54 protein-coding genes and 3 tRNA genes (1 of these 57 running past the window's edge) are annotated in these 56117 nt (G+C 61.7%); 43 read left to right on the top strand and 14 right to left on the bottom strand.

Annotation, left to right across the window (positions count from 1 at the left end; genetic code table 11):
• The 3 genes in view from addB to trxA are tightly spaced (at most 55 nt apart) and all read left to right on the top strand, a layout consistent with a single transcriptional unit that may run on beyond the window.
• On the top strand, positions 1–347 hold the final stretch of the coding sequence (gene addB / locus HOC_RS07535) for a double-strand break repair protein AddB (RefSeq protein ID WP_051624630.1). It extends 2713 nt beyond the left edge of the window; the window shows 347 of its 3060 coding nt (coding positions 2714–3060); its start codon lies beyond the left edge, outside the window; it ends in the stop codon at positions 345–347.
• The gene (gene addA / locus HOC_RS07530; protein WP_051624629.1) at positions 340–3867 is read left to right on the top strand and encodes a double-strand break repair helicase AddA; all 3528 of its coding nucleotides are present in this window, start codon (positions 340–342) and stop codon (positions 3865–3867) included. Before addB ends, addA begins: the two co-directional genes overlap by 8 nt.
• 55 nt (positions 3868–3922) lie before the next feature.
• A complete protein-coding gene (gene trxA, locus HOC_RS07525) occupies positions 3923–4243 on the top strand; it encodes a thioredoxin (RefSeq protein WP_035537193.1) in 321 nt (106 codons plus the stop codon).
• 23 nt (positions 4244–4266) lie between these two features.
• On the opposite strand, the gene HOC_RS07520 is transcribed toward trxA, so the two are convergent.
• Both HOC_RS07520 and HOC_RS07515 read right to left on the bottom strand, forming a co-directional pair.
• Positions 4267–4755: a DUF305 domain-containing protein gene (locus tag HOC_RS07520; RefSeq protein WP_035537192.1), complete on the bottom strand. Its 489-nt coding sequence runs from the start codon at positions 4753–4755 to the stop codon at positions 4267–4269.
• A gap of 62 nt (positions 4756–4817) precedes the next feature.
• A complete protein-coding gene (locus HOC_RS07515) occupies positions 4818–5777 on the bottom strand; it encodes an ABC transporter ATP-binding protein (protein WP_035537191.1) in 960 nt (319 codons plus the stop codon).
• A gap of 118 nt (positions 5778–5895) precedes the next feature.
• On the opposite strand from HOC_RS07515, the gene HOC_RS07510 reads away from it, so the two are divergent.
• From HOC_RS07510 to HOC_RS07500, 3 genes are read left to right on the top strand one after another with little or no spacing between them, the layout of a single operon-like run.
• Positions 5896–6099, top strand: coding sequence for a zinc-finger domain-containing protein (locus tag HOC_RS07510; RefSeq protein WP_035537190.1), 204 nt, complete (start codon positions 5896–5898; stop codon positions 6097–6099).
• Between the two features lie 12 nt (positions 6100–6111).
• Positions 6112–7317: an FAD-dependent monooxygenase gene (locus HOC_RS07505; RefSeq protein ID WP_035537188.1), complete on the top strand. Its 1206-nt coding sequence runs from the start codon at positions 6112–6114 to the stop codon at positions 7315–7317.
• Between the two features lie 54 nt (positions 7318–7371).
• On the top strand, positions 7372–8748 hold the full coding sequence (locus HOC_RS07500; RefSeq protein ID WP_035537187.1) for an L-serine ammonia-lyase: 1377 nt from the start codon (positions 7372–7374) through the stop codon (positions 8746–8748).
• Between the two features lie 3 nt (positions 8749–8751).
• Here HOC_RS07500 and mprF read toward each other — a convergent pair whose 3' ends face one another.
• The 5 genes from mprF to HOC_RS07475 all read right to left on the bottom strand — a co-directional run bounded on the left by mprF (position 8752) and on the right by HOC_RS07475 (position 13477).
• Positions 8752–11361: a bifunctional lysylphosphatidylglycerol flippase/synthetase MprF gene (gene mprF / locus HOC_RS07495; RefSeq protein ID WP_051624628.1), complete on the bottom strand. Its 2610-nt coding sequence runs from the start codon at positions 11359–11361 to the stop codon at positions 8752–8754.
• A complete protein-coding gene (locus tag HOC_RS07490; protein ID WP_035537186.1) occupies positions 11354–11923 on the bottom strand; it encodes a DUF1003 domain-containing protein in 570 nt (189 codons plus the stop codon). The genes mprF and HOC_RS07490 overlap by 8 nt, the downstream gene beginning before the upstream one ends.
• A 30-nt stretch (positions 11924–11953) precedes the next feature.
• On the bottom strand, positions 11954–12856 hold the full coding sequence (locus tag HOC_RS21130) for an alpha/beta fold hydrolase (protein WP_051624627.1): 903 nt from the start codon (positions 12854–12856) through the stop codon (positions 11954–11956).
• A 209-nt stretch (positions 12857–13065) separates the two neighbouring features.
• Positions 13066–13141, bottom strand: a tRNA-Asn gene (locus tag HOC_RS07480).
• Between the two features lie 262 nt (positions 13142–13403).
• A tRNA-Cys gene (locus tag HOC_RS07475) sits at positions 13404–13477 on the bottom strand.
• A 146-nt stretch (positions 13478–13623) separates the two neighbouring features.
• Here HOC_RS07475 and HOC_RS07470 point away from each other — a divergent pair.
• The 6 genes from HOC_RS07470 (at position 13624) to HOC_RS07445 (ending at position 21430) form a co-directional block, all read left to right on the top strand.
• Positions 13624–14277: a protein-L-isoaspartate O-methyltransferase family protein gene (locus tag HOC_RS07470; protein ID WP_035537185.1), complete on the top strand. Its 654-nt coding sequence runs from the start codon at positions 13624–13626 to the stop codon at positions 14275–14277.
• 136 nt (positions 14278–14413) lie between these two features.
• A complete protein-coding gene (locus HOC_RS07465; protein WP_084146198.1) occupies positions 14414–15718 on the top strand; it encodes a TolC family outer membrane protein in 1305 nt (434 codons plus the stop codon).
• Between the two features lie 86 nt (positions 15719–15804).
• Positions 15805–16476 carry a DUF2497 domain-containing protein gene (locus tag HOC_RS07460; RefSeq protein ID WP_035537184.1) on the top strand — a complete coding sequence of 224 codons (672 nt, stop codon included), beginning with the start codon at positions 15805–15807 and terminating at the stop codon, positions 16474–16476.
• 82 nt (positions 16477–16558) lie between these two features.
• Positions 16559–19297 carry a valine--tRNA ligase gene (locus tag HOC_RS07455; protein ID WP_035537183.1) on the top strand — a complete coding sequence of 913 codons (2739 nt, stop codon included), beginning with the start codon at positions 16559–16561 and terminating at the stop codon, positions 19295–19297.
• Between the two features lie 40 nt (positions 19298–19337).
• Complete coding sequence (locus HOC_RS07450) at positions 19338–20372, top strand: isoaspartyl peptidase/L-asparaginase family protein (RefSeq protein ID WP_035537181.1); 1035 nt, start codon at positions 19338–19340, stop codon at positions 20370–20372.
• A gap of 23 nt (positions 20373–20395) precedes the next feature.
• Positions 20396–21430, top strand: coding sequence for a DUF3137 domain-containing protein (locus tag HOC_RS07445; RefSeq protein ID WP_051624625.1), 1035 nt, complete (start codon positions 20396–20398; stop codon positions 21428–21430).
• Between the two features lie 11 nt (positions 21431–21441).
• On the opposite strand, the gene HOC_RS07440 is transcribed toward HOC_RS07445, so the two are convergent.
• Positions 21442–21672 carry a hypothetical protein gene (locus tag HOC_RS07440; RefSeq protein WP_035537180.1) on the bottom strand — a complete coding sequence of 77 codons (231 nt, stop codon included), beginning with the start codon at positions 21670–21672 and terminating at the stop codon, positions 21442–21444.
• 231 nt (positions 21673–21903) lie between these two features.
• Here HOC_RS07440 and HOC_RS07435 point away from each other — a divergent pair, with 231 nt between their 5' ends.
• Entirely contained in the window at positions 21904–22281 is a 378-nt protein-coding gene (locus HOC_RS07435; RefSeq protein WP_035537179.1) for a hypothetical protein, read from the top strand.
• A gap of 3 nt (positions 22282–22284) precedes the next feature.
• Here HOC_RS07435 and xth read toward each other — a convergent pair whose 3' ends face one another.
• Entirely contained in the window at positions 22285–23061 is a 777-nt protein-coding gene (gene xth / locus HOC_RS07430; protein ID WP_035537178.1) for an exodeoxyribonuclease III, read from the bottom strand.
• 87 nt (positions 23062–23148) lie between these two features.
• On the opposite strand from xth, the gene HOC_RS07425 reads away from it, so the two are divergent.
• The 11 genes from HOC_RS07425 (at position 23149) to secF (ending at position 32328) form a co-directional block, all read left to right on the top strand.
• Complete coding sequence (locus HOC_RS07425; protein WP_035537177.1) at positions 23149–23370, top strand: twin-arginine translocase TatA/TatE family subunit; 222 nt, start codon at positions 23149–23151, stop codon at positions 23368–23370.
• A gap of 22 nt (positions 23371–23392) precedes the next feature.
• Positions 23393–23818, top strand: a complete 426-nt coding sequence (tatB, locus tag HOC_RS07420; RefSeq protein WP_051624624.1) for a Sec-independent protein translocase protein TatB — start codon at positions 23393–23395, stop codon at positions 23816–23818.
• Positions 23815–24642 (top strand): twin-arginine translocase subunit TatC, encoded by an 828-nt coding sequence (gene tatC, locus HOC_RS07415; protein ID WP_035537176.1) that lies wholly within the window; start codon positions 23815–23817, stop codon positions 24640–24642. The genes tatB and tatC overlap by 4 nt, the downstream gene beginning before the upstream one ends.
• An 89-nt stretch (positions 24643–24731) precedes the next feature.
• Positions 24732–25703: an NYN domain-containing protein gene (locus HOC_RS07410; RefSeq protein WP_035537174.1), complete on the top strand. Its 972-nt coding sequence runs from the start codon at positions 24732–24734 to the stop codon at positions 25701–25703.
• A 73-nt stretch (positions 25704–25776) separates the two neighbouring features.
• A complete protein-coding gene (gene serS, locus HOC_RS07405) occupies positions 25777–27204 on the top strand; it encodes a serine--tRNA ligase (protein WP_035537173.1) in 1428 nt (475 codons plus the stop codon).
• Positions 27205–27328: 124 nt separating this feature from the next.
• On the top strand, positions 27329–27694 hold the full coding sequence (locus HOC_RS07400) for an endonuclease domain-containing protein (protein WP_035537171.1): 366 nt from the start codon (positions 27329–27331) through the stop codon (positions 27692–27694).
• 78 nt (positions 27695–27772) lie between these two features.
• Positions 27773–28534, top strand: a complete 762-nt coding sequence (gene surE, locus HOC_RS07395) for a 5'/3'-nucleotidase SurE (protein WP_035537170.1) — start codon at positions 27773–27775, stop codon at positions 28532–28534.
• On the top strand, positions 28522–29175 hold the full coding sequence (locus tag HOC_RS07390) for a protein-L-isoaspartate O-methyltransferase family protein (protein WP_035537169.1): 654 nt from the start codon (positions 28522–28524) through the stop codon (positions 29173–29175). The genes surE and HOC_RS07390 overlap by 13 nt, the downstream gene beginning before the upstream one ends.
• A gap of 123 nt (positions 29176–29298) precedes the next feature.
• Positions 29299–29670: a preprotein translocase subunit YajC gene (yajC, locus tag HOC_RS07385; protein WP_035537168.1), complete on the top strand. Its 372-nt coding sequence runs from the start codon at positions 29299–29301 to the stop codon at positions 29668–29670.
• Between the two features lie 42 nt (positions 29671–29712).
• Positions 29713–31320, top strand: coding sequence for a protein translocase subunit SecD (gene secD / locus HOC_RS07380; protein ID WP_035537167.1), 1608 nt, complete (start codon positions 29713–29715; stop codon positions 31318–31320).
• Positions 31321–31338: 18 nt separating this feature from the next.
• Entirely contained in the window at positions 31339–32328 is a 990-nt protein-coding gene (gene secF, locus HOC_RS07375; protein ID WP_035537166.1) for a protein translocase subunit SecF, read from the top strand.
• Here the strand turns inward: secF and HOC_RS07370 are convergent.
• Complete coding sequence (locus HOC_RS07370; RefSeq protein WP_035537165.1) at positions 32325–32888, bottom strand: LOG family protein; 564 nt, start codon at positions 32886–32888, stop codon at positions 32325–32327. The genes secF and HOC_RS07370 overlap by 4 nt on opposite strands.
• 133 nt (positions 32889–33021) lie before the next feature.
• Between HOC_RS07370 and HOC_RS07365 the strand changes: the two genes are divergently transcribed.
• Entirely contained in the window at positions 33022–34860 is a 1839-nt protein-coding gene (locus HOC_RS07365) for an ABCB family ABC transporter ATP-binding protein/permease (protein ID WP_241766943.1), read from the top strand.
• Positions 34861–34888: 28 nt separating this feature from the next.
• Complete coding sequence (locus tag HOC_RS07360) at positions 34889–35776, top strand: phosphatidylserine decarboxylase (protein ID WP_035537162.1); 888 nt, start codon at positions 34889–34891, stop codon at positions 35774–35776.
• Here HOC_RS07360 and HOC_RS07355 read toward each other — a convergent pair.
• Complete coding sequence (locus HOC_RS07355) at positions 35773–36057, bottom strand: DUF2842 domain-containing protein (protein WP_206741548.1); 285 nt, start codon at positions 36055–36057, stop codon at positions 35773–35775. The two genes, HOC_RS07360 and HOC_RS07355, sit on opposite strands and share 4 nt — an antisense overlap.
• A gap of 9 nt (positions 36058–36066) precedes the next feature.
• On the opposite strand from HOC_RS07355, the gene HOC_RS07350 reads away from it, so the two are divergent.
• The gene (locus tag HOC_RS07350; protein WP_035537160.1) at positions 36067–37095 is read left to right on the top strand and encodes a COX15/CtaA family protein; all 1029 of its coding nucleotides are present in this window, start codon (positions 36067–36069) and stop codon (positions 37093–37095) included.
• Here HOC_RS07350 and HOC_RS07345 read toward each other — a convergent pair.
• A complete protein-coding gene (locus HOC_RS07345; RefSeq protein ID WP_035537158.1) occupies positions 37092–38057 on the bottom strand; it encodes a hypothetical protein in 966 nt (321 codons plus the stop codon). The genes HOC_RS07350 and HOC_RS07345 overlap by 4 nt on opposite strands.
• Positions 38058–38095: 38 nt before the next feature.
• Between HOC_RS07345 and rplM the strand changes: the two genes are divergently transcribed.
• From rplM to argC, 3 genes are all read left to right on the top strand, one after another.
• Positions 38096–38560 (top strand): 50S ribosomal protein L13, encoded by a 465-nt coding sequence (gene rplM / locus HOC_RS07340; RefSeq protein ID WP_034742303.1) that lies wholly within the window; start codon positions 38096–38098, stop codon positions 38558–38560.
• A gap of 3 nt (positions 38561–38563) precedes the next feature.
• The gene (gene rpsI / locus HOC_RS07335) at positions 38564–39049 is read left to right on the top strand and encodes a 30S ribosomal protein S9 (RefSeq protein WP_035537156.1); all 486 of its coding nucleotides are present in this window, start codon (positions 38564–38566) and stop codon (positions 39047–39049) included.
• Positions 39050–39131: 82 nt separating this feature from the next.
• Positions 39132–40079: an N-acetyl-gamma-glutamyl-phosphate reductase gene (gene argC, locus HOC_RS07330; RefSeq protein WP_035537155.1), complete on the top strand. Its 948-nt coding sequence runs from the start codon at positions 39132–39134 to the stop codon at positions 40077–40079.
• Positions 40080–40085: 6 nt separating this feature from the next.
• On the opposite strand, the gene HOC_RS07325 is transcribed toward argC, so the two are convergent.
• A complete protein-coding gene (locus HOC_RS07325) occupies positions 40086–41915 on the bottom strand; it encodes a PHA/PHB synthase family protein (protein WP_035537154.1) in 1830 nt (609 codons plus the stop codon).
• 71 nt (positions 41916–41986) lie between these two features.
• Here HOC_RS07325 and HOC_RS07320 point away from each other — a divergent pair, with 71 nt between their 5' ends.
• The 13 genes from HOC_RS07320 to HOC_RS07265 all read left to right on the top strand — a co-directional run bounded on the left by HOC_RS07320 (position 41987) and on the right by HOC_RS07265 (position 54875).
• Entirely contained in the window at positions 41987–42421 is a 435-nt protein-coding gene (locus tag HOC_RS07320) for a hypothetical protein (RefSeq protein ID WP_035537153.1), read from the top strand.
• Positions 42418–43623, top strand: coding sequence for an LL-diaminopimelate aminotransferase (locus HOC_RS07315; RefSeq protein ID WP_035537152.1), 1206 nt, complete (start codon positions 42418–42420; stop codon positions 43621–43623). Before HOC_RS07320 ends, HOC_RS07315 begins: the two co-directional genes overlap by 4 nt.
• 104 nt (positions 43624–43727) lie before the next feature.
• Positions 43728–45011, top strand: coding sequence for a homoserine dehydrogenase (locus HOC_RS07310; protein WP_051624623.1), 1284 nt, complete (start codon positions 43728–43730; stop codon positions 45009–45011).
• Positions 45012–45067: 56 nt separating this feature from the next.
• Positions 45068–46021, top strand: a complete 954-nt coding sequence (glpX, locus tag HOC_RS07305) for a class II fructose-bisphosphatase (protein ID WP_035537150.1) — start codon at positions 45068–45070, stop codon at positions 46019–46021.
• An 87-nt stretch (positions 46022–46108) separates the two neighbouring features.
• Positions 46109–47902: a single-stranded-DNA-specific exonuclease RecJ gene (gene recJ / locus HOC_RS07300; RefSeq protein WP_035537149.1), complete on the top strand. Its 1794-nt coding sequence runs from the start codon at positions 46109–46111 to the stop codon at positions 47900–47902.
• 80 nt (positions 47903–47982) lie between these two features.
• A tRNA-Glu gene (locus tag HOC_RS07295) sits at positions 47983–48057 on the top strand.
• Positions 48058–48183: 126 nt separating this feature from the next.
• Positions 48184–48714, top strand: a complete 531-nt coding sequence (locus tag HOC_RS07290) for a cold-shock protein (RefSeq protein ID WP_051624622.1) — start codon at positions 48184–48186, stop codon at positions 48712–48714.
• Positions 48715–48771: 57 nt separating this feature from the next.
• Positions 48772–49227, top strand: coding sequence for a DUF192 domain-containing protein (locus HOC_RS07285; RefSeq protein WP_035537148.1), 456 nt, complete (start codon positions 48772–48774; stop codon positions 49225–49227).
• Positions 49228–49240: 13 nt separating this feature from the next.
• Positions 49241–49654, top strand: a complete 414-nt coding sequence (locus HOC_RS07280; RefSeq protein WP_035537147.1) for a PaaI family thioesterase — start codon at positions 49241–49243, stop codon at positions 49652–49654.
• Positions 49655–49747: 93 nt separating this feature from the next.
• Complete coding sequence (locus HOC_RS07275; RefSeq protein WP_035537146.1) at positions 49748–51163, top strand: cytochrome ubiquinol oxidase subunit I; 1416 nt, start codon at positions 49748–49750, stop codon at positions 51161–51163.
• Between the two features lie 9 nt (positions 51164–51172).
• Complete coding sequence (gene cydB, locus HOC_RS07270; protein WP_035537145.1) at positions 51173–52222, top strand: cytochrome d ubiquinol oxidase subunit II; 1050 nt, start codon at positions 51173–51175, stop codon at positions 52220–52222.
• Positions 52215–52373, top strand: a complete 159-nt coding sequence (locus tag HOC_RS21730) for a DUF2474 family protein (RefSeq protein ID WP_084146196.1) — start codon at positions 52215–52217, stop codon at positions 52371–52373. The genes cydB and HOC_RS21730 overlap by 8 nt, the downstream gene beginning before the upstream one ends.
• A 120-nt stretch (positions 52374–52493) precedes the next feature.
• Positions 52494–54875, top strand: coding sequence for a hypothetical protein (locus HOC_RS07265; RefSeq protein ID WP_156950415.1), 2382 nt, complete (start codon positions 52494–52496; stop codon positions 54873–54875).
• Positions 54876–54912: 37 nt separating this feature from the next.
• On the opposite strand, the gene HOC_RS07260 is transcribed toward HOC_RS07265, so the two are convergent.
• Positions 54913–56067 (bottom strand): alpha/beta hydrolase family protein, encoded by a 1155-nt coding sequence (locus HOC_RS07260; RefSeq protein ID WP_035537143.1) that lies wholly within the window; start codon positions 56065–56067, stop codon positions 54913–54915.
• Between the last annotated feature and the right edge of the window lie 50 nt (positions 56068–56117).

Below are 56117 nucleotides of genomic sequence, written 5' to 3'. Positions count from 1 at the left end.
CCGAGCTGAGCCAGCAGATGCCGCTTCAGGCACTCCTCGCCCGCGCGGGAGCCTATAAAGGCATCGACGCGGCTACAGTGAGTGCGCTGGAATATGTGGCGTTCAAGGCGAAACCGGATGCGCGGGTCGTCGGTGCGTCGCGGGCGCTGACCGCCACGCCGGGAGAGCTGGCCGACAAGGCGGAAGAGGGCATGAAGCGCCTGATCGCAAATTATCGCCAGCCGGATACAAATTTCCTGTCGGCCCCCCGCGTGAAATTCGTGAAGTATGACAATGGCTTCAACCGCCTCGCGCGCCGCGCGGAATGGGCGGGCGACACGGAAGACGGGGAGGGCGACAATGGCTGATCCTTTTGCCCCCGTCCGCGAGAGCAATGAGGCGCCGGCCTTTCTGGAGGCGATCGGCGTGCAGGCGGCTGTCGCCAATCCGGCCATCCCGGCTTTCGTGTCTGCCAATGCCGGCAGCGGCAAGACCAAGGTTCTGATCGACCGCGTCGCGCGCCTTTTGCTGCGCCGTGAAGACGGTCGGCCGGGCGCGGCGCCGGATTCCATCCTGTGCATCACCTACACCAAGGCGGCGGCGAGCGAGATGCTGTCGCGCCTGTTCAAGACGCTGGGCCGCTGGTCGGTGATGGCGGATGACAAACTCCGCGCTGAACTCGCAAAGCTCGAAGGCCGGCCTGAGAAGGCCTACAAGCCGGATGACCTTAAAGCCGCCCGTGCCCTGTTTGCGCGCGCGCTTGAGTCGCCCGGTGGCCTTCGTATCGAGACGATCCACGCCTTCTGTTCGCGTATCCTACGGCGGTTCCCGCTGGAGGCTGGCGTGCTGCCGGGCTTTGCGGAGATCGAGGAAGATGAGGCGGCGGCGCTGTGGAATGCCGCGCGGGCGCAGGCTGTGCTGCAAGCGCAGGATAATGCGCCGGAGTTGCTGGACCTTCTCGCGTTGGAAGGCGGACATGAAGGCGCGATGGCGGCGCTGGATACGCTGCGCTGGTCGGGCGGTGTCGTGCTCGATTTTGCCGAGACGCATGACTTTGATTTCGACGCGATGGATTTTGTTCTGCGCGAAAGCCTCAATGCGCCGGAGGCGAGCGCGGACGAGATGCTCGAACTGGCAATGGGCGAGGGGCTGCCGGTGGCTGACCTGCGCGCGGTCATAGGCGCGCTTCAGGGCGGCGCTGCGACGGACGTGAAAACGGCAGACGCCCTGGTTGCCGTGATGGAAGCCGTTGGCCCTGTTGCGCGCTGGGATACCTATCTCGGCATCTTCACGACTGGCACAGGGGATTTCCGCAAGTCCAATCCCTACACGGCGCCAACGGCCAAGCAGACGCCCCTGATTGGTGATCTCTTCCAGATGAAGGATGGCGAGGGCAGCGAAACCGCGCGGGTTCGCGAACTGGCCGAGGCGCTTGCCCGCGCGCGGGCGTTCGAGCGGACGTCTGCCTTGTTCCGGGTGGGCGTGCCTGCGCTGCTGGCCTACCAGCGGGAAAAGGCGGCGCGGGCAGCGCTCGACTTCGACGACCTGATCCACAAGACGCGCCTTCTGCTCACGCAGACGGGTATGTCGGACTGGGTGCTCTACAAGCTGGATGGCGGCCTCAGCCACGTGCTGCTGGACGAAGCGCAGGATACGAGCCCGCCGCAATGGGAGCTGATCAGCGCGCTGACGGCGGAATTCTTCTCCGGGATGGGCGCAGAGCGCCTGCAGGACCCGCGAACCCTGTTTGTGGTCGGTGACGAGAAACAGTCGATTTATTCCTTCCAGGGTGCCGACCCGTCGAAGTTTCGCCAGAAGGCGCAGGAATTCACGCTTCTGTCGACGGACATGCTGCTTGGCTCGATGGACATGTCGTTCCGCTCGTCGCCGCAGGTTCTGGAATTTGTCGACCAGGTCTGGAACACGGCGCCGCCGATTGAGGGCGCGCATGCGCCTGACGCGCCGATGGTGGCGGACCTTGTGAAACATACGGCACGCCGGGCAAGCCAGCCAGGCTGTGTTGAACTCTGGCCGTTGGATCCGCCAGCCGAGGATGTGCCGGAAGATGCCTGGGACCGGCCGGTCAACGCGATGCGCGAGGCCTCGCCCAAGGCGCAGTTGGCGAAACACCTGGCCGCTGAGATCAAGGGCATGATTGATCGGCGCGAGACAGTCTGGGTGGAAGAGGGGCGTGACTGGGTGCGCCGCCCCGTGGAGCCGCAGGACATTCTTGTGCTGGTGAGGGGCCGCACGGGCGGATTGTTCGATGCGATGATTTCCGCCCTCAAGGCGGCCGGCCTGCCCGTGGCGGGCGCGGACAGGCTGAAGCTGCTGGATCATATCGGTGTGCAGGATTGCCTGAACCTGTTGCGGTTCGTGACGCTGCCGGAGGCGGACCTGACGCTGGCGGAAATCCTGCGCGGGCCGTTTGTGGGCCTGGTGGATGACGACCGGTATCTCTATCCGCTGGCTGCTGGCAGGGGACGCAAGATCTCGCTGTGGACGCGGGTGCAGGAAAGCGAAGACCCGGATGTTGTTGCGGCGGCGGCCTTCCTGCAGAGTCTGCTGCAGCGGGCGCATCTGGCGCCGTATGAGTTCCTGTCATCCGTGATGGATCAGCCGGGCGCCGATGGGCAGACGGGCTGGGAAAAGATCAATGCGCGGCTGGGGACGCCGGCGCGCGATCCGGTCGAGGCGCTGATGGCGCGGGCACTGGCGCATGACTCGGCTGAGCCGGCTTCGCTGCAGAGATTCCTTGCGGCGATGGAGGCGCATGACACTGAAATCAAACGGGATTTGGCGGCGCCGGAGCGGGAAGTGCGGGTGATGACGGTGCACGGGGCCAAGGGCCTGCAGGCGCCGGTTGTGGTGTTGCCTGATACGACGTCAGGGCCGCGCGGGGGCTCTGGGCGCCTGTTCGAGATTGACGGTGTGCCGGTCTGGTCGCCGCGTAAGGACACCGATACGCCAGACGTGGCTGCTGTAAGGGCCATTGCAGATGCCAAGGCGGAGGAGGAGCATCGTCGCTTGCTTTACGTGGCACTGACACGGGCGCAGGACAGGCTGATTATTGCCGGTCACTGGCATGGCGGTGGCAAGGAAGGCTTCCACAAGAAGAGCTGGTACGCGCTGTGTGCTGACGCGATGGATGGCTTGGCGCCAGAGGGTACTGAAGGGGTGCGGACATATGGCTCCCGGGGGCCTTCGAAGGTCGTCTCGGACCATTCCCGGACCATTCCCGGACCATTCCCGGACTGGGCCTTGCGAAAACCGCCTGCTGACGGGCCTGCCCGGAAGCTGAGCGCCCCGACAAGCCTGCTGGCGCGCAACACGCCGGTGCTCGCCCCGTTCGGGCCGCGCCGTGAGGAACAGATGCGACGCGGGCGCCTGATCCACTCCTTGCTTCAATACTTGCCGGCCATTCCGGAGGCGAAGCGCGAGACGGCGGGGCAGGAGTTCCTGCGGCGGAACCCGGACCTTGATGATGCGCAGCGCGAAGAGATGCTGAGCGCAGCCATGGGCGTGATGAATGACGCGGCGATGGCGGAGATCTTCCAGCCGGGTGGACGCGCGGAGGCGGCGGTGATCGGCACGGCGCCGGAGCTACCGGATGGCACCGTGATCAATGGCCGGGTGGACCGGCTGGTGGTGACGCCGGAGCGGGTGCTGATCATCGACTTCAAGACGGATCAGCCGGCGCCGGCAACGGCTGCGGGTGTGGCAGACACGTATCGGGCGCAGATGGGGGCCTATTGGGCGGTGCTGAGGAAGGCTTATCCGGGCCGCGATGTGGTGGCGGCGCTGTGCTGGACGGACGGGCCGAAACTGATGGTGCTGCCTGAGGCAGACCTGTTAGAGTCACTAAAGCGTGCGCAGAGCGAGGTTTGACTTCGCTGATGAGTCCCTATGTATCAAGCAAGAAACAAGCATAAAGGAGCCAATCATGGCTGCAGTGAATGTAACGGACGACGAATTCGACTCCGTGATCGCCAATTCCGAGCTTCCGGTCGTTGTCGACTTCTGGGCTGAATGGTGTGGCCCTTGTAAGCAGATGTCACCTCATCTCGAGGCTGTCTCGGAAGAGATGGCTGACAAGGTGAAAGTCGCCAAGATCAATGTCGACGAAAACCCGATGGTCGCGTCGAAATATGGCGTGCGCGGCATGCCGACCCTGATGGTGTTCAAGGATGGCAAGGTTGCTGCAACCCATCTTGGCGCGATGAGCAAGCAAGCCATCGCTGACTGGATCAAGCAGAGCGTCTAGTTGACGCTGGCGCGCCCGGGCTTTCAGTCCGGGCTGCCCTGTGCCTGAACGCCATTCTTGTCGATATCGGCGATCAGGGCTTCCATTTCCCCAATCTCTTTCCGTTGTGTCTCGATGATGCCGTCCGCGAGTTCCCGAACGCGGGGATCACGTATGTGAGCGCGCTCGCTGGTCAGGATTGCGATGGAGTGGTGCGGGATCATGGCCTTCATCCAGGCGACGTCATCCACGGTTTCCTGACTGCGCACGAGCCACAGCGACAGCGCAAAGACCGCCACACTGCCGGCGAAAATGGCGATGTTGACCTTGGTGTTCTTGTACATGTTCAGCATGAAGCCGAGCATGACCACTGCCATTGATGCGCCCATGACAAAGGCCATGTAGAGCCGGGTTTCGCTGAACCAGACATGATCCAGAGCATAAGTATTGAGGTACATGAGCCCGAACATGACGACCGTCGAGGTCGCGATCATGGCCGCGAATTTCCAGTAATGTGAGCCTTGGCTTTCCATCCTCTCCTCCTTGGGTTGCTATTGAGGCAACGGAAGAAGGGGGTGACAGTTCCGTAACCTGCCTAGGCGGCTTCAGGCTCGCTGGTCAGTGACAGGAATACGTCTTCCAGATCGGGGGCTTCGGTAACGAGGTCCCCGATACTGATTCCAGAGGTGCGTACCTGCTCCAGGATGCGGCCGATGCCTGTCTCACTGGTGCGGAACGTGATGGCGAGGGTGCCGGTATCACGAATCCTGGCATCGAAGGCCGCGAGGCCTGCGGGAACAATGGTCAGCGGTTCGCGCGGTGTGATGACGAGTGTCTTGTAGTCGAGGCGTGCGAGCAGTTTCGGGGTGGGCTCGCTGGCGACGATCTCGCCATGGTTCACGATGGCGATCGTATCACAAAGCTCCTCGGCCTCTTCCAGATAGTGTGTGGTGAGGATGATGGTCGTGCCGCGGTCGTGCAGTTCGCGCACATAGGTCCAGAGGGACCGGCGCAGTTCCACGTCAACCCCAGCGGTGGGCTCATCGAGAATCAGGACGGGCGGATTGTGGACGAGCGCCTTGGCGACCATGAGTCGGCGCTTCATGCCGCCTGACAGCTGGCGCACATAGGCATCTTTCTTGTCATCAAGGCCGAGCGCGGTGAGAATTTCGAGGCTGCGGCGCTCGTTTTTTGGCACGCCGTAGAAACCGGCCATGAGTTCCAGCATCTCCATGGGCGTGAAGAAGGGGTCGGCCACGATCTCCTGATTGACGACGCCGATCGCTGCGCGGCTCTGGCGCGGATGCTGGTCGATATCGAGGCCCCAGATGCGGGCCGTACCGGACGTCTTGTTCACGAGACCGGCGAGAATGTTGATGAATGTGGACTTTCCCGCGCCATTCGGGCCGAGCAGGCCGAAGACCGAGCCGCGCGGAATTTGCAGGCTGATGTCCTTCAGGGCGTGCTTTTCGGGCATCTTGCCGGAGGCGCGATAGATTTTCTGGAGGTGCTCGATCTCGATGGCGTAGTCGGGGGCGGTCTTTGCGTCGGTCATACGGGCCTCAATGCTCTTCACAGGGCGATCTTGCGCAGCGCGGCCCTGCGGACTAGTTAGGTCCGTGTAGCGGCGCGAACAAGGACTGCGCCGGAAACTCCATGGAAAGCCGCCCATTATGAGCAAACCCCGTGATGTCTTCAGCCCGCCTGAAATCGTGCTGTCCAACAGCCACAAGGTATCCTGCAATGGCGCTGGCGGCGCGCTCGGCCACCCCAAGGTGTGGTACGAGATGGGCGACGAAGACTATGTCGAGTGCAAATACTGCGACCGGCGATTCGTTCTGATTGGCGGCAAGGAAGACCGTTCGCAAAACCGATAGGCGGCGAAAGCCATGAAAATCCTGATTGCAGGGGGCGGTATCGGCGGGCTGACAGCTGCGCTGGCCTTGACGCAATTCGGGCATGACGTGGTCGTGCTGGAGCAGGCCGAGGCGCTTGGCGAAGTCGGCGCGGGCCTGCAGATCAGCCCCAATGGCATGAAAGTGTTCGAAGCGCTCGGCATGTCCGACCGGATTGCGGCCAACGCCTTCCAGCCAGAGGGCATCGAGTTGCGCATGGGGCGAAGCGGACGTGTCGTGTTTGATATTCCGTTGGGCCTGAGCGCGGCTGACCGCTGGGGCGCGCCATACCTCCACCTGCATCGGGCCGATCTGGTTGATGCGCTGGCGGCTGAGCTGGCGGAGCGCGCGCCGGGGGCCGTGCGGTTTAACGCGAAGATCGCGTCCTACACGCAGGATGGCCAAAGCGTGACCGTCACGCTTGAGGACGGCACCCATGTCGATGGCAGCGTGCTGGTGGGCGCCGATGGCATCCATTCGGTTGTACGCGGGACAATGCTGGGGCCGGACAAGCCGCGCTTTACCGGCAATGTCGCCTGGCGTGCGGTGGTGCCGATTGAGCGGCTGGGCGATGACCTGCCGCCGCCGACGGCCTGCGCCTGGGTCGGCAAGGGGCGTCACGCCGTGACCTATCGGCTGCGCGGCGGGGCGCTGGCGAACTTTGTCGGCGTTGTGGAGCATGATGGCTGGCAGGTGGAATCATGGTCGGGCGAAGGGCAACGCGAGGATGCGTCGGCGGATTTTGCCGGCTGGCATCCTGTCATCTCCAATATGATCCGGCAGGCGGACGTGCTGAACCGCTGGGCACTGTTTGATCGCCCGGCCCTGCCGCGCTGGCATGATGGCCGCGTCGTGCTGTTGGGCGATGCCTGCCACCCGATGCTGCCTTTCCTGGCGCAGGGGGCTGTGATGGCGATTGAGGACGCATGGGTGCTGGCGGCGCGCCTTTCGGAAGGCGGCGACGTGACCCATGCGCTGGCGGCCTATGAGCGCGACCGGCGGGGGCGGACATCCGCCGTGCAAGCCGGAGCGCGCAACAACGCGAAACTGTTCCACCGGCACAACCCCGTCACGCAGCTGGCGACCTATGGACCGATGTGGCTGGCGGGCCGTGCGGCACCAAAATTTGTGCACGCGCGCAATGACTGGATCTATGGACATGATGTGACCGCCGGATTGCAGAACAAGCCCTTGCCTTGAGACGCAGGGGCGGGCAGGCATGGCGGCCCAGTGGCATCATGAGCGGACACAGCCATGCTTTCAGTTCTTGATCTCTTTCGCGTCGGTATCGGCCCGTCCAGCTCCCACACTGTGGGGCCGATCCGGATTGCGAACCGGTTTGCCGCCTCGCTGGCGGATGGGGATGTTCTGGGCAGTGTGGAGCGGATCGAGGTGGAGTTGCAGGGATCGCTGGCGCTGACCGGCGCGGGGCACGCGACGCCGAAGGCCGTGGTGCTGGGCCTGTTGCGGATGGAGCCGGAGACGCTGGACCCGAACAAGGCCGATGCGATGGTGGCCGACGTCTATACGGCCAAGGACCTCAGGCTGGCTGACGGGCGGGTGATTCCGTTCGATCCGGAGACGGATATTGTTTTCGCCTATCATGTGCTGCCGGACCTGCACCCGAACGGGATGAAGCTGAGCGCCTTTGCAGCCAATGGCGATGTGCTGGTGGAGGAGACGTATTACTCCGTTGGCGGCGGATTCATTGCGACAGCCAAGCAGCTGAGCACGCCGCCGGAAGACGACATTGTAAAGACCGGCAGTGATGTGCCCTATCCTTTCGGATCGGCGGCAGAGCTGCTGGGGATATGCGCCGACAAGGGCATGGCGATCCATGAAGTGATCCTGACGAATGAAGACGCGATGCGGCCGCGCGCGGAGACGGAAGCGGCGCTGGACCGGATTGCGGATGTGATGCTGGCCTGTATCGACCGGGGGCTTGTGCATGAGGGCATCCTGCCGGGCGGCTTGAAGGTGCGCCGCCGGGCACCGGAGATATGGGCGAAGCTGCAGGCCTCACCGCAATCGAATGAGCGCGAGCAGATATTCGACTGGCTAAACGCCTATGCAATGGCGGTGAATGAAGAGAATGCCGGCGGCGGGCAAGTGGTGACGGCGCCGACCAATGGCGCGGCGGGGATTATTCCGTCCGTGATCAGGCATTATTGCGCCGATGCGGAAGACCGCACGGTGCGGCTGCGCAAGTTCCTGCTGACGGCGGGCGGCGTGGGCCTCCTCTACAAGCAGCGCGCGTCGATCTCGGGCGCCGAGATGGGCTGCCAGGGTGAAGTGGGCGTGGCCTGTTCGATGGCGGCTGCCGGGTTGGCATCTGTGTGGGGCGGCACGCCGCAGCAGTGCGCCAATGCGGCCGAGATCGGCATGGAGCATAATCTGGGGCTGACGTGTGACCCCGTTGGTGGCCTCGTGCAGATCCCGTGCATCGAGCGCAATGCGATTGGTGCGGTGAAGGCGGTGAATGCCGCGCGCCTTGCGCTGCACTCGCTGGAGCAGACCAAGGTGTCGCTCGACCAGGTGATCGAAACGATGCGTCAGACGGGCATCGACATGTCGTCGAAGTACAAGGAGACCAGCCAGGGCGGGCTGGCCGTGAACGTCATCGAGTGCTGAGGCTCAGCCCTTGGTGAACATGCCTTTGAGGCCGCCGCTGGTGAGCATGGCGACGTCGCCAAGCGCGATGGGCAGGGAGAGACCGGCAGGCGCGGCGAGATAGAGCGGCTCCCACTCGGGCAGGAACTTCTTCTTGTAGTTCCTGAGGCCCTCAAAGCCGTAGATCTTGTTGGCATGCTCGTAGACGAATGCACCTAGCTTGGACGTGAGCGTAGCGAGGCGGTGGCCTTCGAGGCCGGAGAGCGGCGCCATGCCGAGGTCGAACGTCTCGGCGCCCTGCGCCTTGCCCCAGAGCATCAGTTCGATGAACAGGAAGTCCATCACGCCCTTTGGCGCGGCATGGCCATAGCGCATCAGGTCGATGGCGATTTCCGTGCCGTCGGAAGTGGACATCAGGTTGGCGAAGGCGACGATCTGGCCGTCACACCAGGCGACGCCCATGGGAAAGTTACGCAGGTAGTCCCGGTCGAACCGGCCGAGGGAAAAGCTTTTCTCCGCGCCGCCATGGATGGCGAGCCATTCGTCGGAAATGGTTGCGAGGTCTGGCAGGATATCGTCGCAGGCGTTGGCGGGGATGATCTCGAAACTGAGGCCATCGCGCAGGGCGCGCTTGTGGCTGGCGCGCAGGCCGGAGCGGGACGAGCCTTCGAGGGAGAAGTCCTGCAGCGGCACGAGCGCTGTCTCGCCGATCTTCTGGGCACTGAGGCCAAGGTCGAGCGCGAGGGGCAGGAATTCCTTCCGCACTGAATAGAAGACCGGCACGGCGCCATAGAGATCGGCCTGCTCGCGGAACTGCCATAGCAGGGGGCCGATTTCTTTCTGTTTGCCGACGGGGGCGCTCATGGCGATCCAGTGACGACCACGCACGCCGTACATGATGAAGCTTTCGCCGCTGGGGCTGAACAGGAACTGCTTGTCGTCGAGCAAGGCGAGCGCGCCATCCGCATAGCCTGTTTCCGCGCTGGCGAGGATTTCCGCGATCCGGCCGGGCGCAGGCGATTCGAGCGCGGTATCACGCTTGCGGATGGCGGGCTGCAGCCAACGCCAGAGCGATGCGAGCAGGAGCACGATGGGGATGCCGGCAGCGGCGCGCAGGAAGCGGGATGTCTGGCCCTTGATGGAGAAGGTCCACCAGAGTTCGTCGCGATAGGCGACATGTTCATAGGAGAAGAAGCCGAGCCAGATGGCCGCGCTGACGGCGCCAAGGATGGCGAGGATCCAGGGCAGTGTGAGGCGCGCCTGACTAAGCGGTGTCTTGCGATAGAAGGCCTTGCGTGAGGTGGCGAGCAGGCCGAGCGCTGCGAGCAGAATGATGGCCTCATGCGGTTGCGCGCCCTTCAGCAGGGTCAGCCCCGCGCCGAGGACCAGCAGAATCATGCCGATGGTCCAGGCATGGTCGAGCTTTTGGCGCAGGCCCAGCGCGACGATGAGGAGAAGCACGCCGACAATGGAGGCGAGGAAGTGCGACAGCTCGATCACCGGGAGGGGCAGGATACGCGAGGCCGCCTCCAATGGGCCTGCCAGCGTGGGTGTCGTCGCCGAGATCAGCATGAAGGCGCCAGAAAGGAAGGCGATCAGCGAGAACAGTGTTGGCGCGAAGAGTTCGGTCACGTCCTGCGCTGCGGCGGCGGCGCCTTTGATCTGCGCCCCGGCGTGACGGTACTGATGCACGGCCAGCAGGATGGCCGCCACGGCGAGCGGCATCAGGTAGTAGATGACGCGATAGGCAATCAGACTGGCGGCAAGGGCCTCGCTACTCCCGGCCGGAACCATCAGCAGGATGACGGCTTCGAACACCCCAACACCGCCCGGCAATCCGCTCATGCCACCGATGAACGTCGCGGCGACGAATATGGGAAGGAAGGCCAGAAAGGAGAGGCCAGTGTCTGGCGGCAGGACAGCGAAGAGAACGAGGCTCGCGCCCGCCCAATCGGCCATGCTGACCAGTAGCTGGCCGGTCGCCACGGGCAGGCCGGGCGGTGTGATCTCGTAGGAGCGTATGCGCCAAGTGCGGTTGGTGAACCGGGAGAGGACGAGGAAGGCCAGCACAAGGGCGAGGAAGACGATGCCTGCCAGGTGCGCGAGGATTGCCGGGATATGGAAAACGGACTCGAAACGGTCTGCTTCGACCAGCAGGCCGAGGCCTGCAAAGGCCAGCGCGCCGACATAGAGCGTCCCGCCTGTAACCACGGCAAGCAGGCCGACATCCTTCGCTGTCAGGCCCCAGCTGGAGTAGAGTCGGTAGCGAACGGCGCCGCCGGTCAGCAGAGGCATGCCCAGCGTGTTGGACAAGGCGTAGGACGTGAATGAGGCAAATGCCGTCTTCTGATAGGGGAGCGGCCTGCGCGCGTAGCGAAGCGCCAGCGTGTCGTAGCCTGAGACGCCGAGATAGCTGATCACGGTGCCCGCGAGCGCAAGCAGGACCTGGCCCGGTGTCAGGCCTCTCAGCTCGGCATAGATCTTGTGGACCGACATGTGCCGCAATTCTGTATGCACGGCGGCAATTGCCGCCACAAAGAGGAGCGCAACAAGAAGCAGCCCCAGTCGCCGTTTCCATGGCGAAAGGGCGATGACGGGCTCGTCTTCGAAATCAGCTTTCGTTTGTTCAGCCAACTTCCGGTGCTCCGTCTGTTTTCGTCTGTACCAGTTTTTCAAGGATCGCCAGTTGCGCGGCCTGTTGTTCCAAGAGGGCCGTCAGTTGATTCTGACGCATCTCGTCGAGCTTTTCATGAAGCTGGAGGATTTCCAGCTCGGCCTTGAGGTTCACTTCATAGTCATAGCCAGCCGCCGCACGGTCCTTCGTGGCCTGCCGGTTCTGAGACATCATGATGACCGGCGCCTGTATGGCGGCGACCATTGAGAGAATGAGATTCAGGAAAATGAAGGGGTAGGGATCGATTGCGCCGATCTTGCCCGCCGCCAGCAGCGTGTTGCCGCCGATCCAGATGACGAGCACCACGAAGAAGATGATGATGAAGGTCCATGAGCCGCCGAAGGCCGCGACCTTGTCGGCAAGGCGGTCGCCGAAGGACATGTCCTTATCGAGCATCTTGCTGACATTGCGGGATATCCGGCGCCGTTCGACAAAGCGCTCCAGTACACGGCGCTCGCGTTCGGTCAGATCCTCCGGCTTTGTGTGCAGAAATTGGCGCGCAAGCGTCGCGATATCCTTCATGCCGGTATTCCTTCCGTGGCGCGACCGATCCTATACGCCTATTTCGGACTGGTCATGCATCGCTTTATCGGGCGGAGATGTGCGGCTCCATGGCACCTGGATACGTGTCATGTAGCGAACTTCGCGGGCGATTCGGGCCGCGTGGTGTGGGTTGAGCAGGGATGTGTGCGTTTCGCCTTCGAGCGCAAAGAGGCGTCCGTAGCCTCCCTGATTCGAAACGGATTTGACGATACCCGCGTTTTCGCCGCCATCGGCCTCACGTGAAAAAACCGAAACCGGCGTGGTGACGGGAATGGATTGGTCGAAGCAGGCCGCCTCAGACTCGGTTGCCAGTACTTCGCCCAGTGCGGCCGTCCAGTGATCCGTCTTGCGAAAAAGGAACCGCTTCTCGAGCTTGCGCTCCTTGGGCAGGTCTATGTCGTCGCCGGTGAAGGGGGCGATCAGGTTGAGTGCGCCGATCTTCGAGGCCAACCGCCCCATTCGCAATAGCCCGGCAAAGGCCTTCAGCAGGCGCATGCCGCCCTTCCGGCGCAGGTTGGCGGGGTTCATCGCATCCACGAACACGCGGCCTGCGATCTCGTCCGGATGGAGGTTGGCGTAAGCATGAAGCCTCAGGCCCGCCATGGAGTGGCCGACCAGCACATAAGGTGGACGCGCGCCGAGCTCATCCAGCAGTCGCCGCAGGTCTGCGACATGGAATTCGGGGCTGAGGGGCGTGCCTTCGGGAGCCGGATCGCTCCAGTCCATGCCGGCGCGACCGTAAAGCACGACGCGATGATCGGCTTTCAGTGCCTCCTTGATCCACCAGCCATCGGTGTAGGAGCCAAACGCGCCATGATCGAAGACGACCCAGGGGGCATCGACGGGGCCTTCGACACAGACGTGCAGCCGCCGACCAGGCTCGACTTCGACAAGGTCAAAGGGGGCAAGCATAACGCAAGGTCTCCGAGGGAGGCTGGCTGTGGGAGGAGGAGGGCGGGTGAAGTAACGGTTTCCGGGCTTATATGGGCAAGCCCTCAACACCGAAACAGCTCGAGGCACATCCGTAGGTATATTTGAGCGTGTCGTGACAGTGATGACACGGCTGTAGCTTGCGGGAAGCAGCTGGTGGCCGGCATTGGCCTCGAGGTTGGTAAGGGGGGTGGCTCCGCGAGTAGGACTCGAACCTACGACCGGGCGATTAACAGTCGCCTGCTCTACCAACTGAGCTATCGCGGATCAGCCGAGAGCGGGTGAATAGCAGACCGATGGTCCGGTTCAAGCCCCAACATGCTGCTCCTGTCCAAAAACTTGTGTTCGGACAAAAAAATGGCGGAAGCTGAAAGCTCCCGCCGAGGCGTTGGGTGATGGTGGGTGTCTCCAAGAGAAGACATGCCCAAGATCGCCCGAATTGGTTAACGCGCCGTAAATGATTAACCAGCAAACGCGCAAAATTAGCGCAAGAATGCGTTAAGAATGATCCAAATCTGTGGATTGCGTCTGGAGGCTCCACCCGGAATCGAACCGGGGTGCGCGGATTTGCAATCCGCTGCGTCACCACTCCGCCATAGAGCCTGACCAGAGGCGCGTCACTAGCAAGCAAAAGGCAGGCTTTCAATCAGCGTTTTCACCACCCGTGCGTTTATCGCGCATTGCGTGGGGCGCGGCCCATGCTAAAGGGCGGTTATACGTCCGTTTTTACCAGAGGAAGGCGCGCGCCCATGAGCTTTGACGCAGCCCGCGAGATCATGGTGGATAGCCAGATCCGCCCGAATGATGTCTCCGATGCACCGATCGTTTCGGCTTTCCTGCGCACGCCGCGCGAGGCCTTTGTGCCGAACTCCCGCAAATCGGTGGCCTATTCCGAACTGGAAATCGCGACATCGCCGGGGCGTTCGCTGTGGATTCCGCGCGATACCGGCAAGCTGATCAAGTTGGCTGCGATTCGGCCGACCGATATTGTGCTCGTGATTGGGGCAGGGGCTGGCTATGAGGCTGCCCTTATCAGCCACCTGTCGGAAACCGTCATTGCGCTTGAGGAAACGACCGAGCTGGTAGACGCCATGTCGGAGCGCTTTGCGACGCTTGGCCTTGATCGTGCGGTGGCCGTTGAAGGCAATATCGCCGCAGGCCTGCCGGACCAGGCGCCGTTTGACGTTATTTATGTGTGCGGCATGGTCGAAACCGTTCCGGACGCGTGGACCGCTCAACTGGCTGATGGCGGACGCCTCGCGACCGTTGTCATGGAGCGCGAAGGCCTTGGGCGTGGCAAAGTGTTCACGAAGGCGGGCGACACGGTTGCGGCGCGTGACGGCTTTGACGCCTTCCCGCCCAAGTTCGAGCAGTTCAATCGCAAGCAGGCCTTCGTTTTTTAAAGTCAGACTGCGCTGATTGCCCGCATCATAAGAATTATTCTCAGCGTTTAAGACTCCCGAAAAGTGAACAGTGTTCACTATATCTTCGGGCGTCGCTATATGATGCTGCTGAAACCGGGTTATCAAGGAGCTCAGGATGCGTGTGAAGTATCGTTGCCTTATGGGTGCGGCGGTCGTTGCGATGATTGCCGGAAGCTCTGCTACGGCGGAAACGCTGGATCAGGCAATCGCCTCGGCCTTTGCGACAAACCCCCAGCTCGACATCCAGCGATATGAGACCGACGTGGCGCGTGAGAGCCTTGCGCAAGCCCGCTCAGGCGGCCGCGCGACGCTGAATGTCGTCGGCAGTGCCGGTTACGAATATGTCGATACGACGTCGCCGTTTGCCTTCGGACTTGGTGACCGTCCGATTGCCAACGCGCAGGTCCAGGCCGTGCAGCCGCTCTATACGGGTGGGCGTGTCAGCGCCGGCATTCGGCAGGCAAAGGCTGGCATCAGCGCCGCGAAGTCGCAATATGATGCTGCCCAGCAGGACATGATTCTCCAGGTCGTGACCGCCTATGTCGACGTGCGCCGCGACCGTGAGGCGGTTACGATTCGCAAGAACAATGTCGATGTTACGGGCGAGCAGGTCCGCGCCGCCGATGACCGATTCGAAGTCGGGGTTGTCACGCGGACGGATGTTTCGCTCTCCAATGCGCGCCTTGAAGGTGCACGTGCCGCGCTGGCTGGCGCCGAAGCGCAGCTTGAGGCCAGCGAAGCCAATTACCAGTTCCTCACCAGCCTGAAGCCGGGCGACCTGCCGCCACCACCGCCACTGCCGCCTCTGCCGCGCTCCATTGATGAGGCGGTGAAGATTGCGCTTGATGGCAATCCGGATATCCAAGCCGCGCGTCATTCCGAGCGCGCTGCAAGCGAAGCGATCTCGGTTGCAAAATCGCAGTACCGGCCACAGATCAGCATCGTTGGCACTGCTGGCGTCGATTCGACCTATGGTGATCCGGAGCAGCGCAATACAAGCGTTTCTGCCGTTGCTCAGGGCCGAATCCCGATTCTTTCAGGTGGCCTGATCAAGAGCCAGGTCAGTGAAGCGCGTCTGCGCCGCGACCAGGCGCGCCAGCAGATCGACCTGCTTGAACGCCAGGTCCGCGCACAGATCGCACAGGCCTGGTATGGCTACGATGCGTCGCTGCGCTCGATCGAAGCGTCTCGCCGTCAGGTGGATGCCGCCGAGATCGCCTATGACGGTGCGAAGGAAGAACTCGCCGTCGGCGTGCGCACGACTCTCGACGTTCTGGACCAGGAGCAGCAACTGTTTGAGGCGCGACTCGCGCTGGTACAGTCCGAGCGTGATGCCTATGTCGCAGCGTTTCGACTTCTGCGTGCGGCTGGCGAGCTGGACAAGCCTGTTCCCACTGGCGCCGCGCCGGAAATCGAATAAGGTTAACATCGTCAAGCGGTTGTTAACTGATACATCTTATCCATTAACCTGTACTGATTCTGATGGGTAAAGAGTAAGGGGCTGACATGGCCAACGAAGCGCACAAGGAACCGACGATGGAGGAAATCCTCGCGTCGATCCGCAAGATAATCTCAGAGGACGATGCCACGACGGCCCGCCGTCCCGGTGCGCCGACTCCTGTTCGCGAGGAAGCGGTCGAGGAAGAGGATGATGGCGGTTTTTCCGACATGGCGTTCGATCCGGTTGAGGAAGATGTCGATGAGGGCATCTTCGAGGCCGAGGAAGACGACACGTTCGTGCTGGAAGAGCCGGAGCAAGTCGCAGAGGAAAGCGAGCCGGAGCCTGCTGATTCGTTTGAGGATCTGCTCATGGCCGCTCGCTCTGTCGAAGAGCCTGAGCCAGCTCCGACCTTCCGTCATGAACCCGAACCGGAGCCGGAACCCATCCCGGAACCAGCCCCCCGTCAAAAAGCCTATGCTCCTGTGGAGAATGAAATGCCCGCCAGCGCCCGCTACCAGCAGACCGTCCTGACCGACGACTCAACGTCCGATGCCGCCGCCGGCGCACTCGGCAAGCTGATCTCCAAAATGGATTTCGGCGGCGACAACACGATTGAGGGTCTCGTCCGCGAACTGCTCAAGCCGATGATCAAGGACTGGCTCGACGCCAACCTGCCCGGCATTGTCGAGGAAAAGGTCGAAGCGGAAGTACAGCGCATCGCCCGCATGGCGCGCTAGCCTCTCCCGCCAAAATGTTTATAGGGAAGGGCGCGCTGCCACCGGCGCGCCCTTTTCTTTTGTCCTGGAATACGCCTGACCCATGCTCGACCAACGATTTGACCCCGCCGAAGCCGAAACACGCCTCTACAAGGCCTGGGAGGCACGCGGATGCTTCAAGCCTTCGGGCGATACAAGTGCGCAAGCCTATTCCATCGTCATCCCGCCACCGAACGTTACCGGCGTGCTGCACATGGGCCATGCGCTGAACAATACGCTGCAGGACGTGCTGGTCCGCTTCGAGCGGATGCGTGGCAAGAACGTGCTCTGGCAGGCAGGCACCGACCATGCGGGCATTGCCACGCAGATGGTTGTCGAGCGCCAGCTGGCCGAAGCTGGCAATGAAAGCCGCCGCGAGATGGGGCGTGATGCCTTCGTGGACCGCGTCTGGGCGTGGAAAGAGGAATCCGGCGGCGCCATTGTTGGCCAGCTGAAGCGCCTTGGCGCCTCGTGCGACTGGTCTCGCCTCGCCTTCACGATGGGTGACCGGGCCGAGCCCGACAACAACATGATGCGCGCCGTCACCAAAGTGTTCGTCGAGCTTTACAAGAAGGGCCTGATCTATCGCGACAAGCGCCTCGTGAACTGGGACCCGCATTTCCAGACCGCGATCTCGGACCTCGAAGTCGACCAGCGCGAAGTCAACGGCCATTACTGGCACCTGCGCTATCCACTGGCGGACGGCGTGACCTACCTGCACCCGGTCAAGGACGAAGACGGCAACGTCACCGGATCTGAGATGCGTGACTATATCGTGGTCGCCACCTCGCGCCCTGAAACCATGCTCGGCGATACGGGCGTGGCCGTTCACCCGGAAGACGCGCGCTATGCGGGCCTTGTGGGCAAGTACGTGGAGCTGCCGATTGTCGGCCGCCGCGTGCCGATCATCGCGGACGACTATGCGAACCCTGAAAAAGGCTCCGGCGCGGTGAAGATCACGCCGGCGCATGATTTCAACGACTTTGAAGTCGGGAAGCGCGCGGGGCATACGCCGCTGAACATCCTGAACGCCACGGCGCACATCGTTGATGGCGCTGAGGGGGACGCAGCCGGCATTCCGGCGGACTATCGCGGCCTTGATCGCTTTGATGCGCGCAAGAAAGTGGTCGAGGCGTTCGAGGCGCTGGAACTGCTGCAGGAAATCGAGAACCTCAAGATCGAACAGCCCTTCGGCGACCGGTCCAACGTGGTGATCGAGCCGTGGATGACCGACCAGTGGTATGTCGACGCCAAGACCATGGCCCAGCCCGCCATCGCGGCCGTGAAAGAGGGCAAGACCCGCTTCGTGCCCGAGAACTGGGAAAAGACCTATTACAACTGGATGGACAACATCCAGCCCTGGTGTGTCAGCCGACAGCTCTGGTGGGGACATCGGATTCCGGCCTGGTTTGGTGACGACAGCAAAATCTACGTCGCTTATTCGGAAGAAGAAGCTCAGCAACAGGCCGGTAAAGGTGTGAAGCTGAAACAGGACGAAGACGTCCTCGACACATGGTTCTCGTCCGCACTCTGGCCGTTCTCGACCATGGGTTGGCCGGACAAGACGCCTGAGCTGGACGCATTTTATCCCACCGCCACGCTCGTCACCGCCTTTGACATCATCTTCTTCTGGGTTGCCCGGATGATGATGATGGGCATCGAGTTCATGGGCGAAGTTCCGTTCAAGGATGTCTATATCCACGCCCTCGTCCTCGACGAGAAGGGCCAGAAGATGTCCAAGTCCAAGGGCAACGTCATGGACCCGCTGGAACTGGTGAACGAATACGGCGCCGATGCGCTGCGCTTCACCATGGGCCGCATGGCCGGTCAGGGGCGCAACATTCGCCTCTCGAAACAGGCCGTCGAAAGCAACCGCAATTTCGCGACCAAGCTTTGGAACGCGGCGCGCTTTGCCGAGATGAACGAATGCGGCGCACCGGGCGAGATCGACTTTGCCAAGGTGACGAGCCCCGTGAACCGCTGGGTTCTGGGCGAGCTTGCCGCGTGCGAGGCCGAGGCCACGAAAGCTATTGAAGAATACCGCTTCAATGATGCGGCTGGCGCGCTCTACAAGTTCATCTGGAACGTGCTCTGCGACTGGTATCTCGAACTCATCAAGCCGCTGCTGATGGGCATGGACGACACGGCCAAGCAGGAGACGCGCGACGTGTGCGGCTATGTGCTCGACGAGACGCTGAAGCTGCTGCACCCGTTCATGCCGTTCGTGACGGAAGAATTGTGGGAGCGCCGCGCCGCGGGCCGCGTGGACGAACAGGGTTTCCTCATGCTCCAGTCCTGGCCGGAATATGACATCGCGCGCGATGCCGAAGCCGACGACGAGATCCAGTGGGTGATCGACCTGATCACGGAAGTGCGCTCGCTGCGCAATGATCTCGGCGTGCCGGCTGGCTCGAAGATTCCGCTGTCGCTGGTCAATGCTGGCCCGGTCATTGAGGATCGCGCTTACCGTCACGAAGATATCCTCAAACGCATCGCGCGCCTTGAAGACATTGTTGTCAGTGAGTCGGTTCCGGATGGCGCCGTGTCGACGGTTGTGGGCGAAACGGTTGTGGCGCTCGGTATTGCCGATCAGATCGACGTGGCTGAGGCGCGCAAGCGGCTCGACAAGGAGATCGGCCAGCTCGACAAGGACATCATGTCGACCGAGAAGAAGCTCGGCAACGAGGCCTTCGTTTCGAAGGCGCCGCCCGAGATCGTGGAAGAGAACCGCGAGCGTATCGTCGACTGGACGGGCCGCCGCGAAAAGCTCAAGGCCGCCCGTAAAAGCCTTGAAGACCTGTAGGTAATCAGTCCATCCTGCCTTCAGAAAACTGGAGGCGGCGATGACACTGAAATCCCTGACGATCCTGGCGGGCGCTGGCCTGTTCCTGGCAGCGTGTGCAACTCCGGTTGAACCTGAGCCTGTTGCTGTCCCTGAATGGCATCTCGCGATCCATGGCGGCGCAGGCGTGATCTTGCGCGAGAACATGATGGCTGAAGAAGAAGCTGCCTATACTGCGGGTCTCAACGCGGCCCTCGAAGCCGGGGCAGCCGTGCTGCGCGAGGGCGGTAGCGCGGTGGACGCGGTGCAGGCCGCTGTCATTCCGATGGAAGACAATCCGCTGTTCAATGCGGGTTATGGCGCTGTGTTTGCGGCCAATGGCACGCATGAGCTGGACGCCTCTATCATGGACGGGCGAGACCGTGACGCGGGCGCCGTTGCGGGCGTCATGCGCGTGAAGAACCCGATCCTTGCGGCGCGCGCCGTGATGGACGAGTCCGAGCATGTCATGTTCGCCGGGCCGGCGGCGGACCAGTTTGCGGATGTGCAGGGGCTGGAAATGGTCCTGAACTCGTATTTCGACACAGACCGCAGGCGTGAAGCGCTGGACCGACTGCTTGAGGCGCGTGAGGGCAAACCGCTCGCCGCACTGCGCACGGATGAAGAGCGCTTCGGGACTGTTGGCGCAGTCGCCATGGATAGCGCAGGCAATCTGGCGGCGGCGACCACGACTGGCGGCATGACGGCCAAAGCGCCGGGCCGGGTGGGCGATGCGCCGCTGATCGGTGCGGCGACCTATGCCGAGAACGGCGTCTGCGCCGTGTCAGCCACAGGGCATGGCGAGTATTTCATCCGCGTCGGCGTCGCCAAGACGATCTGCGACCGGGTGAAATTAGGGGATGAAAGTGTCGGCACGGCTGCGGGTGTGGCGCTTGGCGAAGTCGCAGCGCTAGGCGGCGACGGCGGCGTGATCGTCATCGACGGCGCCGGGAATGTGGATTTCGTTTTCAACTCGGCCGGCATGTATCGCGGCGAGATCAGTCCATCGGGATCATCGACAGCCATATTCCGTGCGCCGGTTGAGGTGGAACAATAGATGCAGACGCGAAACGACGACCTATGACGGACCAGACACCTGACCTTCCCGACGGCGAGCCGCCCCGGGTGGACCCCGAGATCACGGTGGCCCTTGCCGACCTGCCAGCTGGCTTTCAGCACTTCGGACAGGTCTTTCAGGATGAGATTCGCCCTGCATTGCAGGCGCGTGAAGGCGATAGATTGGCGGCCGTCGGCAAGGCGCGACAGGCGCGTTACGTTGGCGGGGCGATCGGGGTAATCGGCGTTCTGGTTGGGCTCTTCGTGGCGAAGATGCCCTTCGTTGCTTTTATCGCGGCCATTGTCGGCTTCGGCTATGTCTGGTGGGGCTCGCGGGACATCACAAAGCTTGCCAAGGAGGCCAAGACGCTGCTGGTCACGCCGGTCGCGCGTCAGTTCGAGCTCAGCTTCAATGCCGATCCGGGGCAGGTGGACGCGATCCACAAGCACCGGGAAATCGGGCTCGTGCCGAGCTGGGACAGGGCCAGCTATGAGGATCTCGTCACCGGCGCGCGCAAGGGCGTGGAGTTCGAACTGTTCGAGGCGCACCTGGAAGAACGCCGCCAGACAACCGATTCCAAGGGACGTTCGCAGACGCGCTGGGTCACCGTCTTCAAGGGCCAGTGCCTGCGCTTTGAATTCGACAAGGTTTTCTACGGTCGCACGCTGGTGACGCGCGATGCCGGTTTCTTCAACCGATTCGGTGGCGGCAAGGGCATGCAGCGGGCTAGCCTTGAGGATCCTGTCTTCGAGAAGATCTTCGAAGTCTATACGACCGATCAGGTCGAGAGCCGCTACCTGCTGACGCCGGACCTGATGCAAAAGCTGGTCGACATGGAAGAGGCGTTCCATGGCGGCAAGCTGAAATGCTGCTTCGATGGCGGCGACATGTTCATCACGCTGCAGGGCGGCAACCTGTTCGAACCTGGCACCATGTTCAAGCGGCTGGATGACCCGGACCGGGTGTGCGAGCTGCTCAGCGACTTCGCGGCCGTGTTCAACATTATCGACTCGGTCGTGGCCAACCGCCGCGCCCAGGATCCGCGCGCGGGCGGCTGACGGTGGACCGATCAGGCCAGATGAGTTGCAGCCGTGTTCGCCACGCCATCGGAGTCCATAGGCAGGGCAGGGACAGTGAAGGCTGCCAGCATCGCAATGGGCAGGATCAATGTCCATTTCGGTGCCCAGCGAGCGCGGCTGAGATCAGCCGGTATTTCGAGCGGGGCGACCAGTTGATCAAGCGTAACGGCAACGTCCAGTGCGGGGCGTTGTGTGGTGGTTTGTGGGTTCAAGGCGGTCATTGGTCTGTCTCCTGAATAGCTCGCTATGTGAGCGAACAATCACAAAATCGCCTCTGAATACGGCAAAAGTGTGGCCAAGTGAGCGATTGATCATTTTTAATCTTTGGGCGTTCGGCGGGCTTTGGAATGGGGCGAACGTTGCCCCAATTGAGGCCAGTGTGTGACGGCTTTATTCAGGTTTGCTTCAGCCGCTATCGGGCATTAGGCAGGATATTGAAGAAGGGCCCCGCCATGATCCGTTTGCTCCTTGCCTCGCTCGCTGTGGCCGTCGCAATGCCGGCGGCTGCAGATACGCTCTCGCCGAAACAGGTTGAGCGCTGCAAGGCCATGCAGGTGACGTTGGCACCGAAGAAGGCTGAGCTGGAAGCCGCGACGGCCAACCGGGACGCGCTGGCGGCCAAGGCTGAGGCGCTTGGCGACAGCTATGAGGATGCACAAATCGTGCGCCTGGCTTCGGCGTTCAACGCCAAGGCCGCCGATTCCGCCAAGGCCGAATTCGATGCTGCCAAGCGGGCTTTCGCGCAGGCGGAGTTCGCTTTGCAGGCCAATGCGCGGCAGTACAATCAGGACGTGGCTGACTACAACCAGTCTTGCACGCCTAAAAAATAGGCATCAGTCCTGAAAAGTGCCGATCACGGGCACATGGTCTGAAGGTTTTTCCAGCTCGCGCGCCTTGCTGTAAATCTCGACGCCGCTGAGCCTGTCTGCCGCCTGTGGCGAGCAGAGAAGATGGTCAATGCGGATGCCGTGATCCTTGGGGAAGGCGCCGCCCTGATAGTCCCAGAACGTGTACTGGTGCGCGCGGCCGTCGCACATGTCGAACACATCAGTCAGGCCGAGATTGCGCAGGCGCCGGAAGGCTTGCCTCGTTTCAGGCAGGGCAAGGGCATCATCCGCCCAGACCGTCTCGTCCCAGCTGTCATCAATGCCCGGGATGACGTTGTAGTCGCCGCAGAGGACAAAGGCCTCTTCCTGCTTCAGCAGCTGACGCGCATGGCCCTCAAGCGCCTCCATCCATTCAAGTTTATAGTCATATTTCACGCCGGGCGCAGGGTTGCCATTGGGCAGGTAGATCGCGCCGACGCGGATTGGCGTCTCCGCCATGACCAGCGCCTCGATATAGCGCGACTGGTCGTCCTCAAGGGTCGAAAGGCCCTTCTGGACATCATCCAGCGGGTATTTCGAGAGGATAGCAACGCCATTGTAGGATTTCTGCCCGTGAACGGCGCAGGTCCAGCCCAGTTCCTCAAGCTCCATATAGGGAAAGCCGTCAGTCTCACACTTGAGTTCCTGAAGGCAGACGACGTCACATTCGATTGCGCCCAGCACTTCCAGAACAGTGGAAAGGCGGGCCTTGATCGAGTTGACATTCCAGGTCGCGATACGCATGCCACTTCCTTTAACAGCTTCGCCCCATTGTTCCAGCAGGAACGGAGCGCTATGCTGCAATGCGAAACACCTAATCAGGAGGCCCCAATGGGCTCAGTCGGACCTCTCCAGATCGTTCTCGTCATCGTGGTGGCATTGCTGCTGTTCGGCGGCCGTGGGCGGATTTCTTCCATCATGGGCGATATGGCCAAGGGTGTGAAATCTTTCCGCAAGGGTCTTTCGGATGATGATGAGCCCAAGGCTGTCGACAAGGACGACCTTGTTGATGTGACCCCGAAGAAGAAAGACGAGTCGAAAGTCTCGTCATAGTGTTCCTGGTGGAGGGCGCATAATGCTGCCCGGCGTCGGATTTTCCGAACTCCTTGTCCTGGCCCTTGCGGCGCTCATTATCGTGGGCCCGAAGGATTTGCCTTTGATGATGCGCAAGGTCGGCCAGATGGTCGGCAAGGGCCGCGCCATGGCACGTGAATTCCAGGCCGCCTTTGAAGACATTGCCCGCCAGAGCGAGCTGGAAGAGCTGCGCAAGGAAATCGAAGACCTCAAGCGCACCAACATGATGACCGAAGCGCAGGCCGACCTCGCCAATATGGAAGGCGAGATCAATTCCGCCGTTATGAAGAAGACCATGGCCGAGGAAAAGGCTGCCGCTGAGGCAGCCGCAAAGCCTGCTGCACCCGCCCCCGAAACGGCCGAGGCCACGGCAGACACCGCATCGCCTGAAGCGCCTGCGCCCAAGTCCAAGGACGATGCTGCGTGAACACCACCCCGCCCAAGGACGAACAGCCTGAAATCCTGGATGATGAAGTTGAGGCGAGCCGCGCCCCGCTGCTCGAACACCTGACCGAGCTGCGCACACGCCTGATCATCTCGCTGAGCGTGCTTGGTATTGCCTCGCTCGGCTGTTTCTTCGTCGCCCAGCCAATCTATGACTTCCTGCTCGCGCCCTTCGCCGCCAAGGCCGAAGCGCTGCGCGGCGCACCGCTGGAGCTGATCTTCACGGCGCCGATGGAATTTTTCTTCGCCAAGGTGAAGCTCGCTCTGTTTGCAGGCATCTTCCTGTCCTTCCCGGTTATCGCCTGGCAGATATACGCCTTCGTCGCGCCTGGCCTCTACAAGAACGAGCGCGGGGCCTTCTGGCCCTTCCTCGTCTTTGCGCCGCTGCTGTTCACTGCCGGTGCGGCCTTCGTCTACGTGCTGATGCTGCCCATGCTGGCGCGCTTCTCAATCTCGCAGGAGCAGATCAATAGCGGCGTGGCGACGATCAAGCTGCTGCCCAAAGTTTCGGAATACCTGTCGCTGGTGATGGCGCTGATGTTGGCCTTCGGCATCTCGTTCCAGCTGCCGGTGATCCTCACGCTGCTGGCCAAGATCGGCATCATCACGGCGCAGACGCTGATCAGTGGCCGCAAGTATGCCATCGTGATCATTCTCCTCTTCTCGGCCGTGTTCACGCCGCCGGATATCATTTCCCAGCTCCTGCTAACGGGACCTGTCTATCTCCTGTATGAGATCTCGATTTTCTGCGTGAAACTGATCGAGAAGAAGCAGGCTGAACTGGACGCCGACTCACCCGCTGAATAGTTAATTTTGGTGCGGTGCACGGTTGCTTTCCGGCGTCGGATGTAGAACATCTGTCACTCGCTCAGTCCGCGAATCAGGGAGAAACCCTTTTGTCACGCGTTAACAGCGTCCTGCTTGTCGACTTCGACAATATCCACGCTGCGACGGGCGAGGCCTTCACTGAAAAAGTCGCTAACTGGGTTCTCTGGCTGGAGGATGGCGCGCTGTCGCACCGCCAGAAACGCCGCAAGTTCCTGAGCAAACGCGTCTATTGGAACCTGCAGCACGATGTGCACAGGCAGACATTCGAGGCCGCGGGCTTTGAGGCTTTCAACTGCCGTGCCTTTGCGAAGAACAAGATCAGTTCCGGCAAGAGTTCGGCCGATATCGTGCTGACAATGGATGCCGTCCAGATGACCGATCGGCTTAAGAACGTTCAAGAAATCATCGTCCTGACGACCGACTCAGATTTCGTGCCTGTGGTGAATCGCATCCAGTCTCCCCGTTTGCGTGTCGTCGCGGGCGGCAAGGAAACCGACCCCACTTACGAGCTTTACAGCCAGCATGCCGATGCGGTGATCCATATGTCGGCCCTGAAGGCCGCGTGTGAGTATGAGCGCACCAAGCGCAAATGGTATCGCTTCCGCAGTCCGCCGCCCGAAGTGCCCGAACCGCGCCTGGTTCAGGAGCGACGTTCGCCCCTGATGATGAGGGTGCGCAGTGCCGTGCGTGACGAGATGGATTCGCGCAGCGAAGAGCCCCGACCGGAAGACGAGCACCCGCATCTGACACGCGCTGCGGAACTCGTCATGCAGCTCGGCGCACGTACGCCCGATCAACCCATCGCGCGCGAGAAGATCATCAAGGCCCTCGGGGCCATCCCGGATTTCACGCCGACGCCGCAAAAGGGCAAACCGGCCTGGTTCGGCCTGCGCAATTTCGCCGTGATGATGATGCGCCTGCGCGCGCTTGAGCCCTGCATTGAGGTGCGCCCGCAAAAGCGTAACGGCACGCAGGTCATCTGCCGCATGCCTGACAAGGCGGTGAAGTCGGCCGTGACACAGGCCGAAGCCCGCGCCTGAGACCGTTTCGAACAGTGGACGCCGCGCGCCGCGCGCATTAGAGCGGGTGGCAAAGCCAACTCAGGACTGATCCATGTTCGATATCCGCGCCATCCGAGACAATCCGGACGCTTTCCGCGCCGCCTGGAACCGCCGCAAGCCGGGCCTTGGCGACTCGGTCGACGAAATCCTCCGGCACGACTCGGCGCTGCGCAAAGCGGTGACCGACAAGCAGGATGCCGAGAAGGTCCGCAACGAGAATTCCAAGCTCATCGGCCGCGCCAAGGCCGAGAAGAATGAGGACGAAGCCGCCCGCCTGATGGCACTGGTTGCGGAGGCCAAGAGCACGATTGAAACGGCCGGCGAACAGGAAGCCGCCGCCAAGGCGCTGCTCGACGACTTGCTGATGGGCTTGCCCAACTTGCCGCTGGCCGAGGTGCCGCTCGGCAGTGATGAAGAGGGCAATGAAGAACAGCATCGCTGGGGCGAACCGAAACGCATCAACAACCCTAAAGACCACGCCGATCTTGGCGAGGCGCTGAAGAGCGATCTCGGCTTCTCGCAGATGGATTTCGACAGCGCCGTGAAAATGAGCGGCGCCCGCTTCGTCGCGTTGCGCGGCAAGCTGGCCCGCATGGAACGTGCGCTGGCCGCATTCATGCTCGACCTGCAGACGGAGGAGCATGGCTATGAGGAAGTAAGCCCGCCACTGTTGGTGCGGGACGAGGCGCTTTTTGGAACTGGGCAATTGCCGAAGTTCAAAGAGGATTTATTCAACGCTTCTAGCGTTGTGGATATTGATACTTGGAAAAGAGGCGCAGAAATTAAGCTGAAAGTCGGCAACTTGAATGATGTTGCCAGCGTGAGCGAAGTATTGAGCGACATTACCGAACAGCTGAACAATCGTGATGTCCGTTGGCTCATCCCCACCGCCGAAGTGCCGCTCACGAACCTCGTGCGCGAGCAAATCCTCGACGCCTCCCGTCTCCCGCTCCGCTTCACCGCGCATACGCCGTGCTTCCGCTCAGAAGCGGGCAGCGCGGGGCGCGATACGAAGGGCATGATCCGGCTGCACCAGTTCAACAAGGTCGAACTCGTTTCCATCGTGGAGAATGAAGAGGCGGGCCTCGCAGAGCTGGAACGCATGACCGGCTGTGCCGAGGAAGTGCTCAAACGCCTGAACCTGCCGTTCCGCCGCATGCTGCTCTGCACCGGCGACATGGGGGCAGGGGCCCGCAAGACCTATGACCTCGAAGTCTGGATCCCCAGCCAGAACACCTATCGCGAGATCAGCTCGTGCTCCTATTGCGGCGACTTCCAGGCCCGCCGCATGGATGCGCGCTTCCGCAAGGAAGCCGGCGCGAAGCCTGAATTCGTCCACACGCTCAACGGTTCCGGCCTCGCCGTCGGCCGCACGCTGGTCGCCGTGATCGAGAACTACCAGAACGAAGACGGCTCCATCACGGTGCCGGACGTGCTGCGGCCCTACATGGGCGGGCTGGAGGTGATCGCAGCGTCATAGAGTTCCCCCCTCCGACTCCTTCGGGGCCACCTCCCCCGTAAACGGGGGAGGATAAGGGCGGTGCTGCGGTGGCGCGATCCTCCCCCGTTTACGGGGGAGGTGCCCGTAGGGCGGAGGGGGGAACGTGCGCGAAGCCGAGAAGCAAACCGTCAAACGTGCCCGCGCGCTGCGCCGCACGATGACACGCGCCGAGGTCATCCTCTGGCAAAACCTGCGTCGTCAGAATCTTGTTGGCTTCAAGTTTCGGCGGCAGGTGCCTGTCGGCCCCTTCATTGCTGACTTTGCCTGCGTCGAGCGGCGCCTGATAATTGAAGTTGATGGTGAGACACATTCCACTGATGACGAGATCACAAGAGACCAAAAACGCACGGTTTTTCTCGGGGGGCAGGGGTGGCGTGTGCACCGCGTCTGGAATACGGACATCTATGACAATCTTGATGGCGTCCTCGACGGCATTCTCTATCAATTGAGACAGGTGCATGGTGACTGAGTCCGCATTCCCCCCTCCGCCCTTCGGGCACCTCCCCCGCAAGCGGGTGAGGATAAGCCTGCGCTTTGAGGTGGCCCTATGAGAATTCTCCTCACAAATGATGACGGCATTAACGCGCCCGGCCTTGCCGTGCTCGAAGACATCGCCAAGGAGCTGAGCGACGATATCTGGATCGCCGCGCCGGAAGAGGAACAGTCCGGCAAGGGCCGCGCCATTTCGCTGACCCAGCCCGTGCGCGTGCGCAAGGTTGGCGCCAAGGCGTGGGCGATTGTCGGCACGCCGTCCGACTGCGTGCTGCTGGCGACGCAGGACCTGATGCCTGATGCGCCGCACCTAGTGCTTTCCGGCGTCAATCGCGGCCAGAACATTGCCGAGGATACGAGCTTTTCCGGCACGATTGCCGCCGCCATGTTCGGCATGCAGCTCGGGATTCCCTCCATCGCGCTCAGCCAGGCGCAGAGCTTCCGTGAGCGTGGCTCGCTGCCTTGGGATACGGCGCGGGCATGGGGCGCCAAAACGCTGAAGCCGCTTCTGGCGCGGCCCTGGCCGAAGGATGTTGTCATCAACGTCAACTTCCCCGACCGCGAGCCTGAAGACGTGGCCGGCATCCAGATCACCCGTCAGGGTTTCCGGGATGAAAGCATCATCCATACCGACCGCCGCGAAGACCTGCGCGGCAATGACTATTACTGGATCGGTCACAAGGGGAAGCTGTCCAAACCCGACGCCGGAACCGACCTGCGTGCCATCTACGACGGCTATGTCTCCGTTTCGCCCCTGCACGTAGACCTCACGCACGAGGCCTATCTCCTGAAACTCCGCGAGACATGGCAGAGCTGATCGCCGATCCCTTCCGGGCCGCGCGCCTTGTGTTGCACCTGCGCCAGGAGGGCATCACCGACGACGGCGTGCTGAAGGCGATGGAGACGATCGACCGAGGCGCCTTTGTTGATACGCCGGGCATCGACAAACTCGCGTTTGAAGACTGTATCCTGCCGATTCCCTGCGGACAGGTCATTCCGCGTCCGGCGGTTACCGGCCAATTGCTGCAGGCTTTGCAAATACGCCAGATGCGGGAAGCCCGAATCCTGCTGATCGGCATGGGCAGTGGCTATACGGCGGCTCTGGCGGCCCAGCTCGGGGCGGATGTGTTTGCCATGGACCGTTATCGCCGCCTCTGCGATGCGGCCCGCAGACGGATGCTGGACCTTGGGCTTGGCAATGTGGCCGTGCGGCATGGCGACGGTCTCGCCGGCTGGCCGGAACGGGGCCCCTATGACCGGATTCTCCTGACAGGCGCGGTGTCCGAGGTGCCGGATGTCCTGTTGCAGCAGCTTGGCAAGGGCGGCGAACTGATTGCGCCCTTGGATACCGGCGATGGTCAGGTCCTGCTGCGGATGGGCAAGGACGGCTCGCAGGAACGCCTTGCTATCGCCCACCCGCTCGCGCCGCTGCTGGAAGGCGCCTCCCGCGCCCTCTAGGACAGATTCGCGCGACCTGCAGGGCTTGTTTGCCAAGCCCAGCGGCCACAGCTATAGGGGCATGACTTTCGCGGGCGCCTGAAGGCGCCATTGCGGACAAGGGTTACAGGGAGTTGGACCATCATGCTGAACAAATTCGCCGCGGCTACCGTTGTTTTCGCGGGCCTGTCCCTGCCGGCTTTGGCGCAGGCTGCACCGCCCGCTGCAGGCCCAGGCGTCCTGACGCAGGTCATGTTCTTCCTGCCCCTGATCCTGATCTTCTACTTCCTCCTGATCCGGCCTCAGCAACAGCGCGCGAAGAAGCACAAGCTGATGATTGAAGCCGTGAAGCGCGGCGACACGGTGATCACGTCGGGCGGTCTGATCGGCAAGGTCATCAAGGTCGGCGATACGGAAGTGTCGCTTGAGCTGGCCGAAAACGTCCGCGTCCGCGTGATAAAGGCCATGGTTGTCGATGTGAAGGGCAAGAACGAGCCCGTTGCCGCCAACGACTAGGCCGCCCGCTACCGGCTGTTTTCCCGTCTCAAGGACTAGACCATGCTTCAGTTTCCGCCCTGGAAGATCTGCCTGATCCTCGGCATCATGCTCTGGGGCACGCTGATGGCCCTGCCCAATGTCGTAAACATGTCAGGCGCGCCCACCGGCATACCCAAGCAGGGCGTCAATCTCGGTCTCGACCTTCAGGGCGGCGTCTATCTCATGATGGAGATCAGCCCGGACGAAGTCATCGCCAACCGGCTTGAAGTGTTCGCCATCGATGTGCGCAATGCGCTCGGCAACAAGGATGGCAAGCCGCTGATCGGTCACCTTTCCGAAGTTGATGGCCGCACGCTGAACATCAGCCTGACCCGTCCCGATGCCGATGGCAATTACCCGGTTGATGAAGCCCTGACACGTCTCCGCAAGCTGAATGGCAGCGTCGAAGGCGCCATTGGCGGGGCCAAAACCTATGAAATCGAGGCTGCCGGTCCGGCGTTGATCAAGGTCACCGTGCCCTCAACCTCCGAAGAAGCGCTGATGAAAGACGCCCTGGCCAAGACGATGACCATCGTGCGCCGCCGCGTCGACCCGGAAGGCGTCAGCGAGATTTCCATTACGCCGCAGGGCAACAACCGGATCATCCTGGAAGCGCCGGGCGAGCCGGATGCAACCCGTCTGAAAAACCTACTTAGCCGCGACGGCAAGATGACGTTCAACCTCGCGGAAAACAGCGCATCCGAGATCGCCCGGGCGCAGGCTGGCCTCCCTCGCACGGGATACCGGCTCCTGGACGGCGCTCAGACCGGCCCTATGCTGGTGCGCAATATTCCGGAAGTCACCGGCGCCGATATCGCCAACGCAGCGGTCGGGCGGGATGACGCCAACAATCCGCAAATCAATTTCCGCCTGAACGGCAATGGCGCGCGCAAGTTCTACGATACGACCCGGCTCAACACCGGCAAGCTGTTCGCGATCGTGCTCGACGACACGATCATGTCGGCGCCTCGCATCAACGAGCCGATTCCGGGCGGCCAAGTTCGTATCACGGGACAGTTCACCGAAGAAGAGGCTTCCGATCTTGCGGCCATCATCGAAGCCGGTGAGATGCCTGCCAAGGTCCAGTTCCTCGATCAGCGTACGGTCAGCGCGACACTGGGGCAGGACTCAATCCGCGCCGGTATCCGCGCATCGCTGATCGGCCTCGCATTGGTCGCCGTCTTCATGATCCTTGCCTATGGCCTGATGGGCATCTTTGCGGTCGGCTCGCTGGCGGCAAACATCATCCTGATCGTCGGCTCGCTTTCCGGGCTCGGCGCCACGCTTACGCTGCCGGGTATCGCAGGTATCATTCTCACAATCGGTATGGCCGTGGACGCCAACGTGCTGGTTTTCGAACGTATCCGGGAAGAACAACGCGCAGGCCGCTCGCCGCTAACGGCTGTACAGGCAGGTTATGAACGCGCCCTGTCGACCATCCTTGATGCCAACATTACGACCTTCATCGCCGCTTCGATCCTTTACCTCCTCGGCTCCGGCCCGGTGAAGGGCTTCGCGGTCACGCTGGCCATTGGTATCGTCACCTCAGTGTTTACGGCTTTCGTGCTGACGCGCTGGTTCACGGTGATATATCTCAAGGGCTTCAAGCCCAAGAAATTCGCGCTTTAGGCGGACAGGAGAGAGACAATGTTACTCAGATACTGGCCTGAAAGCACGAACGTTAAGTTCATGAGCCTGCGCATGGGCGGCGCGATCCTGTCGGTTATCATGATCACGGCGTCGATCTATTTCCTGGCAACGCGGGGCCTGAACCTGGGCGTCGACTTTGCTGGCGGCACAGTGATGGAGCTGCAGCAGACCGAAACGGTTACGGTCGAGAGCGTCCGCGCCAACATGCCATTCAATGCGGAAGTGAACACGGCTGTTGGCACCGATGCGCGGCCCATTGTCGTCGTCAAGTTCGGTGCCGCCGATCCTGCCCAGCTTGGTGATGAATTTGCCAACCTTGCGCCAGCAGCACAGGCCGAGCGTGCCCAGCAGGTGACAAACGATATCGTCGCCAAAACGCTGAAGGAAAAACTCGGTCTCACTGACTCAGATTTCCTGCGCGATGATTCTGTCGGTCCGAAAGTATCAGGCGAACTCTTCCGCTCCGGCATCATGGCGCTCGTGGTCGCACTGGCCCTGATGCTGGCCTATATCTGGTTCCGGTTCGAGTGGCAGTTCTCAGTGGGCGCAGTTGCGGCACTGGCGCACGATGTGATCATCACGCTCGGCGTGTTTTCGCTGCTCCAGCTTGAGTTCAACCTGACCACTATCGCTGCCCTGCTGACCATCATCGGTTACTCTATGAACGACACGGTTGTTGTGTTCGACCGGGTGCGCGAAGAGCGTCGCAAGTACAAGAAGATGCCCGACCGGCAAGTCATCGACCAGTCGCTGAACTCGACCCTGTCACGCACGCTATTGACCTCAGGCACGACGCTACTGGCCCTGTTCGCCATCTTTTTCCTTGGCGGCCCGGTTCTGCGCGGCATGAGCTTTGCGCTGATCTGGGGTATCTTTATCGGTACTTATTCGTCGATCTTCATCGCGTCCGCGATCGTGCTGTCGCTCGGCATGGACCTGAACAAGAAGCCGGCCGAAGAAGTCACCGGCTTTCAGGGTGTCCGCTAGGCGTCGATAACCACCACGCGATCATCGAGGGCGGCAATGGCTGTCTGCGGCGAGTCCGAGTGAACGAGCAATGACCGGAAGCTCTCCGGCGTGAAGCCGCCATCGATGATCTTTTCCATCAGGTCGAAGAAGGGTTCCCAGAACCCGTCTTCGTCGAGGAAAGCCATCGGCTTCTGGTGCAGGCCGAGGCGCGCCCATGACAGGATCTCGACCGCTTCTTCAAGCGTGCCGATGCCGCCCGGGAGCACAATAAACGCGTCTGATTCGTCGAACATCATCTGCTTGCGCGTGTGCATGTCTTCGACGATGCGGTGCTCCACGTCTTCGAAGATGCGCTCTTTCTGCAGCAGGAAGCGCGGCATGATGCCGAGCACTTCGCCGGCCGATTCATGCGCTGCACGGGCGCATGCGCCCATTAGGCCAACGCCACCGCCGCCATAGACGAGGCGGATGTCGCGCTTGGCGAGTTCACGGCCGAGCTCAACGGCAAGGGCAATATATCCGGGGCTTACGGCATCCGACGCGCCGCAATAGACACAGATCGATTTCAACTTCTTCATGGCAAATCCGGCTCTTTTCTCGACGCGCAGAGATAACGACTGAGGCGCCCCGGCGCCAGTTCCAATGTCTGTGCGCTTTCGTGGAGCGTATTTGGCGTTTTGTCTTCAACCGATTCCGCCCCATATGGCGCCCATGAGCCCACCTACAGATACACAAGCCAATCATGACAAGATCGACAGTGCCGACGGCGGCATTGGCGTATCGATCCTGCGAATCCTGAAACTGCTCGGCCGGTCAGAGCTGGCCAAGTGGCGCCCGATCATGGCCATTGCCGTGATCGTCACGCTCGCCGCCTCCGTGCTTGAGGTCGTCTCGCCCCTCGTCCTTGGTCATGCCATCAACCGCGCAGCGCCTGAGGGAGGCGAGCCACCGGCCTTTGCCGCCGCTGCGATGTGGCTCACCATCGGCATCGGCGTGCGGTTCCTGGCTGCTGCCCTGCCGCAAATGCGCGACTTCCTGTTCGCCCCGGTCAGCCAGGATGCGCAGCGCGTTGCCAGCGTCGATGCCTTTGGCCACGCCCAGCTCCTGTCGCTGAACTTCCACCAGACACGTCGCACGGGCGCTCTCAACCGCGTCATCGAGCGCGGGGCGGGTGCCATCGACTACCTGATCCGCTTTCTTGCTTTCAATATCGGGCCGACTTTCATTCGCCTCGTCCTCGCGTCTATCGCGCTAGGCGTCGCTTACGATTATCGCCTTGCGCTGATCGCGATCGGCACGATCATCATCTATGTCATTTCCACGGTCATCATTACCGAATGGCGCGTGCGCCAGCGCCGACGCATGAACGAGGCCGACACGCATTTCCGCGCCATGTCCGTCGACATCCTGACCAATTTCGAGACCGTAAAGTCCTTCGCCGCCGAGCGTCGTGAGACCGGCCGCTTCGACAAGGCCATGGGCAACTATAACGACCGTTACGTCGAAACTGTGCGCAGCATGTACATCCTGAACACGGTGCAGGCGCTGGTCATGAATATCGGCCTTCTGGCCGTCATGGTCCTGTCGGCCTGGAACGTCATCGATGGGAAGATGCAGATCGGCGACCTGACGGCCGTGATGCTGATGTTGCTTTCACTCTATGCGCCGCTGAACATCCTCGGCTGGGCCTGGCGCGAGATCAAGCAGGGCGCGGTCGACCTTGAGAAGCTGTTCGGCCTACTCTCGATGACGGCCGATATTTCCGACGCGCCAAATGCCATGCCGCTCACGTCGCCCAAGGGTGAGGTGACGTTCGAACATGTCGGGTTTTCCCACGAAGGCCGGGCTGTCGGCGTCAGCGATGTCAGCTTCCACCTGGGACCCGGTCGCAAGATCGCCTTTGTCGGCACATCTGGCGCTGGCAAGTCTACGCTGCTGAAGCTGCTCTTCCGTTTCTATGAAGTGGATTCCGGGCGCGTGCTGGTCGACGGCAAGGATGTGCGCACTCTGACGCAGGAATCGCTGCGCAAGGCCCTCGGCCTCGTCCCGCAAGATGTTGTCCTCTTCAACGATACGATCCGCTACAATATCGGCTATGCCCGCCCTGATGCGAGCGAAGAAGACCTGCGCGATGCCGCCCGGCGCGCTCAGCTGCTCGATTTCATCGATAGCCTGCCAGACGGCTGGAACACCCGCGTCGGCGAGCGGGGACTCAAGCTCTCCGGCGGCGAGAAACAGCGCGTCGGCATCGCCCGCGTCATCCTCGCCGATCCGGCCATCCTCGTTCTCGACGAGGCCACGTCAGCACTGGATAGTGCCACCGAAGAAGCCGTTCAGGACGCCCTCGAAGAGGCCGCCAGCGGCCGCACGACCCTCATGGTCGCCCACCGCCTGTCCACGGTAAAATCCGCTGACGAGATCATCGTGCTTGAGGCAGGACGGATTATCGAGCGTGGCAATCATGCGACCCTGCTGGCCAAAGACGGCAAATATGCTGATATGTGGGAACGTCAGGCCAAGAATGCCGATTTGGCATTGGTAGACGAATAGGAATTGCCCGGGGAAGGGGCCCATTTGAATGTCTGAAGACCTCGATCGCAGAAGCACACCCTGGCTGACCATTGGTCTCGACTGGGAAGGCGTTGCCGCTGCGCTCGGCGCGCTGCTCGTCGCGCTCTTGCTGGGCCTGCTCTGGTCACCGCTTTTCTGGATTGGCTTTGCCGGCGTGATACTGGCGCTCATGGCAGCGCGCTGGTCGCACCGGACACCGCCCGATCTTGCCAATGGCATCGTATCGCCCTGCGACGGTGTCGTTGTGTCTGTCGAGCGGGTTGATGCGCCCTCGGAACTGCGCCTCACCGAGTCTGCCACGATGCGCATTCGCGTGTCGTCAGCGCCTTCGGCCACGAACAAGGTCTACACGCCCATCGCGGGCAGTCTCGAATCGCTGATCCTTGAATCTGGGGAAAAGGGCGTGCCGCTGGCCACGCGCCCGGAAGATGACGGCCTGATGCGCGCCTATCTCACCTTTGAAAGCCGTGGCCAGCAGGTCGGCGTGAGGCTCGCCTCAGGCGGCTTTGGCCCGCGAATCGAACTCAGCACCGAAGCCGGCGATATTGTGCGTCTCGGTCGCCCGTTCGGGACGCGGCGTCTTGGTGGCTGGTGCGATATCTACGTGCCGAGCAATACGGGCGTTCTGATCTGGCCCGGTCAGACCCTCATTGGCGGCGAAACCGTCCTCGGACGCCTGAAATCACAAGGCGACACCGACCTGTTCGATGGCATGACAGCTGAAGAGCAGGAAGAAGCGCCCGTGCTTCAGGTCGAAACGGAGGCGGAACCCGAGATCGAGGAAGAGGAAGACGACGATTACCCGTCGCCCGAGGAAGTGTCCGTTCCCGAAGATCCGGCCGAAATCTTTGCTCGCCTGCGCGAAGCCGCGCGCAAGCATGGCGAAGAGGACTAGTCGTCAGTTTCTTTTTGCGGCCCGCTATTCATCCATGCGAACAGTGGTTTCAGCGGGATGATCCATCCAAATCCGGCCACGACATAGAACAGAAGCTGTGCCCAGCGCGGCCATGTGCCAAGCATGCCGGACAGTGTGCCCACGATCACGATCCACGCGATAATGAAGGCGAGAAGGATCAGGCTGGCGATCGGTTTGCGCATGGTCTGGTCGGCTTTCATTGGGCGGCGGCGGGGCTCTGCGACACGGTTGCCTCTTGCCGTGTCGCCTGAATAGGCCATTTAGGCCGCATGTCCCATACAGGCAAATCCCCGCAGGCGACGCGCTGGATGCGCAACTGGCTCGTGCTCGTTGGCCTGCTCGTCTACGCCATGATCCTGATTGGCGGGGCCACGCGCCTGACGGATAGCGGCCTTTCGATCACCGAATGGGACCCGATCAAGGGCACCCTGCCGCCACTTAGCGATGCGTCCTGGGCCAGCCTGTTCGCCAAATACCAGCAGACGGCCGAGTACAAACTGCAGAATTCCGGCATGACGCTGGCCGATTTCCAGCAGATATTCTGGTGGGAGTGGGGCCATCGCCTGTTCGGTCGCATGATCGGCCTCGTTGCGATGGGCGGCCTCGCCATTTTCGCAATTCGCGGCTGGCTGTCGCGCGGCCTCGCGATGAAATTCGTCATTCTCATCCTGCTCGGTGGCCTTCAGGGCGCCATCGGCTGGTGGATGGTGTCCAGTGGCATCGGCGAGACCACCCGTGTCGACGTTGCGCCTTATCGCCTTGCTACGCACTTCATGCTGGCTTTGCTGATAATTGCCTACACAGGCTGGCTGTGGCTGGACCTTGGCGGCAAGACGCGTCCGCAGGTCTCCAGGATGATTCGTACGGTCGCCGTTGCCCTGCTTGGCCTCATCTTCCTGCAAATGGCGGCAGGCGCCCTGGTTGCCGGTCTTGACGCCGGGCGCACCTATAATGACTGGCCGCTGATGGCGGGCGAGTTCGTGCCGCAAGGCTATCTGGGGGAGGGGCTTGGTCTGCGCAGCCTGTTTGAGGGCCGGGCGACGACCCAGTTCAACCACCGCATGCTCGCATACGGAATCTGGATATTGTCCCTCTGGGCCGTGTTGGCTTTCCGCTCAACGCCGCTCAAGGGCGCCTTTGCAGGCCTTGCGGCGCTGGTCAGCCTTCAGGCCTGCTGGGGCATTCTCACGCTGATGAACGCCGCCCCAATGAACCTGGCGCTGCTGCACCAAGCCATCGGGGTGATCGTCACGTTGGCGGCTGTCAGATTGGTCTGGCTGACACGCTCGGCGACCTAATTGGTCGAAAGGGTCAGCGGGCTCGGGTCCACGAATACGGCGTGATGTTCTCCGGGCTTGGTTTCGCCCGCGATCACGATCAGTCCGCCCGGGTAGCCACCTGACATCATCGTGCCCATTGCTGCCATGGCATCGGGCGTCGCGGGCGCCACGACCGTAATGCCGTCCTTCACGTCGATTTCGGCGTTCGTCATTCCCATGTCGGTCGAGATGCCGAGTTTGCCGTTCTCAAGCGATACGAGCGCATCCAGCGGCCCTCTCACCAAAGAGGCGGCATCAGACGCGCGCGGCGAGGCGACCAGCGTGTCGCTTGTGAAAGCGCAGGATTTGACCGGGAAGTCGGTAAAGGTCGATTCGCCAGCGACCCAGCGCAGGTCGCCGTCATCCGCCTTGATGATCCCGTTTTGAAGCACGGTGCTGTTCACATCCGTCCAGAAGGCCAGCCGCATGAGGCCTGTTCCAAGCGCCGGGCCTGAGCAGACGCCCGCGATGTCATGATCACTTGTGACAGGCAGATCGATCTGTGCCGGGGCAATCAGGCCCTCGCCATAGATAAAGCCCTTCAGCTCGCCTTCGCGGGTGATTCCCGGGAAAACGGTGATTGAGCGGTCTTCGATGACCGCAGACTCGCCGCTACCCAGTGCCTTGAGGCGAAAATTGGCTTTTTCGCCAAGTTTTTCAGCCTCCATATCGAAAAATTGCAGGCCGCCTTTCTCGTAGGCGATGGCCAGAATGCCACGCAGGCCGCCTGAGAGGGCGATGGAGGAAACCTGACCTTCCAGAGGACGCGTGGCCCAGACGGCCGGTAGCTGCGTCCCTGCAGCAATGACAGGGGTTTCAGGCTTGGTATCAGCCTGCTTGTCTTGTTTTGAACACGCCGTTGCTGTAAAAAGCAGGGCAAGTCCAAGCCCGGCGTTGACAAGGGGGGACACGGCGCTTAAACGCCAGCGCTTGAATTGCATTCCATGAACTCCGAAGTCGAGAGGCTCTGATTAGAGCGATGAAAACCTATAACGCACCAGCAGATGTGGAGCACAAGTGGGTCGTGATTGATGCGACTGACGTCGTCATCGGACGCCTTGCTTCTTACGTCGCAAAACGTCTTCGCGGCAAGCACCGCGTCGATTTCACACCGCACATCGATACAGGCGATCATGTCGTCATTATCAACGCGGATAAAGCAAAATTCACAGGCAAGAAGATGACGGACAAGATCTACTACCGTCACACTGGTTACCCGGGCGGCATCAAGTCGACCACGCCTGAGAAAATCCTCAACGGCAAGTTCCCTGAGCGCACCATCCAGATGGCCGTGAAGCGCATGATGCCGAAGGAAAGCACGCTGGCTCGTACCCAGTTCGGCAAGCTGCGCGTCTATGCCGGTGCCGAGCACCCGCACACAGCCCAACAGCCTGAAGTCGTCGATTTCAAATCGATGAACCGCAAGAACATCAAGGCAGCCTAATCCATGACCGATACTGCAAATTCCCTCCAGGACCTCGGCACCATGTCGGGCACGCCAGCCGCTGAAGCGCCAGCCGCGAAGATCGAACCAAAGATCGACGCTCAGGGCCGCGCCTACGGTACAGGCCGCCGCAAGGAAGCCACGGCACGCGTCTGGATCAAACCGGGTTCCGGCAAGATCACGATCAATGGCCGCGACCAGGAGCAATATTTCGCACGTCCGGTCCTGCGCATGGTTATCGCCCAGCCGCTGATCGAAGCCGGCCGCGACAGCGAATTCGACGTCATCGCGACTGTCAAAGGTTCGGGCCTCATGGGTCAGGCTGGCGCTGTGCGCCACGGCATCTCGCGCGCACTCGTCAACTACGAGCCAAGCCTGCGCGCCGTGCTCAAGCCATTCGGCTTCATGACCCGCGATCCACGCGTCGTCGAGCGTAAGAAGTACGGCAAGGCGAAAGCCCGTCGTAGCTTCCAGTTCTCCAAGCGCTAGGCCGTATTCCGGTTTTCCAATTCCGGCGGGCGCTTCGGGAACGAAGCGCCCGTTTTTTATTGTTCTGTGGTGGGAGGCGGCCATGCTGCCAAAAGTTTTCATTGATGGCGAAGCCGGCACGACCGGTCTTCAGATCGCGGACCGGCTGCGGGCGCGTGACGATATCGAGCTGATCTCGATCGATCCGGCCAAGCGCAAGGATATTGATGCGCGCGCCAGCATGATGAACTCGGCCGATGCCGTGATCCTCTGCCTGCCGGACGATGCCGCCAGGCTCGGCGTATCGCTCGTCACCAACAAGAACACGATCATCATTGATGCCTCCACGGCCCACCGCACGGCGCCGGGCTGGACCTATGGCTTCCCCGAAATGGACAAGGGTCAGCGCGCGGCCATCCGTGCCTCCACACGCATTTCCAATCCCGGCTGCTACCCGACGGGCGTCATCGCGCTCGTGCGCCCCCTTGTCGTGCGGGGCTTCGTGCCGCCCTCCTATCCGCTCACCGTGAATGCTGTTTCCGGCTACACAGGCGGCGGCAATGCCATGATTGCCGAGTTCGAGGACACATCTGCTGCGAACCATACGAGCGATAATTACCGCATCTATGGCCTCACCCAGAAGCACAAGCACCCACCGGAAATGATGCGCCACGGGCGCCTCGCAAACCTGCCCATGTTCATGCCGGCCGTTGGCCGTTTTGCGCAGGGCATGATCGTCGAAGTGCCCCTCACCCTGCGTATGCTCCCGAACACGCCGCGCAAGGCTGACCTGCACCGCGCCCTGACGCAGGCCTATGAAGGCGAACGCTTCGTGCGCGTCGTGCCGCTGGCCGAGTCCGACAAGCTGACCGGGCTCGAACCGGAAGCCTGCAACGGCACCAATCGGCTCGAACTCTTTGTCTTCGGCAATGATGAACAGGCCCGCCTCGTCGCCCGCCTCGACAACCTGGGCAAAGGCGCCTCAGGCGCCGCCGTCCAGAACCTGAACATTGCGCTCGGCCTTGATGAGTGGACGGGCCTCGAAGCCTAAGCTGGTCTATTCCAGCGGAAGCTTGATGTGCTGCAGGCGCACTTTGACATAAGTGCCCGGCGCAGCGCCGAGGCCCATGTCTTTCGGCTCGACGGCTTTCTTCTTTGCGCCGGATTTCGGCTTCAGCCAGTCCCACCAATAGGGCCACCATGAGCCGGGGGCTTCTTCAGCTGTCTCCAGCCATTCTGCGCCCGTCTGGGTGATCTTGCCGCCGGTCCAGTGCTGGTACTTCTTCGCGTCGGGATGGTTCACCACGCCGGCGATATGGCCGGAACTCGACAGTACGAACTTGGTATCACCGCCAAAGACAGTCGCCGTGCGGTACACGCTCTCGAACGGGCAGATATGGTCGTCGCGACTGGCCTGGACCATCACGGGGATGGTGACGCTCTTCAGGTCCACCGTCTCGCCCAGCAACTCGAACTCGCCCTTCGACAGCTTGTTGTCGTAATAGCAGTCCTTGAGGTAGCGCTGGTGCACGGCGCCCGGAATATTGGTCTGGTCGGCGTTCCAGTAGAGCAGGTCGAACGGGCGGGGCGATTTCCCCAGCATGTACTGGTCGATGACATAGCGCCAGACGAGGTCGATCGGGCGCAGCCAATTGAAGGTCTCGTACATCATCGCGCCCGGCATCACGCCGCCGCTCTTCTCGATCAGGCTATCGATATAGCTGCGGCCCGGCCCGTCTGTGAACACTTTAAGATCGCCCGCCAGCTCAAAGTCCGACTGCGAGGCAAAGAAGGTGGCCGAGTTCACCCGGTCGTCGCCATTAGCCGCCATATGCGCCAGCGTGCCCGACAGCAGCGTACCCCCAATGCAATAGCCCACGGCATTGAGCTTCTTGGCGCCGGAGGCCTGTAGCGCGGCCTCAACGGCGGCATAGACGCCATTCTTGCTGTAATCGTCCCAGGTATAGTCCTTGGTGACATCGTCAGCCGAACGCCACGAGACGACGAACACGGTGAGGCCCTTGTCGACCAGCCAGCGGATCATCGAATTCTCTTCGCGCAGGTCGAGAATATAGAACTTGTTGATCCAGGGCGGGAAGATCAGCAGGGGCCGCGAATGCACGGTTTCCTGCGTCGGTGCATACTGGATCAGTTCGATCAGGTCATTGCGGAACACGACCTTGCCGGGCGCCGTCGCGATATTTTCGCCGATCTCGAACGGTGTCTCGTCGGTCTGGCTGATGTGCAGCTTGCCACCAGCTTTCTTCACGTCGGCGCGGGCGAGGCGGATGCCATTCAGCACGCTCTCGCCGCCGCTTTCCATGAACGCGCGCAGGGCTTGTGGGTTAGTGCCGAGATAATTGGTCGGCGACATGATGTCGGTCAGCTGCTGCGTGAAGAACTTGGTACGCAGGTGCAGGTTTTCCGGCAGGTCGGTGGTGTGATCCGCCAGGCCCATCAGCCACTTGGTATTCACCTCATAGGCTTTGCGGATGAATTTGAAGCCCGGATTGGACTGCCATTCAGGATCTGAAAACCGCTTGTCCGTTTCCGGCGCAGGCTCGGCGCCGAGCGCCTCCTGGGTCATTTCGTTCCAGAGGCCCATCCATCCGCGCATCAGTTCCATATTGGCGCGCATAAGTGCTGCCGGGTTTTGTGCGAGGTTCATGCCGACGGCGCGGAAGGCTTCGCCAGCGCCCATGGGATCGCCCTGAGCCATCGTGCCGACCGGTCCGGAACCCATCAGGACATCGCTGATCAAGGCCTGAGATTCCGTATTGGCGAGCGCCAGTGTTGTCATCAACACCTGCATTTGCAGTGGATTCTGCTCAGCCATCAGCGATTGAAGTGAAGGAAGTGCAGCCTTTTCTTTTTTATTGCCGCTCATCTGTCCCAATATCGCCTGTTTGTCGTTGTGTAACTATTCATGAGAATGTTTGTGATTTAATGAGTTTAACCATGAAAAACACGACGATTCCCCTCATAGGCGTTTCATGCTTGCTTCTGGCCGGCTGCACCGGCTCGTATTCAAAGATGCGTGACGCCGTAAACCAGGCTCCGGACTGGTATGAGACCCGTCGTGCCGAAATTCGGGGTGAAGGGTATCCAAAGCTTTTTGAGGTCCCCACGATTGCAGAGGACGACCTGCCGGGCAAGACGCTGCCGGCATCTGCAGAACGTGTGAATGAACTCACGGCGGAATTCACGGCCAACGCGCGAGCGGAATTGCCGGCCAATGGGCCGGCCGAAATCGCAGCCGTTGGGACCGAGATCCGCCAGCAATTTGCCGGCCTGGACCTGTCCTCGAATTTTTTGACTGACGCCGAGATCACATCCATCAGGGAAAGCTTCAATGTCCCGCGCGTCACCCAAGGTCTGAAAGGCCAGAGATGAACACCGATTTTCACAAGATCCGTCGCCTGCCACCGTATGTGTTTGAGCAGGTGAACCGGGCTAAAGCGGCTTTGCGCGCTGAGGGCGCTGACATTATCGACCTCGGCATGGGCAACCCCGATCTGCCAACACCAACGCACATTGTCGACAAGCTGGTCGAAACCGCGCGCAAGCCTGACGTTAACGGTTATTCCGCCTCGCGCGGCATTCCCGGCCTGCGCCGCGCGGTTACCGACTATTACAAGCGCCGCTTCGGCGTCACGCTCGACAGGAACAAGGAAGTCATCGTCACGCTCGGCTCGAAGGAAGGCTTCGCCAATCTGGCGCAGGCCATTTCCGCGCCCGGCGACGTGATCCTGTCGCCTGATCCGTCCTATCCGCTGCATTCCTTCGGCTTCATCATTGCCGGCGCGTCGATCCGCGCCGTGCCCGCGCCGTCGCCGGAGCAATACCTGCGCAACCTTGAAAAAGCGGTGAAACATTGCGTTCCGCCGCCGACCGCCATGGTGCTCTGCTACCCGTCAAACCCGACGGCGGACGTGTGTGACCTCGAATTCTACAAGGACGCAGTCAAGTTCGCGAAGAAGCATGATCTCTGGATCCTGTCCGACCTTGCCTACAATGAGATCTATTTCGAGGAGCCCACGCCTTCGATCCTGCAGGTCGACGGCGCGAAGGACATCGCGGTCGAGTTCACCACCATGTCCAAGACCTATTCCATGGCTGGCTGGCGCATGGGTTTTGTCGCGGGCAACGAGACGCTGATTGCCGCGCTCGCACGCGTCAAATCCTATCTCGATTACGGCGCCTATACGCCAATCCAGGTCGCAGCCGTGGCTGCGCTTGATGGCCCGCAGGACTGCGTCGAGGAATTCCGCCAGATCTACAAGCAGCGCCGCGACGTGCTGGTTGAGAGCTTTGGCCGGGCAGGGTGGGACATTCCCAGCCCCAAGGCCTCCATGTTCGCCTGGGCGCCCATTCCCGAGCCGTTCAAGGAGCTTGGCAGCCTCGAATTCTCGCTCATGCTGATGAACGAGGCCCATGTCGCGGTCGCGCCGGGTGCTGGCTTCGGTGAGCATGGCGACGGTCATGTCCGGATTGCGCTCGTCGAGAACGAGCAGCGCATCCGGCAGGCCGCACGGAATATCCGCAAGTTCATGTCCAGGCATGGCGTTAAGGAGCTGTCGGCCGCCGCAAGCTAAGCGGCGCCCGAACCTCAGTTCATCGCTGGAATTCCCCCCATAGGCCCTTCGCTTTTGCTGCCAACTGGTCTATCCACCGCCCGGTATCAAACGGAGGGCCAATCTTGGGGCCGCTGAAAATAGGCATCGCAGGTCTCGGCCATGTTGGCTGTGGATTGATTGAACTGGTCGAACGCCAGGACAAGCTTCGCTTGCCCGGTGTTGTCGAGATTACAGGCGTAAGCGCGCGCAGCCAAAGCCGTAACCGGCCGGTCGATACCGACAAGTATCGCTGGTTCGATGACGCGGCCACGCTCGCTGAAGACCCTGACGTCGACGTGTTCGTCGAACTGATTGGCGGGTCTGACGGCCCGGCCAAGTTCGCTGTCGAAAGCGCCCTCAAGGCTGGCAAGCACGTCATCACTGCCAACAAGGCCCTGATGGCCAAGCATGGCATGGCGCTCGCAGCCCTCGCTGAGGAAAAGGGCGTCGACCTCCTGTTCGAAGCCGCCGTCGCAGGCGGCATCCCGGTCGTGCGCGTGCTGCGTGACAGCCTCGCTGGCGTCGAGATCAAGCGCGTCGCGGGCATCCTGAATGGCACCTGCAACTACCTCACCACCAGCATGCTCGAAACCGGCCGGTCCTATGACGAGGTTCTCGAAGAGGCGCAGAAGCTCGGCTATGCCGAAGCTGACCCGACGCTGGACGTGTCCGGCATGGATGCTGCCCACAAGGCCGCCATCCTCTCGGCCATCGCCTTTTCCGCCGATCTCGACTTCTCAAAGGTCAAAGTCTCCGGCGTCGACGGCATCGACCTGCTCGACCTGAAACTGGCTGATCGTCTTGGCCTCCGCATCAAGCTGATCGCCGAAGGCTTGCTCACCGAGGACGGCGTCGTCTGCCGCGTCGAGCCGATGGCCTTGTCGGCCAATCATCCGCTCGCTCGCGTTAATGGCTCGCTCAACACGGTTCGCATCGAAGGCGATCCTGTCGGCGCCATCACGCTGACTGGTCCCGGGGCAGGCGCAGGCCCGACGGCCAGCGCCGTCATGGGCGATGTCGCCAAGCTTTTCCGTCCGGCCATCAGGCCGGCATTCGGCCGTGCCGAGCACCATGTTGCACGTCCGTTCGTGGCCGCAATGGGTGACGAGACATCAGCCTTCTTCCTGCGCGTTCGCCTGGCTGACCAGCCCGGCGCGCTCGCTGCGCTCACTGAAGCGCTGGCGGCCGAGGGGGTTTCGGTCAACCAGTTGCTTCAGGATTCTGCGGATGATTCCGGCGCCAGCCCGGTTGCCATTGTCACCCACAGGTGCCCGCGCTCCCACATGCAGGCCGCCCTCACGCGGCTTGGCAAACTAACAATGCTGATTGACGCGCCGCGCCTGATCCGTATCGAAACTGCAAGTTAAAGTGTGAAACACGCCGCGCTGACCATACAAGCAGTGCGTCTGGGGGCAATAAAACGATGAAAAACAACGTTCTTACGCCAAGTCTCGCAGACGCCATGGTCCGTGTGACCGAGCTTGCGGCCATCGCTGCCGCCAGCGAAGTCGGCCGCGGCGACGAGAAAAAGGCCGATGCTGCCGCTGTTGATGCGATGCGCACCGCCTTTAACGCTGTTGAATTCAAAGGTCGCGTCGTTATCGGCGAAGGCGAGCGCGACGAGGCGCCGATGCTCTATATCGGCGAGGAAGTCGGCACAGGCCGCGGCCCCGAGATCGATATTGCGCTGGACCCGCTTGAAGGCACGACGCTCACGGCAAAGGCCATGTCGAACGCGCTGGCCGTCCTTGCCATCGCCCCGCGCGGCGGCCTGCTTCACGCCCCCGATACGTATATGGACAAGGTCGCAATCGGCCCCGGCTATCCGGAAGGCATTATCAGCCTCGACGCGACGCCAGCCGAGAACATCACGGCCCTGGCAGAGTTCAAGGGTGTTCCCGTGTCCGAGATGACCGCCTGTGTGCTCGACCGCCCGCGCCATGAGGCCATCATCGCGGGCCTGCGTGAAGTGGGGTGCCGTATCGCCCTCATCACGGACGGCGACGTCGCAGGCGTCATCGCAACGACAGACCCGCAAACAGGCATCGACTTCTATGTCGGCTCCGGCGGCGCGCCTGAAGGCGTTCTGGCTGCAGCAGCCCTCAAATGCGTTGGGGGGCAGATGCTTGCGCGTCTCGTCTTCCGCAATGATGATGAAAAGAAACGCGCCACCCGCGTGGGCATCACTGATTTCGGACGCACCTATTCGCTGAACGAACTCGCATCCGGCGATACCGTCTTCTGCGCAACGGGCGTCACCAGTGGCAGCCTGCTGAGCGGCGTGAAGTATGCCGGTGGACGTGTCCACACGCACACGCTGGTGATGACCTCTGTTGATGGCATGGTCCGTCACGTCCGCTCCGACCGCAAGGTCTGACAAACGCGCTGCCAAGCCGGGTCACAGACCCCGCATTCTGCGCTAGGATGGGCATTCCGATTCTCTGAATGAGGAAGCCTGTTTCGCATGGCCCAAGCCGCTCACCAGTCCAGTCCCCACCTCTTCGAGGTCGACCAGTCGGCCTCAGGCCGCTTCTGGACGCTGGCTGATGCCGATGAGGCCCTCGTGCGCCGCCTTGCGCCAAGCGTGGGCAGCTCCGATCTGTTGGCCCGCCTCCTCGCCACGCGTGGCGTCGACCCGGCGCAGGCCGCGAGCTATCTCGCCCCCACGCTGCGCGACTATTTCCCCGATCCGTCCAGCTTTGCTGACATGGACAAGGCCGCAGGCATCATTCTTGACGCCATCCTGTCGAAGAAGCGCGTCACCGTGTTCGCGGACTATGACGTCGATGGCGGAACGTCCTCGGCCATCCTCGCGCGCTACTTCCGTGCCTGGGGACAAGACCTCGGCCTCTACGTGCCGGATCGTCTGGAAGAGGGCTATGGTCCATCGCCTGCCGCCTTCCGCCATCTGAAGGACACCGGCTCGGACCTCGTTATCACTGTCGACTGCGGCGGCGCGGCCGTTGATGCGCTCAATGAGGCTGAAGCCATCGGCCTGCCGGTCGTCGTCATCGACCACCACCTCATGTCGGCTGTGCTCCCGCCCTCGGCCGCCCTCGTCAATCCGAACCGCCTTGACGACACATCCGGTTGCGGCCACCTTGCGGCGGCAGGCGTCGTCTTCGTCTTCGTTGCAGCGCTGAACCGCCTCGCCCGCGAACGCGGCCTCGCGCCAGCCGACGGCTTGCCGGACATCATGCCCTTCCTCGACCTCTGTGCGCTCGGCACGCTTTGCGACATGGCGCCTCTTCATGGCGTCAACCGTGCCTTCGTACGGCAGGGGCTCACCATCATGGCCCGCGACCAGAACCCCGGCCTGCGCGCGCTTGCCGATGTCGCCGGCATCGGCAAGACCGAGACCGTCTACCACGCGACATTCATGCTCGGGCCCCGCCTTAACGCTGGCGGCCGCGTGGGCGACCCATGGATCGCCGCCAAGCTGCTCGCCACGGATGACCGGCAGGAAGCGATTGAACTGGCTGAGCGCCTCCACGCCCTCAATGAAGAGCGCAAGGAAGTCGAAAGCGCCATCCTCGACCTCGCCATGGCGCAGGCCGAACAGGCGCTGGCCCGCAATCCTGATCGCGGCATCCTCATCGCCAGCGGCGAAGGCTGGCATCCGGGCGTCATCGGCATCGTCGCCGGTCGCCTGAAGGAACGCTACCACCTGCCCAGCATCGTCATTGGTTGGGGGGAGGGGCTCGGCCCTGTCGCCAAGGGCTCCGGCCGATCGGTTAAGGGCGTCAATATCGGCGACGCCATCTCGATGGCTGCGCGCGAGGGGATCATCCTCTCCGGCGGCGGCCACGCCATGGCCGGTGGCCTCAGCCTCGATCCGGATCAGGTCCAGGCTTTCGATGACTGGATGGTCGCGCACATGGCGCAGTTCTCGGCTGAGCGCACAGCCGCGCTCGAACTTGCCATCGATGCCGTGCTCGCCCCCGGCGCTGCCAGCCCGGCGCTTGTTGACCAGATCGCGCAGATCGGCCCGTTCGGCATTGGCTCGCCCGAGCCGGTGTTCGCGCTGAAATCCGTTCATGTCACAGGCGTGCGGCAGGTCGGCGTCAATCACTTGCGTTTCATCGCCGAAGATGCCGGTGGCCGGATCGAATGTATCGCTTGGCGCGCTGCCGATACGCCCATGGGCGATGTGCTGCGAAACGGCGCGCGTGTACACATCGCGGGCAAACTCAAAGCCGATGAGTGGAATGGCCGCCGCAGAGTCCAGCTGGACGTTGCTGACGTGGCGGCCGACTGAATATTCTGCATAATACCCCTCAAAGACGGGTTGCTCTCGTCCGAAACAGCCGCTATATCGCCTCTTCTTCAAACCGGTGCGGTCCCTTCGTCTATCGGTTAGGACGTCAGGTTTTCAACCTGAAAAGAGGGGTTCGACTCCCCTAGGGACTGCCAGGTTTTTTTCATCCGACAATCAATGGCTTAAATCCACAAATGCCGATGTTCCCGGCATTTGTTGTGAAGATCGCGTGACAAGAGCGTCATCACATTTTAGGTTGCGTCCTTGGGGAATTTGGGTTGATGGCGAAAGCAGTGGCGACATCCGAATCAGATATGCCTGCGGCTGAGCCCGTGGTGCGGGTGATCGGCCGCGTTAAGTGGTTCGACAGCGCCAAAGGCTATGGCTTTATCGTCGCAGATTCCACGTCGGACGCTGCGCTGACGGGCGACGTGATGCTGCATGTGTCGTGCCTGCGCGACTATGGCGAAACCTATGCCGACGAAGACGCCCGCATCGTTTGTGACGCGGTGCAGCGCGAGCGCGGATGGCAGACCGCCCACATCATCGAGATGGAGCGTCCGCGTGCCGTTATTGCCCGAGAGAAGGGCGTCGACTTCGAGTACACGGCCGTTACGCTGAAATGGTTCAACCGCACCCGCGGCTATGGCTTCGTCCAGCGCGACGGTATCGAGATCGACATCTTCGTCCACGCCGTGGCGCTGCGCCAGGCTGGCTATGAGGATATCGAGCCCGGCACCCGGATCGAGGTCGTTCTCGGCAAAGGCTCGAAGGGCGAAAATGTCACGCTCGTGAAGCCACGTCAGGGCTGAGCGCCAAACAGCCAAGAGCGCTTGCTCCGCCTCGCATGCGCGGCTAAACCAACGCGCATGACCCGTTTAATTGCCAGTCTTTTTGCCGCCGCCTTTTTCCTCGTTCAGGGCGCTTTCGCCCAGCTGGAGACGGGCCCGCTCGCCATTGATACTGGCGACTCCGTCCACAAGTTCACGGTTGAGCTGGCCAATGATCCGGAAGAGATCCGCGTCGGCTTGATGAACCGCCCCGAAATGGCGCCCAATGCCGGCATGCTGTTCGATCTGGGAGAACCGCGTGAGGCTACATTCTGGATGAAGAACACGCTCATCCCGCTCGACATGCTGTTTCTGGATACTGACGGCAAGATCATCGCCATTGCTCGCAATGCTGTTCCAGGTTCGCTGCGATCCATCGGCCCCGGCGTTCCGGTCAAGGCCGTGCTGGAGCTGAATGGTGGCCGCTCCGAGGCACTTGGCATCGAGCCGGGCGATGTGGTCGAGCACGCGGTGTTCGGCAATCTCGCGCAATGATCTGCGCGGCCTCATGAAGCCGCCTCCAGCTGGCTTCGCGGCCAATCCTTCACGCGGCAAGTTCACCCTGCACAATGGCCCCACCTTCAGGGCCAGCGCAGAAGGCGACATGCGCACCGGCATGTGGGTCCTCGACCGCCACTGCAACGGCATGGGCTTCATGCATGGCGGCATGACCTGCGCCTTCTCCGACAGCGCTCTGGCTTGGGCTGTGTGGACTGTCACGGGGCGCATGTCCGTCACCCTGAAGCTCACCCTCGAATTCATGGACATCGTGCCCGAGGGCACATGGCTCGAAGCGCATCCGGAAGTGACGGCTGTTGATGGCGATATCGTCCACGTCACAGCCCGCCTGCTAAAGGAAGACGGCCATATCGCTGCCCGCGCCGATGCGGTGTTCCGATCCCTGCGGCGGCGCACCACATGAGGCAGGTTGGCGCGCGACAACAGTAATCGCGCATATATCCCAGAACTGTGTTATCCCGGCTCTAAATGAAGTTGCCGTAGGGATACCCGACCAATGGATTTTGACGCTCTACTCTTATCGCGCATCCAGTTCGCGTTCGTCATTGCCTTCCACATCATGTTTCCAGCGTTCACGATCGGCCTCGCGGCCTTTCTCGCCGTTTGCGAGGGCCTGTGGCTGAAGACGGGCCATGAAGCGTTCAAGCGACTCTACCTTCACTGGGTGAAGATCTTCGCGCTGGCCTTCGCCATGGGCGTCGTCTCCGGCGTCGTCATGAGCTACCAGTTCGGCACCAACTGGAGCGTCTTCTCCGAGATCGCCGGCAGCGTCATCGGTCCGCTCCTTGGTTATGAAGTGCTGACAGCCTTCTTCCTTGAGGCAACCTTCCTGGGCGTCATGCTGTTCGGCTGGAACAAGGTCGGCCGCAAGCTTCACTTCGTCGCCACTTGCGCCGTCGCCATCGGCACCACGATTTCCGCCTTCTGGATCATCTCGGCCAATAGCTGGATGCAGACGCCGCAGGGTTTCGCCGTCGATCCGGCCACGGGCAACTTCTACGCCACCGACTGGATGAAGGTCATCTTCACGCCCAGCTTCCCGTCGCGCCTCGCCCACATGCTTATCGCCGCCTACATCACCACAGCGGCTGTCGTCCTCGCGGCCGGTGCCTGGCAGGTGCTCCGAGGACGCGTCACCAAGCCGACACGCTGGCAGATGCGCATGGCGTCCGGCACGCTCGCCATCCTTCTGCCCCTGCAGATCATGCTCGGCCACGAGTCGGGCCTCATCGCGCATGAGTATCAGCCTGCAAAGATCGCCGCCGCCGAAGGTTGGTGCGAAACCGCGCCCATTCAGGGCACCATGCTGATCGCCTGGCCGGCAGACAATGCCTGTGGCCATGCCGGCATCACCATTCCCGGCACCAGCCCCTACCTTTTCGCAGGCACGCCCGAGGGCGAAGACCTGAAAGGCCTCGACCAGTTTGCGCCGGAAGATACGCCGCCCATCTGGCTCGTCTTCTACGGCTTCCGCATCATGGTTGGCGCGGGCCTTGCGATGCTCGGGCTTGGCCTTTGGGGCTGTTTCCTCTGGTGGCGTGGCCGTCTGGACGAAAAGGGCCTGTTCCACTGGGCCGCCGTTCCCGGCGGCGCGCTTGGCTTCATCGCCGTCATCACCGGCTGGATTGTCGCGGAAGTCGGTCGCCAGCCCTACACCGTGTATGGCCACCTGCGAACGGTCGACAGCGTCTCGCCTGTCTCCACCGCGCAGGTCGCCACATCGCTCCTCGTCTTCATGGTCACCTATGCGATCATCTTCACCGCCGGCACGGTCTACATGGCCCGTATCGCCACCCGCGGCTTTGACGATGATCCGAAGGGACCGAAGGAAGCCCGCCGTCCGCCCGGTTCGCCAATGGGTGCCGTCGACGAACCCGCCGAAACCGGCGAAGACATTGTCGCAGCGGACTAGGAGAGACCCATGACACTCGACCTTCCTCTGATCTGGGGCCTCATCCTCGCCATTGGCGTCTTCATGTACGTCCTGCTCGACGGGTTCGACCTCGGCGTCGGCATGCTCACCTTTCATGCCCGCTCCGACGAAGAGCGCAACATGATGACCGCCACGATCGAACCCGTCTGGGACGGCAACGAAACCTGGCTGATCATCGGCGGCGGCGGCCTCTTCGCTGCCTTTCCCAAGGCCTATGGCATCATCATGCCGGCGTTTTACCTGCCGGTGCTGATCATGCTCGCGGCGCTTATCTTCCGCGGTGTGGCGTTCGAGTTCCGGCACAAGGCTGTACGCAAGCCCACGCGTGTCTTCTGGAACAGCGCGTTCTTCGGCGGATCGGCCACGGCCGCATTCGCGCAGGGCCTCATGCTTGGCGGCATGATCCAGGGCATCAATGTCGAGGGCGGCGCCTTTGCTGGCGGTGCGTTCGACTGGCTTACGCCTTTCTCTATCCTGGTCGGCGTCTCTGTGGTGATCGGTTACCTGCTGCTGGGGTCCTGCTGGCTGGTGCTGAAGACCGAAGGCGAACTCTACAACCGGGCCCGCAACTGGGCGCGCATGTCTCTGGTGGGTGTGGCGATTGCCTTTCTGGCCGTTAGCCTGGCCACACTGGCCATCGATCCGTCGGTCGGCGCGCGCTGGGGCTTCACCATGACCAGCATCGACTTCGCGCGTCTCCTGCCTCTTTCGCCAGCGCCCATTGCGGGCATGGCACTTTGCGCCTGGCTCTGGCGTGATCTTTCAATGAAACCGGGGCCCAATGCGGCGCCAGACTGGCGCCCCTACCTGCTGGCCGTCGGCGTGTTCCTCAGTGGCTATATCGGTCTCGGCGTCAGCCTCTACCCGTATATTGTTCCCTTCGAGTACACGATCTGGGATGCGGCTGCGCGTGACAATGCCCTTGGCTTCATGCTCGTCGGGGCAGGGATCATGCTGCCGATCATCCTGCTGTACACGGCCTATGTGTATTCACTTTTCTGGGGCAAGGTGAAGCCCGGGGACGGCTACCATGGCTGATCCCGTCTTCCGCCCGACCGAGCCGCTGCCAGACGATCAGCCCGAAGGCCCGCTTTTCAAGCGGCTCGGCTGGTTCGTCGGGATCGCGATCATCTCCATGCTTGCTGTCGCAGCCGTCGCCTATCTGCTGCGAACGCTGCTATTCCTGTAAAATAGCACAAGGCCATATCGGCAAGGCCCGTGATTTCGCCCTTGCCTGAACCGCGTTCGCCCGCTCTCATGGTGGCAGGTCATCCTGATCGAGCGGGATGAAGGGGGGGAGAGCGATCACATGCTGGGAAGACGTGCTAGCCACCAAGGCGTCGGAGATGTCGCTCCATTCAGACGCTTGCTGAAGGGGCTGATTGTGGTTTTGGCCGCCTCGGCAATCGCCGCTTCAGTCAATCCTGTCCGGGCGCAGGCAGCGCATTGGCCCACCACGGAGTTTACGGTCGTTCTCCATGATCATCGTCAGACGGCGGTTGATAGTGCCATCGCGGCCCTCGGTAACCAGACGGGCCTTTATGAAGAGGCACTCCAGCCTCACATCGTCCAGATCGAAACTTACCTTCACGAAGTCGCGCTTGAGTACCAGGCCATGGGCTTCAAAGCCCCCGCGCTGCCCATCTCGGCGCGGCGCTACGAGGTCAATCTCTATCCCTTCGAGGAAGGGTTTGATGCACCTGCGCGCGTCGCGCGTGCAAACCCGACCCATCTTGAAGTCGACGTCGATGCCGTGATCAATTGGGGCAAATGGGACAAACGCCTCTATGAGCATCTGGCGCATGAACTCTTCCATGCCGTTCAGGCGGCCTATGACCATAATGACGACGACCTGGGCGGTTTTTTCAACGAGGGAACTGCGCAGGCTGTCGGTGTCGACATGGCGTACAGGCTTCGCGGGGAGGAACCATCGCGCTCCGGTTCAGGCCGCTGGGCGGCTCGGCGGTATGATGTATCGCTGCTCAAGCCCGTCGACAGGAACGATACTTACGCAACGGCTTCCTTCTGGCGCTATCTCGGGGAGGAAGTCACCGCGTCCGCCAAGCAACAAAATGCGAGCATCCATGAGATACCCGCCAACTATCGCTACCTTCATGAGATGATGCTCGAGCCGCTGAACTCCGGCAGCGACAAGGCCGTCCTGCAGTGGCTCAACAGTGGGCTGCTGAAAAGCATCAAACAGCCCCTCGACCGGGAATATGCATTCTTCCTCTCCACTTTCGCCGGGTATGGCGAAGGACGATACACGAGCGAGAAAAATACGCCGCAGAAGATCAAAGCCATCATGCAGGACAAACTGTTCAATAAGTGTACCGAACTGCCGCTTGAAGGGCCTCAATCAGGCGTGGCGATCCCACTGAAGATCGACGCCCTTGCAGGCAAGTGTATCAGGATTGCAGATGGTGATGCGAGCCGGCCGGGGCCCGTCCAAATGGTCATCCAGGTTGAGGCGGACTCTGCACGCGAATTGAACCAACTATGGATGGGTGCAGCCGGTGCCCAGAAAACGTCACGTCGTCTGCAGGCGTCTGGCATGACAGAAATGGGCCGCCACTTTGCCCTGTGGCAGGTGGATTTGTTGCCCGATGAGCAGATGTCCCTCATCGTCACAAACATGGATGCCGCCCCTTGGGAGACGAAAAGCTTCACGGGCCAGCTTTCAATCACCACCACAGCGGCAAAAGTGGACAGCACGTTTGTCGGTCCGTTGCCGGCTGCGCCCGCCCGCGGTGCGACCAAGACAGGCACATCAAGAAACAAGCAGGCTGCCCGGGAGCTGACTTTCAACGGCTCCGAAGCCACCAAGGTCGTAATCGATGCGGACAATCGCGCGGTTCGCATTTCGATACGCGCCACGCCTGACATTCTCAACGTATTGGCCGGGGTCAATGCTGAGGGCGGTGCAATGGAACAGATACTCACCGCCGGGGAGATATTGAACGAGACGCTTGGCGATATGAACGGGACATTCTTCAGCTTGTCGGCATTGGAAAAGAGCACGCCCGGCACGGCCATAGACATTGCCGTTCCATTCTTTGACTACGGCTTCACGGGAACAATCCCTGGTGCGCGTATCTCGACGAATGGCTACGATGGCGGTGAGTTCCATGCCGTCGGACCGACCGATTCCCTGCCGGGTGGTCAGCGTGAGTTCAGGCCGTCAGGAACGGTGACAATCATCCACTATTCGCCGACCCTGCTCGAAGGCCGCTTTGTCGCTGATTTTACAGATCCAGATTCGCTAACCCCGAAGCAGATGCAGGAATCGCAACCCACCCTCGACATTATCGGAAACCTGCAGGGCTATTTCCGGATCGCGGCCCCCTGGAAGGAAGACAGCCGCTACGAACCCGATGAATCCGTCACGCCGCTGTCTGACTTGCGGTCAGATATCATGGCAAGAATGCCCCAGGGCCAAGAAGACATTGTCGATGCCGTCATGGCCGCCGCAGAGGCCGCCAGGCAGACCGGAGACGCTCCAGACATGTCGGCGATTGCGGCCTCACAGGGGGCGCCACGTGCCGCCTGTGACTGCTCCTGTTCCGGCATGCGCAAACTGGAAGCCATGGGAGAGGCCGTCGATCAGGCCAGTCGCGCACCAACGCCCGCTGAACTGGCAATGGCCAAGTGCGGACTCACATGCATGGCAGAGTATCAGCGCTGCGAGTAAGCCCGCCGAAGCGCTATGCCGGTTGTGCGGACGTGCGCTAAAACAGGCGCCGGGCCTCCATCCACTCCGTTACTTCCTTGACCGCCTTTGGCAGCAGGTCAGGACGTTCGATATAGTAATGGTCGGCGTCCTTGATCGTCACCATCTGCTTGTCTTCCGAGCCGACGGCCTCGAACAGGCGCTTCGCATGGCTTGGCGTGCAGGCCAAGTCGGCTGAGTTGCTGATGACGAGCACAGGGCAGGAGACGCGCGAGGCATTGCCCGTGCCGTCCGCCCGACTCTTGTCATAGCTCCACTGCGACAGCCATGAGCGCAGTGTGGTGAAACGCCCTAGACCGACCGGTCCGTCATTGGCAATGCGCGGATCGCCGAGGTAACACGTGCCGGGCTTCCTGTCCGACGGGTCCTGCGTCGGGTCCAGCCAGCGCACATCGCTCATCGTCCCCTGCACCACGAAGCACCGCTCAGCGTCCGGGTCATCGCTCGCCTTGATGGCCGCCAGTTGCGTTAGCACGCGGTCGGTGATGCGCCGGTTGCGCGCCACCTGAGCTGCCCGGAACAGTGTCACGAACTCATGGGAATAGGGCGGTTGGTTTGGGCAGTCCGCGTCATAGATGTTCAGTTCCCTGTCGCGTTCGAACGGCTTGTCCTCGTCAAGGATCGACGGGTCGATCCATTCCGTCATCGTGTGCGACCGGCTGATATGCGCCGCCAGCAGCAGGATGGCATCGGCCGGGATCAGGCCCGCGCCTGCAATGTCCACCGCATCGCCTGCGGGCGTTTCCGTGATGGTCGGGTTCTCGGCCTGGTCCTGATAGAACAGCGACAGTGATCCGCCGCCAGACCAGCCACCCAGCACAATTTTCTCATATCCAAAGCGCTTCTTCGCATCTGCAATACAGGCGCCAAGGTCCAGCACGCATTTCTCCATGATCAGCGCCGTGTCATTGCCGCGATAGCGCGGGTTGCAATAAATCACGTGATGGCCTTCGCGGGCGAGCGCTGTCACCAGCGGCAGGAAGCTGCCCCCGCCAATCGGGTGGCTGAACAGGATGACAGTTTTCGACTCCACATCATCCGGCCGGATGCGCATGCACTCCACGAAAACCTGCCCCGCCGGGCCGCCATACGTCTCTTTCAGCCGCCCCGAATCTGCGTGCACAAACCCGTAGGGTTCCCTTGCGATAGCCATCTGCGTGTTTCCTTGCCCTTGTTTAATGGGATGGTCCGCCCCGTCTCCTC

It is taken from the genome of Hyphomonas oceanitis SCH89, assembly GCF_000685295.1.
Taxonomy (GTDB): Bacteria; Pseudomonadota; Alphaproteobacteria; order Caulobacterales; family Hyphomonadaceae; genus Hyphomonas; species Hyphomonas oceanitis.
This window is presented reverse-complemented; position numbering and strand designations above follow the sequence as displayed.

What these genes read in the sequence shown, in the direction of transcription:
- addA (WP_051624629.1), top strand. Translation starts at nt 340, where the DNA reads ATGGCTGATCCTTTTGCCCCCGTCCGCGAGAGCAATGAGGCGCCGGCC.
- trxA (WP_035537193.1), top strand. Translation starts at nt 3,923, where the DNA reads ATGGCTGCAGTGAATGTAACGGACGACGAATTCGACTCCGTGATCGCC.
- HOC_RS07520 (WP_035537192.1), bottom strand. Translation starts at nt 4,755, where the DNA reads ATGGAAAGCCAAGGCTCACATTACTGGAAATTCGCGGCCATGATCGCG.
- HOC_RS07515 (WP_035537191.1), bottom strand. Translation starts at nt 5,777, where the DNA reads ATGACCGACGCAAAGACCGCCCCCGACTACGCCATCGAGATCGAGCAC.
- HOC_RS07510 (WP_035537190.1), top strand. Translation starts at nt 5,896, where the DNA reads ATGAGCAAACCCCGTGATGTCTTCAGCCCGCCTGAAATCGTGCTGTCC.
- HOC_RS07505 (WP_035537188.1), top strand. Translation starts at nt 6,112, where the DNA reads ATGAAAATCCTGATTGCAGGGGGCGGTATCGGCGGGCTGACAGCTGCG.
- HOC_RS07500 (WP_035537187.1), top strand. Translation starts at nt 7,372, where the DNA reads ATGCTTTCAGTTCTTGATCTCTTTCGCGTCGGTATCGGCCCGTCCAGC.
- HOC_RS07490 (WP_035537186.1), bottom strand. Translation starts at nt 11,923, where the DNA reads ATGAAGGATATCGCGACGCTTGCGCGCCAATTTCTGCACACAAAGCCG.
- HOC_RS21130 (WP_051624627.1), bottom strand. Translation starts at nt 12,856, where the DNA reads ATGCTTGCCCCCTTTGACCTTGTCGAAGTCGAGCCTGGTCGGCGGCTG.
- HOC_RS07470 (WP_035537185.1), top strand. Translation starts at nt 13,624, where the DNA reads ATGAGCTTTGACGCAGCCCGCGAGATCATGGTGGATAGCCAGATCCGC.
- HOC_RS07465 (WP_084146198.1), top strand. Translation starts at nt 14,414, where the DNA reads ATGCGTGTGAAGTATCGTTGCCTTATGGGTGCGGCGGTCGTTGCGATG.
- HOC_RS07460 (WP_035537184.1), top strand. Translation starts at nt 15,805, where the DNA reads ATGGCCAACGAAGCGCACAAGGAACCGACGATGGAGGAAATCCTCGCG.
- HOC_RS07455 (WP_035537183.1), top strand. Translation starts at nt 16,559, where the DNA reads ATGCTCGACCAACGATTTGACCCCGCCGAAGCCGAAACACGCCTCTAC.
- HOC_RS07450 (WP_035537181.1), top strand. Translation starts at nt 19,338, where the DNA reads ATGACACTGAAATCCCTGACGATCCTGGCGGGCGCTGGCCTGTTCCTG.
- HOC_RS07445 (WP_051624625.1), top strand. Translation starts at nt 20,396, where the DNA reads ATGACGGACCAGACACCTGACCTTCCCGACGGCGAGCCGCCCCGGGTG.
- HOC_RS07440 (WP_035537180.1), bottom strand. Translation starts at nt 21,672, where the DNA reads ATGACCGCCTTGAACCCACAAACCACCACACAACGCCCCGCACTGGAC.
- HOC_RS07435 (WP_035537179.1), top strand. Translation starts at nt 21,904, where the DNA reads ATGATCCGTTTGCTCCTTGCCTCGCTCGCTGTGGCCGTCGCAATGCCG.
- xth (WP_035537178.1), bottom strand. Translation starts at nt 23,061, where the DNA reads ATGCGTATCGCGACCTGGAATGTCAACTCGATCAAGGCCCGCCTTTCC.
- HOC_RS07425 (WP_035537177.1), top strand. Translation starts at nt 23,149, where the DNA reads ATGGGCTCAGTCGGACCTCTCCAGATCGTTCTCGTCATCGTGGTGGCA.
- tatB (WP_051624624.1), top strand. Translation starts at nt 23,393, where the DNA reads ATGCTGCCCGGCGTCGGATTTTCCGAACTCCTTGTCCTGGCCCTTGCG.
- serS (WP_035537173.1), top strand. Translation starts at nt 25,777, where the DNA reads ATGTTCGATATCCGCGCCATCCGAGACAATCCGGACGCTTTCCGCGCC.
- surE (WP_035537170.1), top strand. Translation starts at nt 27,773, where the DNA reads ATGAGAATTCTCCTCACAAATGATGACGGCATTAACGCGCCCGGCCTT.
- HOC_RS07390 (WP_035537169.1), top strand. Translation starts at nt 28,522, where the DNA reads ATGGCAGAGCTGATCGCCGATCCCTTCCGGGCCGCGCGCCTTGTGTTG.
- yajC (WP_035537168.1), top strand. Translation starts at nt 29,299, where the DNA reads ATGCTGAACAAATTCGCCGCGGCTACCGTTGTTTTCGCGGGCCTGTCC.
- secD (WP_035537167.1), top strand. Translation starts at nt 29,713, where the DNA reads ATGCTTCAGTTTCCGCCCTGGAAGATCTGCCTGATCCTCGGCATCATG.
- secF (WP_035537166.1), top strand. Translation starts at nt 31,339, where the DNA reads ATGTTACTCAGATACTGGCCTGAAAGCACGAACGTTAAGTTCATGAGC.
- HOC_RS07370 (WP_035537165.1), bottom strand. Translation starts at nt 32,888, where the DNA reads ATGAAGAAGTTGAAATCGATCTGTGTCTATTGCGGCGCGTCGGATGCC.
- HOC_RS07365 (WP_241766943.1), top strand. Translation starts at nt 33,022, where the DNA reads ATGAGCCCACCTACAGATACACAAGCCAATCATGACAAGATCGACAGT.
- HOC_RS07360 (WP_035537162.1), top strand. Translation starts at nt 34,889, where the DNA reads ATGTCTGAAGACCTCGATCGCAGAAGCACACCCTGGCTGACCATTGGT.
- HOC_RS07355 (WP_206741548.1), bottom strand. Translation starts at nt 36,057, where the DNA reads ATGGCCTATTCAGGCGACACGGCAAGAGGCAACCGTGTCGCAGAGCCC.
- HOC_RS07350 (WP_035537160.1), top strand. Translation starts at nt 36,067, where the DNA reads ATGTCCCATACAGGCAAATCCCCGCAGGCGACGCGCTGGATGCGCAAC.
- HOC_RS07345 (WP_035537158.1), bottom strand. Translation starts at nt 38,057, where the DNA reads ATGCAATTCAAGCGCTGGCGTTTAAGCGCCGTGTCCCCCCTTGTCAAC.
- rplM (WP_034742303.1), top strand. Translation starts at nt 38,096, where the DNA reads ATGAAAACCTATAACGCACCAGCAGATGTGGAGCACAAGTGGGTCGTG.
- rpsI (WP_035537156.1), top strand. Translation starts at nt 38,564, where the DNA reads ATGACCGATACTGCAAATTCCCTCCAGGACCTCGGCACCATGTCGGGC.
- argC (WP_035537155.1), top strand. Translation starts at nt 39,132, where the DNA reads ATGCTGCCAAAAGTTTTCATTGATGGCGAAGCCGGCACGACCGGTCTT.
- HOC_RS07325 (WP_035537154.1), bottom strand. Translation starts at nt 41,915, where the DNA reads ATGAGCGGCAATAAAAAAGAAAAGGCTGCACTTCCTTCACTTCAATCG.
- HOC_RS07320 (WP_035537153.1), top strand. Translation starts at nt 41,987, where the DNA reads ATGAAAAACACGACGATTCCCCTCATAGGCGTTTCATGCTTGCTTCTG.
- HOC_RS07315 (WP_035537152.1), top strand. Translation starts at nt 42,418, where the DNA reads ATGAACACCGATTTTCACAAGATCCGTCGCCTGCCACCGTATGTGTTT.
- glpX (WP_035537150.1), top strand. Translation starts at nt 45,068, where the DNA reads ATGAAAAACAACGTTCTTACGCCAAGTCTCGCAGACGCCATGGTCCGT.
- recJ (WP_035537149.1), top strand. Translation starts at nt 46,109, where the DNA reads ATGGCCCAAGCCGCTCACCAGTCCAGTCCCCACCTCTTCGAGGTCGAC.
- HOC_RS07290 (WP_051624622.1), top strand. Translation starts at nt 48,184, where the DNA reads ATGGCGAAAGCAGTGGCGACATCCGAATCAGATATGCCTGCGGCTGAG.
- HOC_RS07285 (WP_035537148.1), top strand. Translation starts at nt 48,772, where the DNA reads ATGACCCGTTTAATTGCCAGTCTTTTTGCCGCCGCCTTTTTCCTCGTT.
- HOC_RS07280 (WP_035537147.1), top strand. Translation starts at nt 49,241, where the DNA reads ATGAAGCCGCCTCCAGCTGGCTTCGCGGCCAATCCTTCACGCGGCAAG.
- HOC_RS07275 (WP_035537146.1), top strand. Translation starts at nt 49,748, where the DNA reads ATGGATTTTGACGCTCTACTCTTATCGCGCATCCAGTTCGCGTTCGTC.
- cydB (WP_035537145.1), top strand. Translation starts at nt 51,173, where the DNA reads ATGACACTCGACCTTCCTCTGATCTGGGGCCTCATCCTCGCCATTGGC.
- HOC_RS21730 (WP_084146196.1), top strand. Translation starts at nt 52,215, where the DNA reads ATGGCTGATCCCGTCTTCCGCCCGACCGAGCCGCTGCCAGACGATCAG.
- HOC_RS07265 (WP_156950415.1), top strand. Translation starts at nt 52,494, where the DNA reads ATGCTGGGAAGACGTGCTAGCCACCAAGGCGTCGGAGATGTCGCTCCA.
- HOC_RS07260 (WP_035537143.1), bottom strand. Translation starts at nt 56,067, where the DNA reads ATGGCTATCGCAAGGGAACCCTACGGGTTTGTGCACGCAGATTCGGGG.